Source organism: Staphylococcus sp. mip270_02 (genome assembly GCF_054031535.1).
Map to the genome: position 1 here is coordinate 519044 of NZ_CM132934.1, position 57671 is coordinate 576714.

Below are 57671 nucleotides of genomic sequence, written 5' to 3' on the forward strand. Positions count from 1 at the left end.
GCATAGTTTCAGATTTAGGTTCTTCGGCGTCATCACCAGCATAGAAGGCGTTCGTTTTTGTTCCTTTTTCCATCATGCTCAGATGTATATGACCACTCGATCCAGTCCACTCTTCGTATGGTTTGGCCATAAAGGTTACGGATTTATCATTTTGTATACAAATTTCTTTCATTCCATGTTTGAACATGATGTGTTGATCGGCTGCATTTAAAGCATCAGAATATTTTAAATTGATTTCATGCTGTCCTTTGTAGGCTTCACCTTTTGAAGATTCGACAGTAATTCCCATAAGGTGCATTTGGTGTCGTATTTCTTGATAAATAGGCTCGTTTTTACTTCCTTGTAGTAAATTGTAATCTTCATTTAAATGTCCAGCAGCTTCCAAATTGTTGTAACCTTGTTTTGAAATTTCTTCGAAAGAATTATTGAATAAGTAGAATTCTAATTCACTAGCCATATGTGGTGATAAACCATGTGATTCAGCTTTTTTGATTTGATGCTTTAATATATTTCTCGGTGCAATACAAATAGGTTCACTACCGTCTACGGAGTAGACATCACAAAAGACCATGGCAGTTTTTTCTAACCACGGCACAACTTTTAACGTATCTAAATCAGGTACTGCTAAATAGTCGCCGTAGCCCTTATTCCAATTCATAAATTCAAAGTTTTCATTTGTATCCATTTCGAAATTTGTACCTAGTAAGTAGTTACAAAAATGTGTCCCATCTGAAATATCATTTTCTAAAATAAAGTCTCCTGTAATTCGCTTACCCATGAGTCTTCCTTGCATATCACAAAATCCCATGATTATAGTGTCAATTTCATCTGATTTGACTAATTCAATTAATTTATCTTTTGTTATATTTCCAGTTACTCTATTTTTGTTTTGCATGTGTGACATCCCCTTAGCTATTTTATTTAAGTAAAGATAGTGAAATATATTTTAATTCTAGGAAGCCATCTAGACCGAAGTGACTGCCTTCGCGTCCTATCCCGCTTTCTTTAATACCGCCAAATGGTGCTTGAGGTACACTTAATTGAGTTCCGTTAACGCCAATCATTCCAAACTCTAATTGTTCGCTAATTTGATATACTGTATTGATATTATTAGAGAAAAAGTAAGCAGCTAGTCCATAAGGTGAGGCGTTTGCTATTTCTATTGCTTCTTTAGTAGATTCAAAAGTAATAATTGGTGCTACTGGTCCAAAGATTTCTTCTTGAGCAATCGACATAGTTGGCGTGACATCAGTTATAACTGTAGGTTGATAAAAAAGTTCAGAGCCTGCTATATCAGCTTTGTGCCCACCTGTTTGAATAGTTGCACCATTTTCCTGGGATTCTGCTACTAATTTTTCAACTTTTTCAATGGCTTGTTGGTTAATTAATGGACCAACTTGTGCACCGGATTCATTGCCAGGAGCTACTTTTAGCTTATTAACTCTACTAATGATTTTTTGGGTAATCTCTAATTCGATATCTTTGTGTACGAGTATGACGTTAATTCCATTACACATTTGACCACTATTCTCAAATTTATTATCGACTATAGCATCAGCTGCGTTATCTAAATTGGCGTCAGGTAATACGATTGCAGGTGCGTTACCACCAAGTTCTAGAGATATACGTTTTATGTGTTTGGAAGCTTCACTCATTAAGGTTTTTCCAATTTTAGTAGAACCAGTGAAAGACATTTTTTTAACACGTTTATCGCTAAATAGTTTGTCAGATATTAATGAAGAGCTACCTGTAACAATATTAGCAACGCCCTTATCGATGCCAGTAGCTATTAGTTCTTCAAAAATAGCAATGGCAATTCTAGGTGTTTCACTAGAGGGTTTCACAATAACTGTACATCCTGCAGCTAGTGCTGGCGCAACTTTACGTGCAACCATTGCACCTGGGAAGTTCCAAGGTGTAATTAGGCCACAAACACCTACGGGTTGTTTAATTACAGAAATACGTTGATTTTCAGATGATGGTGGAATGATTTCTCCATATATACGTTTACCTTCTTCGGCAAACCAACGGATGAATTTAGCACATACACCGATCTCACCAAATGCTTCGTTATATGGTTTGCCTTGTTCTTCACTCATAATAGTTGCAAGTTCTTCTTGTTTATTAAGCAAGTTCACTGCCCACTTTTCTAAAAATGCTTGTCTAGTTTCAGCTGTATAATTAGACCAACTTTCAAAAGCGTTAGCAGCGCTATCAATTGCTTTTTGAACGATCGGACCATCTACACTAGGAACTTCTCCAATAGTTTTACCACTTGCAGGATTGACAACTGATAAAGTTTTTTCAGTTTGAATTTGCTCACCATTTATCCAATTGTAATTTAAATTTCGTGTCATAAAATCGCCCCTTAACATGTAAAAAGGCGCTTATATACACAATCAACGAGATTGAGATATAAGCGCCTTTGCTTAATTTATATTTACTTGTGAAAATTCAAAATAATATTACTTGCTTCTTTTATATATTGATATAAACAAAGATTACTAAAATTTTTAAATCTTGTCAATATTCAGATAATATATTATACTTTTTCACAATTAAAGACAGGGGGTATGGTCAATGCAAGATACATTAGATTTACTAGAACATTTGATTCAATTTGATAGCTCTAGTCAGCATACTGCAAACGAAACAATAGACTATTGTGCGGAATGGTTACAAAAAGAAGGTTTGGCGTCAGAAATAATAATAAATAATGGTTATAAGATGCTCATTTGTAACGTAGGAGAAGGAAATAAAAAACTCGTTTTAAATGGTCATGTTGATGTTGTTAGTGGTAATAAAAAACAATTTACACCACAAATTGAAGACGGCAAGATTTATGGGCGGGGGTCAGCAGATATGAAAGCAGGAGTCGCTTCATTTATGGTAGCGATGCGAGATTTGAAGAATATTGACTTAGGAGATGTTTGTGTTCAGCTTCAATTAGTAACTGATGAAGAAATTGGAGGATATAACTGCGCTTCATATTTAACGGATCAAGGTTATTTAGGTGATTTTGTAATTTGTGCTGAACCAACACAAATAGGGATTGGCTTTCAAGCTAAAGGTATTTTGCAATTTGATATTCAATTTAAAGGAAAATCAGCTCATGGTAGTAGGCCATGGGAAGGGGAAAATGCAATTGCTAAAGCAATGGAAGTTTATCATAAGATACTTAATTTACCCTTTGCTAAAGAGTCTACAGATATATTTGAGGCACCTTCAATTAACCTTGCCAAAATTAAAGGTGGCGAAGTATACAATAAAGTTCCAGATGAATGTTTGATTTCATTTGATATTCGTTATTTACCTAATCAAGATAAAGAAGATATTTTAGCGCAAATTAAAGAGATTACTGATGGTGAAATCTCTTTGAATTTGACTGGCCCAAGCGTTAAAAATGAAATCAGCAATCCTTATATCCAAAAATTGGTTCAACATATAAAGATAGTTGAAAACAAAGAGCATGTTGATGTGTTCGGTCAACATGGTTTTGCAGACACAAGATATTTTTCAAGGTATGATGTCCCTGCTATTGAATTCGGTCCATCAGGAGGAGAATGGCATGGTGATGGCGAGTATGCAGTTATTGAATCTTTAGAGACATATAAAGATATTATTATTTCATTTAGTAAGGATTTTGCGCATTAGGAAAAGAATAACTCATTCATCATGAGGGTAAAGTCTTACTGTAACGAAAATTAATTATAACCTTGGAAATATAAGCAATTCAATTCCAATAATAAATGAGGAGATCTAATGAATAGAATTAATTTAATCACGTTAGGTGTTAAAGATTTGAAAGCATCACTCCAGTTTTATAAAAATATTGGCTTTAAAACAACCGCCGAGGTAACAGATGATAATTTAGCAATCGTGTTTTTTAATAATGACGGTACAAAATTAGAAATTTTTCCTGTTGAAGAATTAGCAAAAGATATAAATGCAGATAGTCCTCCTAAAATAACTACGGGTGGTTTTATAGGTATTACTTTAGCTTACAACGCCAAATCTAAAGAGGAAGTCGATTTAATTTTAGAACAAGTCGAGACATTTGGCGCAACAGTTGTTAAATCACCTCAAGATTTAGATTGGGGTGGTTATGGGGGCTATTTTACAGATATCAATGGTTATTATTGGGAAGTTGCATATGGTGATATGTGGGAATTTGATGAACAAAATATGTTGATTATTCCTGATTAAATTTATGAGATTCGGCAACACAATTATTGAGGATCGACAATATATAACAGTCATAAGCGGAAGAAAAATAACTAATGATTAGGTGATTTAATATGGATGTAAGATTTCCAATCGGTAAATTAGACATACCTGAAAATGTAACATTAGATGACGTTCAAAAATGGCTAGCAGAAATCGACAATTATACACGGCGTTTAAGAGATGTAGTTGGAAATATCACAGAAGAAGAATTAAATAAAACGTATCGTGATGGAAGTTGGAATGTACGTCAATTAGTCCACCATATTGCGGACTCACAACTCAATATGTATCAAAGATTGAAATTAGCATTAACAGATAATAATCCAATCGTCCCACCATTCAATCAAGAGGAATGGGTAGAATTAGAAGATAGTTTAGCTCCCATCGAATATTCTCTGCAAATATTAGATGGGATTAATGCTCGCATTGTAGCATTAGGGAATCGTATTGATAAAGATCAATTAGAACGTAAATTCACGCTTAAAGATAATGGCGAAATCACAGTTGCTACAAAATTAGCTAAATTGGCATGGCATGAAAACCATCATTTAGCACATATTGAAATTGCATTATCAAGATAAGTATCACTTTCAATTTCAGGCTAATCATCGGTGGATTAATTATTAACTAGTATATATATTGTTACATTTAGCACGAAAAAGCGCTACGGAATCAATTAACTAAGTTGATTCCGTAGCTTTTTTGTGTGCATTTGTTTAAACACGATTAGGTAAGTAGTTGTTACTTAATTGATTAGAACTATAGATGTTTATGATGTTATTTAAATCTTAATTGAAATTTTCGCTATATTTAAGACTGAGTTAAGAAACATTAATAATTAGTTAATGTTAAATGTTTTATTTCCGCCGTATTATAAAAATATGAAAAAAATAAATTGAAAGTAGGTATATATTATGAACATAAAAACATTATTTGTTTCAGGCACGGTAGCGACATCATTATTACTAGGAGCATGTAATAATATGGACAGTAAGAAAGAAGATATGAAAGAAGAAACAAAATCCGAGTCAAAAATGGATAACAAAGACATGAGTGAAAGTAAAAGTATGAAAGAAGGTATATTTAAAGGAGAAAATAAAGAAAAAGTAGAAGGTAAGGCGATGATTCATGATAATAAATTGATGTTAAAAGATTTTAAATCATCTAAAGGTCCAGATTTACATGTATATCTCACTAAAGATGGCAATATTAAAAAAGGAAAGAAAATAGATAAAGTTGATTATGATAAATCAGAGCAAACGTTTGATTTGAAAGGCATAAATACCGATGAATATAACACCGTAACAATCTACTGCGACAAAGCTCATGTAATCTTTGGTTCAGCAGAACTAAAATAATAACCAATTAGCACGTGGATTGGCTTCTAGATTATAGGTTAGGTCAATCCACACTATATTATCAAGGAGTGGATTAATGAGATGATATCGAAAATTATATTGCTGATTATTCGATTAGGAGCTGGTTTTTATATGCTATTTCAAGGCTATGAAAAAATAACAGGTGGTTTTGCGATAGATGGTTTAGTATCAGTAATTAAAGAAAACCAGGATTCCCCAGCTTGGTTTAAATTTTTCTTTGAAGCAGTTGTGGCGAATCATCTAGAAATATTTAAATGGATGGTGCAACTTGGAGAAATTGCTATAGGACTTAGTTTGATTCTTGGTGTGCTTTCTTATACAGCAAGCTTTTTTGGTGTTTTTATAATGTTAAATTACATTCTTGCAGATATGATTTTCACATACCCAATTCAATTGTTTTTCTTTATAATTATATTAATGAATAAAGAGATAATAAATTCAATAAGCTTAAATCATTTTATAAAAAGAAAACAATTAAGGAATGATGAAAATGCCCCACATACTTATAGCGGATGATGAAAAAGATATTAGAGAAATCTGTAAAACCTATTTTGAATTTGAGGGTTATCAAGTAACCCTTGCCGAAAATGGTAAAGAAGCACTTGGATTCTTAGATGAATCTATAGATTTAATGGTGTTAGACATCATGATGCCTGAAGTAGATGGTTATGATGTGGTCAAAGAAATGAAAGCAAAGCAATTAGATATTCCATACATTTATTTAACGGCTAAAACAAGTGAATCAGACACAATTTTTGGGTTAATGTTAGGCGCAGATGATTATGTAAAAAAACCGTTTAGCCCAAGAGAACTAGTGATACGAGCGAAAAATTTGTTAGATAGAGTAGCAAAGAAACCTAAAAAACATGAAGTTATCAGTTGTGGTAATCTTAAATTGAATAATATTACTAAAACAGTAGAAATTAACGGTGAAGCTGTACCATTTCGTATTAAAGAGTTTGAGTTACTTTGGTATTTTGTGACGCATGAAGATGAAGCTATTTCAAAAACTTCATTAATAGAAGAAGTTTGGGGTTATGAATTTTACGAAGATGTCAATTCACTTAATGTCCACGTTCATCGTATTAGAGAGAAATTGGAAAGTAATCATTTTAATGAATATACAATTTCGACAGTTTGGGGACTTGGTTATAAGTTTCAAAGAGGTGTTTAAATGACGATTCGTAAGCAATTAATTTATTCATTTATGGGATCATTATTTATAACGACACTTTTAGTTTTTATATTATACAAATTAATGTGGTTCGATGTTCATCAAACTATATTACTTACACTTTGTTCTTTTGTATCAAGCATGATGACAATGGCTATCGCGATATTTTTCTCTGTTCCAACGATTCATAAAATTGAGAGATTAAATGATCGCACTGACCAAATTGCTAAAGGGAATTATAAAGTAGAAGATTTAAATATCCAATCACCGAAAGAATTAAAAGAATTAAGTGATGCCTTTAACCAAATGACTATAAGAATCGATAACCAAATGAATCAAATTAAAGCAGAACAAGATGAAAAATTATATATGGTTCAGAATTTAGCGCATGACTTAAAAACACCGTTAGCTAGTATTAAGTCATATTCAGAAGGGCTTAATGATGGCATGATTTATACTGAATTAGCTAAGCAAGATGCTTATCAAGTGCTTATTAGACAAGCAGACCGTTTAAATCAAATGTTTGATGATTTAACAGATGTCATGTCTGTAAACAATAAGCGTTCTGATACGCGAATAAATATTGATCAATTATTGATGCCTATTTTAGAATCATATCAACAATGTTTGAAAAAGGACAAGAGACAATTAGAAGTTAATATTCCACTTAATATAAAGCCTTTCTATCAAGATAAGATCGCATTAGAACGAATTGTTACGAATTTTATAGATAATGCATTAAAATTTTCAGATGCTGATAAAGTAGTGACAATTACAGTCTTTGAAGATGAACGTAATATGTTAGGAATTTCAGTAAAAGATGGAGGCATAGGTATAAAAGAAGTACATTTAAGATATATTTTTGATAGAACTTATAGAGTAGATAACTCTAGAAATAAAGAAACTGGTGGATCTGGGTTAGGATTATATATTGCGTCGACACTAGCTAAACAAATAGGTGGTGAAATTTCTGTTGATAGCACGTTTGGAGAAGGTACGACGATGACAGTGTATTTCCCGAGAAATTAAACGGTTTGATTCATATGATTATTGTGAAAAGGTATGCTGTTTGGACAATCTAAACAACGTACCTTTTATTAAGTTTGTTTAAATTTAAATCAATATTTAGTAGAAAAAGAACAAAGTTTTCGCACTAATTACATTAATATTACAAAGATATGAATTGATAGATAAACTATATAGACTTTCATGACAGTTTTAAAAAAGGGTTTTGTGATAAAAATAACTAGATTGTATGTAATTAGGATGTAAAAAAGACGTCGCTTATTTTAATTTCATTGTAACCTACAAGAGTTTTATGGATGTTATAGTACTATTTGTGAATTAATTGAAGCAGTAAATTATCTTTGTGTTTTAGATAATTGAAATTCAATAACAATTTTAAAATAAAAACGAAAATTATCTTCTGGGAGGATTATTAATAATGAAAAAAACAGTAGTAGCATCAACATTAGCAGTAGGATTAGGTGTAACAGGTTTCGCAGCAGGAAATTCAGCAGACGCTTCAGAGCAAGGTGTAGATAAAGCACAATTAGCTCAACAAGCGCAAACTAATCCAGAATCATTAAACGAAGCGCCAGTACAAGAAGGTGCTTATAACATTAACTTTAACCATAATAATTTAAACTATAGCTTCCAATCAGATGGCCAATATTGGACTTGGAGCTACGGACAAGGTAATGCTTCAGCAGAGCAACCAGCGCAAACTGAACAACCAGCACAAACAGAGCAAGCACAACCACAACAAACAGAGCAAGCACAACCACAACAAACAGAGCAAGCATCAACTGAGCAACCAGCTCAACAAGCAGCTCCACAAACTGAACAAACTCAACAACCACAACAAGAAACAACTACACAAGCTTCAACTACTTCAAATGAATCAAGTTCAAGTGAAGCTTCAAAAGGTTCATCAGGCGTGAACGCACACTTACAACAAATCGCGCAACGTGAATCAGGCGGCGATATTCATGCTACAAACCCATCATCAGGTGCTTCAGGTAAGTTCCAATTCTTACAAAGTACATGGGATTCAGTAGCACCAGCTGAATATCAAGGTCAACCAGCTGCTAATGCACCAGAAGCAGTACAAGACGCTGCAGCTCAAAAATTATATGATGAAGTTGGCCCTTCACAATGGGTTACTGCATAATATAATTGAAATTCAAATTTTAACTATATAAATTTTAAGAGGTTAGACATTAATAAATGTTCTGACCTCTTATTTTTTTATGTTTAGTTAATGGATTGCTATTGATAACTTTTATTTGAATATTAATGAATGATTTAATTTTCAACATACAGAAAGAGATTATTTTATGGTTTGTTATTTTTTAAATATAGTAAAAATCATAAAAAAATTAATGTATAAATGAGTTTTATAATTAGGTATAATGAAATATTCTATCCATAATTATATTCCAAGTTGCTTTACCTTAAATCTATGGAAAATAAAACTTATATATGTTTAATTTTCACACTAATTACAACTGTATTACACAATACCGAAGTGTATTTATACACCTTGGTGCCTCCATGAAAGTTTTTCACCACTAGTATAACTATAGTTATCATACTTTTTAACGTAATGACGATGTAAAAAATCAATTGTTTTTTTAACTTGGCTGTAACCTACGAGCTTTTTGTGGGTGTTATAGTAGTAATTACAAATTAGTTGTAAAAAGTAAACATTTCAATTTGTTGGAATTGCAATCTAATTTTTAAATCTAAAATATGGAAATTATCTCTTAGGAGGATTATTAATAATGAAAAAAACAGTAATTGCATCAACATTAGCAGTAGGATTAGGTGTTACAGGATTAGCAACAGGAAATTCAGCGGATGCATCAGAACAAAATATTGATCAAGCAAATTTAGCACAACAAGCTCAAAATAATCCAGAACAATTAAATGAATCAGCATTACAGGACGGTTCATATAACTATAACTTTAATCAAGACGGAGTAAACTACAACTTTACTTCAGATGGTGAAAACTTTAGCTGGAGCTATGGTGAAGGATCAGGAGAAGGTTCAACTAGCTCATCAGCACAAAATACAGATAACAGTGGACAACAAAGCGGACAAGCAACACAAACTGAACAAGCTTCAAGTGAACAATCTGAACAAGCACAACAATCAAATCAACAACCACAACAAGAGTCAGCTCAACAACCACAACAAGAAACAACTACACAATCTTCAGCTAGCTCAAACGAATCAAGCTCAAATGAAGCTTCAGAAGGTTCATCAGGTGTGAACGCACACTTACAACAAATTGCACAACGTGAATCTGGCGGCGATATTCATGCTACAAACCCATCATCAGGAGCTTCAGGTAAGTTCCAATTCTTACAAAGCACATGGGATTCAGTAGCACCAGCTGAATATCAAGGTCAACCAGCTGGTAATGCACCAGAAGATGTACAAGACGCTGCAGCACAAAAATTATATGATGAAGTTGGCCCTTCACAATGGGTAACTGCATAATATAGATATTCAGTATCAAAAATATTATAAACTTTAATAATAAGATAACGGTTGGGGCATATATATGTCTCAGCCGTTATTTTTTATTTTGACAATTTCTTTAAACTCAATAAATTATCGATATAAATATGGGTATACATAAAATAATACAACTTGTAGTTTTAATGAAAATTTTAAAGGATAAACAAATTTGTGGAATATAGATTGGGGTAATTAGTATGAGAAAACTTGTAGTGTTCTTGCACAGTTCTTTGGACGGTTTTGTTGAAGGTTCTCAAGGTGCCATGGATATTGGATGGATTGCTTACAATCATGAATTGGAAGATTTTGCTAATGAAGTGTTGCAAACTGCAGACACAATTGTTTGGGGACGAAAAACATATGAAATGATGCATGATTATTGGCCAACAGTACCATCAAATGAAAATGCTTCTAAACATGAACTTAACCACGCGAAATGGATTGAAAATGTTGAAAAAGTCGTATTTTCAAAAGCTTTGAATAATGTCGATTGGCATAACTCACGATTAGTTAAAAAGAATGTTAAAGATGAAATCATTCATATGAAGCAACAAGAAGGTAAAGATATTGTAGTATTGGGAAGCCCTCGGTTCGCACATTATTTGATGCAATTAGATGTAGTGGATGAATATAAAATTACTGTTTCACCTACACTGATTGGTAAAGGATTACCATTATTTCAAAATATACACAAACAAGTAGATTTGAAATTAATTGATAGCAAAACATTTGAATCGGGTGCGCTAGGACTTATTTATCAAAAAAAATAAAGAGTAACAGAAAGTAGAGGTTGGTTAAGTAACCGACCTCTATTTTTGAATAGTACCTTATCATCATTCGTTGTGAAAGGCTTGTTCTAATGTTGCAATATCGAACTTCTTCATTTTTAAAAACGCTTCTGTAACACGTTTGATTTGTTCAGGTGTTCCTTTACTAATCATTTCATCCATTTGTTTAGGCGCAATTTGCCATGAAAGCCCAAATTTATCTTTAATCCATCCACATTGTTCAGCTTCGGGAACGGCAGAAAGTTTATCCCAATAAGCATCAATCTCTGCTTGGTCTTCTACAGTGATTAGCAGAGAGATGCCTTCATTGAATTGAAAGTCATATTTATATGCGCTATCCATGCAAGTGAACCATTGATCTTCGAGTTTGAATGTTGCATATGCTAATTGAGATGTACTATTAGGTTCTAACCCCTTTGGATAATAAAATTTATCCCCTTGTTCGCTTTGCTTAAATACATTGGTGTAAAAAGTCATTGCTTCTTCAGCGCTTCCGCTATTTTCGTTCATAAACATGATTGAGGGTGTTATACGATGTTCAAATTCTTGACCAGTAACGAGTAATTGCCAAGAAACATCAAATTGGTCCTGAACCCAACCATATTTTTCACTAAAATCATATTGAGCTAAAGGCATAATAGCTCTACCATTTTCTATTAATTTTTGATAAATATTTTCTAATAAATCTGTCTCAGATTGTTTAAATAATACTGTAAAAGAAATTGAAGGATTCTTTACAAAATAAGGTCCAGCGTTAATTGCCATAAAACGGAATCCATAAATGTCGAAAACGAGCTGATTAGTTTCTCCAGAAGGGGTACCTTTCAGCGTGACCTCTGTAATAAGATTTGTTTCTGGAAATATATTTTTATAAAAGTCAAAGGCTTTTTCTGCTTCGGTATCAAACCATAAATGTGGCACTATTTTTTGGTGAGTCATGACTTCATCTCCCGTTTTTTAATTTAATACATGTTATATACCCGTTTTACATAGATTGAAGAAATAATGATGGGATAATTAATTTATAATAAAAAAAGCTGAGACATTTGTATGTCTCAGCTTTAAATATGATTTTAGAAATATCGACTAAGTTGAAATACATTTACAGTTAGTCTGTCAGTACAATCGATATTTTAATATGTGCTTAATACGTTTATTGATTTACTAATTCTTTGAAATTTTCTAAGCGATTAGCTTTTTCTTCGTCACTAATATCATGTTTTTTTACGTAACGATTATTTTCATGAGTTGCACATTCATGAGAGCAAGCACCTAAGTAACGTGCTTCATTCTCTTCTGACACGAGAATTTGTTTATTACACTCAGGATTGCTACAGTTGATATAACGTTCACATGGCGTACCATCAAACCACTCTTTACCTACAACTGTCTTATCTACATGGTTCACTTCTACACTGATACGTTCATCAAAAACATACATTTTACCGTCCCAAAATTCACCTTTTGTTTCTGGATCTTTACCATAAGTAGCTATGCCACCTTCAAGTTGGCCCACATTTTCGAAGCCTTCTTTTAATAAATAACCTGAGAATTTTTCGCAACGAATACCGCCAGTACAGTAGGTTACAATTTTCTTATCCATAAATTGATCTTTGTTTTCTTTAATCCAATCAGGTAAATCTCTGAATCTGGTAATATCAGGACGAACTGCACCACGGAAATGACCAAGGTCATATTCATAATCATTTCTCGCGTCAATAACGATTGTATCGTCGTCTAGTAATGCTTCTCTAAATTCTTTTGGAGATAAATAATCACCAGTTAATTCTCTTGGATTTACATCGTCTTCAAGGTCTAAAGCTACGATTTCTTGTCTTGGGCGAACATGCATTTTCTTGAAAGCATGTCCTTCTGCTTCATCAACTTTAAAAGTAATATCTTGAAATCTTTCATCAGACTTTAATGCATCCATATATTTATCGGTAGCTTCAATCGTACCTGAGACTGTACCATTAATGCCTTCTGTCGATACTAAAATACGACCTTTAAGCTCTAGTTCTTTACAAAATTCTAAATGTTCTGTGGCAAAAGTTTCGGGGTCTTCAATAGTTGTATAATTATAATACAATAATACTCTGTAATCCATAATACTATTCTCCTCTAATTGATTTTTATAGTTATTCATTTATATTAATGTTAGGTTATAGTGGTTCGCGTAAAAAGTATGCATCACATTTTATTTAATATAAGAACAGTTTATACTTTGAATAAAAGCACAAAATTCTCCTTATTACATTGTAACAAAAAAGGGATAATATTCAATTTATAAATTTGGCTAAATTAAATATTTTGATTAATGGTTAATAGACTGACAGTATTATTTAATTAAAATATGTTAAATACAAATATTAGCTGAAATTAATAACTCTTCCGCTGCTATTTGTAAAAATTTTGTTTTTAAATTATATAATATTAGTTGATTTTACTTTTCACAAAATGACAAGCCTACTATAAATAGAAGTTATTGAGATATCTTGTGAGAATTACTATACTTTATTAAATATAAGAAGCAAAAGGAGTGATAATGATGGAAACAGTTTATTTAGCAGGTGGGTGTTTATGGGGCGTGCAAGCCTTCGTCAAAACACTTCCTGGTGTTGTTAATACTGAGGCGGGGAGAGCTAACGGTATTTCGAATATTTTAGAGGGCGAATATGACGGTTATGTGGAAGTTGTTAAGACAGACTTTGACCCTGAAAAAGTAACAATAACAAAGTTGATGGGATATTTATTTGAAATTATTGATCCATACAGTGTAAATAAGCAAGGGGAAGATATTGGTTTGAAATATAGAACTGGTTTATATAGTGAAAACCCTAAACACTTGAAAGAAGCTCAATCTTTTATAGATTTATGTGATAATCATCACCTTATTGCAACAGAAGTGTTACCTTTAACAAATTACGTTAAAAGTGCTAGAGAACATCAAGACCGATTATCCAAATTTCCAAATGATTATTGTCATATACCTAAAAAACTTATGACTAAATACACATAGTCACGTAGTTATAAAGAGCGCTTGTAGTGATATGAGTGACAATAACACTAAATGTGAAGTTTATTTAGTCTATCTATATAGAAAATTGCACAATTATATTTTTTTGTAGTGAATGATTCAGAGAATAAATTAGACGTATGCTATAATATACGTTATTACTAAATATTGGTGCGATTAGGAGATTTTCAATTATGAATAAGCCCAAATATCAAATTGTAGCGGATGAAATAAAAGAAAAAATAATAAATAAAACGTATCAAGTCGGCATGTTACTACCAACAGAAAAACAATTTCAAGATAGATATAATGTGAGTCGCTATACAATAAGACAGGCGATGGATGTACTTGTTAAAGAGGGATTTATTAAAAAGAAAAAAGGTTCAGGCTCTTATGTGAGCTATAGTTATTTGAACGCACGCCAAACGAATGAAACTAGAAAAATAGGTGTTATCGTGACATATTTATCGGATTATATTTTTCCGAGCATTATTAGAGGTATAGAAAATGTGTTGAGAAAAAATGGCTATTCCTTAATACTAGCAAGTACTAATAATAATCATGAAGAAGAACGTAAATGCTTAGAAATGATGTTGAATCAAGGTGTGAGAGGATTAATTATAGAACCTACTAAAAGTAATGTTTATAATCCCAATCTATCTTATTATTCATTATTCAAACAACGCGATATTCCGATTTTAATGATAAATGCAAAATATGATGAATTGAGTTTACCTTATACAGCAATTGATGATGTGAAGTCTGGTTATTTAGCGACTAAATATTTGATTGATCATGGGCATGAGCACATTGCGTTGATTACGAAAATCGATGATAACCAAGGTAAGCTAAGGATGAAAGGTTATTTTAATGCCTTTGAAAATAATCATATTCTGTTTAAAGGTGAACATATCTATACATTTGATACTGAAAGTAAACTACAAGTAATCGAACAAATTGTAGAACATATTTGTAATAAAAAGATTAACATTACTGGCTTAGTTTGTTATAACGACGCTATTGCATATGAAGTTATGCAGGAATTGAAAAAAAGAAATATACAAATACCGAATGATTTATCGGTTGTAGGACAAGACAATTCAGTATTGAGTAAGTTAAGTGAGATGAATTTAACTACAACTTCTCATCCACAAGAATTACTAGGCAGTAGAGCAGCTGAATGGATGATTAGTGCAATAGATACAGATAAACAACAAACCTCACAACTCATAGATACATATATTATAGAACGTAATTCAGTAAAAAAAATATAAATACTGACTCAAGCCAATGAATATGTTGGTTTGAGTCTTTTTCTACCCCTTTACATATACGGACATAATATATTATATATTGACATGTACGGACAAATAATATAAGGTGTACTTGAAAACGGTTTCAAAGGGGCGTTAAAACATGTATAACTTGAATAGGAATTTAAAAAGTGAAGATATTTCAATAGGTATTGAGCTAGGATCTACAAGAATTAAAACCGTAGCTATAGATCAGAATTTAAACACTGTTGCTTCTGGTCATTTTGAGTGGGAGAACCAATTCATCGATGGGTATTGGACATATTCTATTAATGACATTTGGGTCGGTTTGCAGAAGAGTTATAGTGCAATGATGGTAGAAATCAAAGAAAAGTATGATTTAACCCTAAAAAAAGTAAGATCTATTGGGGTTAGTGGTATGATGCACGGCTATCTGGCATTTGATCAAAACGAAGACTTACTCGTGCCATTTAGGACTTGGAGGAATGGGAGTACAGCTAAAGCAGCGAAGTTACTTAGTGAAGCATTTCAATTTAACATACCTGAACGTTGGAGTATTGCGCATTTGTATCAAGCTATATTGAATAAAGAGTCCCATATAAATCGAATAACGTATTTAACTACATTAGCTGGATATGTACATTGGTACTTAACTGGAGAGAAGGTGTTAGGTATAGGTGATGCTTCAGGTATGTTTCCTATAGACATTCATACAAAAAGTTATAGGAAAGATTTGTTACAGGAAGCAAATCATATCTTTAAAACAAAGTATTTTGAAAAGTCAGTTGAAGAGATATTACCTGAAATTAAATTAGCTGGTGAAAGTGGAGGGCTACTTACAGAAGAAGGAGCGACGTTACTAGACCCTTCCGGCAATCTTGAAGCTGGCATTTTGATGTGCCCACCAGAAGGGGACGCTGGCACAGGTATGGTTGCAACAAATACAGTTGCTCAGAATACAGGTAATATATCTGCTGGTACAAGTGCGTTTGCCATGGTCGTACTATCAAATGCTTTGAAAGATATGTATCCAGAGATTGATGTTGTGACAACTCCTGATGGCAGTGAAGTGGCTATGATTCATACTAATAATTGTACTTCAGACATTAATGATTGGATGAATTTATTTGGTGAAGTGCTAAGCGTCATGGGTGTTGATTTTGCATCGGATGAGTTGTACGGACATATTCTTGAATGTTCATTAAGTAGTGATAATAATATAGGCGGTTTACTATCATATAATTATGTTTCTGGGGAGAATATCACAGATGTAGAAACAGGCTATCCGTTATTTATACGAGAGCAAAATTATCAGTTCAATTTAGCAAATTTTATGAAAATGCATTTATTTAGTGCTTTCAGTACTTTGAAAATTGGCATGGATTTACTAAAGGAAAATGAATCTATCAACATAGATAAGTTAATTGCTCATGGAGGAATATTTAAAACGAAAGAAATCGCTCAACAAGTACTAGCTTCTGCACTTGAACAGCCTATAACGGTTATGGAAACCGCAAGTGAAGGAGGTGCTTGGGGAATTAGTGTTTTAGCGTATTATGTCACATTAGATTCTGAAGTGCCGCTAGATGTATTCCTTAACGAATCAGTATTTATAAATACGAAAGAAAGAACATTACAACCAGTAGAACAAGAAGTTATTAACTTTAATAATTATGTTGAAAAAATGAAAAAAGGATTAACGATTGAACAATCCGTAGCTAAATATTTAGGAGGCGATACGAATGCTCGAAGCGTTAAAAGCTGAAGTATATCAAGCGAATTTAGAATTACCTGACCGAGGACTAATTAAGTATACCTGGGGTAATGTCAGTGCGTTTGATTCAAAATCACAGTTATTTGTTATTAAACCAAGTGGTGTTAATTATGATGAAATGAAGCCTGAGGATATGGTTGTTTGTAATTTAGATTGTGAAGTTGTTGAAGGGAATCTGAAACCATCATCAGATATGCCAACACATGCAGTACTGTATAAAAAATTTGGCGATATTGGTAGTGTGGTCCATACACATTCACCATGGGCAACCACTTGGGCTCAATCTGGGTTGCCTGTTCCTGCAATGGGTACCACACATGCAGATACATTTTATGGTGATATTCCATGCGCAAGATTTTTAACAACAGAAGAAATAAACAAGGATTATGAGTATGAAACAGGCAATGTCATAGTTGAAACATTTGATGAAATGGGGATAAATCCACAAGAAGTGCCTGCTGTTTTACTACATGGACATGCGCCGTTTATATGGGGAGAAAACTCCGACGAGGCCGTCATGAATGCAGTTGTTTTAGAAGAAATATGCAAAATGAATATATTTACGCGCCAGTTAAATCCATTTGCTGAAACATTGCCTAAAGCAATACTTGATAAGCATTTTGAAAGAAAACACGGAAAGAATGCCTACTATGGTCAAAAATAAGGGGGAAGCAAAATGACAAATATTAAGAAGTTCTGGTTTGTAGTTGGTTCACAAGCACTTTATGGTGAACAGGCTTTAGATCAAGTTAAGCAAAACGCCAAAAACATCGTTGAAGGGTTGAATGAAAGTGGTCGATTACCTTTTGAAATTGAATTACAGCCTAAATTGGCGGTCTCAGCAGATGTGATAACTGAAATTATGAAAGAAGCCAATTATCATGATGATATTTTAGGTGTTATTACTTGGATGCACACATTTTCACCAGCAAAAATGTGGATAAGAGGTACTAAATTATTACAAAAACCACTATTACATTTAGCGACACAATACAACGAAGATATTTCCTGGGAAAACATTGATATGGATTATATGAACCTACATCAATCGGCACATGGAGATAGAGAATATGGTTATATTAACCGTCGCTTGAATAAAAATAATGAAGTTATATTTGGTCATTGGAAAGACACAAATGTGCAACAGCAATTAAGAGATTGGATGCTTATAGCTAATGCTTATAGTGAAAGTTTTAATTTAAAAGTTGCTAGATTTGGGGACAATATGCGCAATGTGGCAGTAACAGAAGGAGATAAGATAGAAGCACAAATTCAATATGGTTGGACTGTTGATTATTATGGTATCGGCGATTTAGTAGAATACATTAATCAAGTTTCTGATGAAGATGTAGATGAATTATTCAAAACATACGAAAATTTATACGAATTTGACTACAGAAATTATAGCGAAGCGGCATTTAACAGTTCTGTAAAAGTACAAATTAAGTACGAAATAGCGATTAAGAAATTCTTAGATGAAGGTGGGTATACTGCTTTCACTTCAAACTTTGAAGATTTACATGGTATGCAACAGTTACCAGGTTTAGCAGTACAAAGGTTAAATGTACAAGGGTATGGATTTGCTGGCGAAGGAGACTGGAAGACGGCAGCGTTAGACCGTTTATTGAAAATTGCTGCAGAAAATGAATCAACAGGATTTATGGAAGATTATACGTATGATTTAAGAAGTAGTCATTCACATATTCTAGGGTCACATATGTTAGAGGTCGATCCAACACTTGCCGAAACGAAACCGAAGCTTGTTGTGAATCCACTAGGTATAGGTGATAAGAATGACCCAGCAAGATTAGTGTTCGATGGTAAATCAGGTGAGGGCGTTGTCGTAACTATGCTTGACTTAGGAACACATTATAAATTTATTGTTAATGAAATAGAAGCTAAAAAACTCGATGAACCTGCACCTCATTTGCCGGTAGCTAGAGTACTTTGGGAAGTGAAACCATCATTAGAAAAAGGCGTGAAAAGTTGGATAGAAGAAGGTGGAGGACATCACACGGTACTTTCCCTAAAATTAACACGGTCACAAATAGAAATATTGTTGAAAATGTTTGATGCCGAATACACGCTAATTAATTAAATATCAAAAATGTTTGTCGTGAATTGATGCATATGTGATTAAGTTTTTCATTAAAAAGAGGGTGAATGGGATGAAAGTTAACAGTAAGGTTTCAAATCGTTTTATCTATTTCTTTGGGGCATTTGGTGGTATATTATTCGGTTATGATATAGGGGTTATGACTGGAGCTCTACCATTTTTAAGAGAAGATTGGGGTGTCGAAAGTGGATTTATTATAGGTTTAATTACATCTTCAGTTATGCTAGGCGCAATATTTGGAGGTATTTTAGCTGGTAAACTATCGGATAAACTAGGTAGAAGAAAAATGATATTGATTTCAGCAATTATTTTTGTTATTGGTTCAATATTGTCTGGGATTGCACCACATGATGGTAATTACTTTTTGATTTTATCTAGAGTTATACTTGGTTTGGCAGTCGGTGCAGCGTCAGCGTTAGTACCTGCTTATATGTCTGAAATGGCTCCAGCGAAATATCGTGGTCAATTATCTGGAATGAACCAGACTATGATAGTATCAGGAATGTTATTATCGTATATTGTTGATTATTATTTAAGAGAGCTACCTATAGAAATTGGTTGGAGATTGATGTTGAGCATTGCGGCTATTCCGGCACTTATTTTGTTCTTAGGTGTCTTAAAACTTCCAGAATCTCCAAGGTTCTTAATTAAAAATAGTAGATTTGAAGAAGCTAAACTTGTATTAAGTAACCTTAGAAATAATCATAAAGTCGATGAAGAATTTGAAGAAATTAAAAAAACGATTCAAAAAGAGAATAATGTGAAAAATAATCAGTCATTAGCCACATTATTTAATGGTAAATATAAATATTTAGTAGTTGCAGGATTAGGTGTAGCAGCATTTCAACAGTTTCAGGGGGCGAATGCAATATTTTATTATATCCCCTTAATTGTAGAACAAGCAACTGGAAATTCTGCGAGTGATGCTCTTATGTGGCCTATTATTCAAGGTGTCATACTTGTATTAGGATCATTACTCTTTATTTGGATAGCAGATAAATTTAACAGAAGAACATTACTTATGCTAGGTGGCACGGTAATGGGATTATCGTTTATATTGCCTGCTATTATTCATATATTTTTACCCAATGCGAATCCGATATTGATAGTAATCTTTTTAAGTATTTATGTGGCCTTCTATTCATTTACATGGGCGCCACTTACATGGGTTATTGTTGGTGAAATATTCCCCTTAGCAATTAGAGGTTTTGCTTCGGGTAGTGCATCATCATTGAATTGGATTGGTTCTTTCTTAGTTGGGCTTTTATTCCCAATTATGACAGCTTATTTTTCACAGCAAATTGTTTTTGCCATTTTTGGTGTTATCTGTATACTCGGTGTATTATTTGTGAAAAAATTTGTTCCGGAATCAAGAGGTCGTACGCTTGAAGAGATTGAAGCAATTGGAGAGTCACATAATTCGAATAAGGTTAATGCGCAGGTGGAAAAAATATAGTAATTTAAGTAAATAATAAAAGGCCTTTTCTATGAAACTCTTCAATTAAGAAGGGTTTCTAGAAAAGGCCTTTTTTAATGCATATGTTTATTTAAAGAAACCTAAAATGAAGTCTACACCTTTACCTAAAACCTCTGCGATGCTTACGCCCATTGTAGCCCAGTCATGAGCTAAACCTGCATTTACTGCGTTACCAATTGCTTCTACGATTCCTGCCATGTGAAACACTCCTTTATTTTAGAAATTTAAAATTAAAACATTTGCTTTAATTTGTTAAATACAATATAACTTGTTTTATTAATTAATTGCGTAAAAATGCCTAACTAAACGTTTTTTATGCCTGAGTGTAATGATAGTTTTTTTATAGGAATTGTAAGTATAGTATACAAATTTTAATTCTTTGTAAATTTTTTAATGTTGCGTAGCGCTTTTATTGGAATTGTGGCATGATGGTAAGTTATGCAGCTGAGTTTATTGTGAATAAGGTTAATGAAGTGAAAAATAAAAAAGGAGAGGGCAATGAAATCATATTTAAAAAAATCGATTCCATTACCTCTTTTTGCTTTTGTGAAAAGTGGTGGGAGAATTTTTAACATTGTTGTTAGTGAACATATGATTAGTATGAAATATGCGTGATTGGATACGATGATTTTATTAAATAAAGGTCTACATAGCAATAAGGAAGGAGGGCGAAAACTTTCAGCCCAACAACGAATCGGGGGTAATCTTATTAATAATAGTTGATAATTCCTCTGTAGTTTCTGGTTTTCCGTTATCTACCCACTCTTGAATGATACCAAAAATCGCATTGCTCAAAAAAATTACAAAATAATGTTGTTCTCTTTCACTTAAATTAATCGTTTTTACTGAAGGCAGAATATTTTTTTCTGCATTTATTTGTAACATTGATTTTACTTGGTTTTGAATTTCAGTAGAACCATTTTTAGAGATGAGCAATAATAAAAGTTCGGCTTCATTATTCCAAAAATTAAGCATGTGATAAAAAAATAAATGACGGTCTGAGTTTAAAAATTTATGAACTTTCTTACTGCCACTTTTTATAATTTCTTTCTGATATTGATGTACTAAATCATATTTATCTTTGTAATGTATATAAAAAGTTCCTCTACTTACATTAGCTTCATTACATATATCTTTTACCGATATATCATCAAATCTTTTAGTTTTTAAGAGCGTTATTAAAGCTTTTCGGGTATTTTTCTTCGTCTTCAATATGCGAGCATCTGTAAATAATTCTTCAGTCATTCTCTTCACTCCTAATATTATTAGACATAATTTTTAAATGTGTTCAGTAATGATAACCTTTTTATTGTTTTTATATTATATAGGTATATAATCGCATTATGAATGATGATTGACGCTGTGTCTAATAAGGGGGCTAAACATGTCTGAAGTTGCAGCTAAACTAACAAGTGCGACAAAACATTATGGCAAAAAGAAAGTTTTAGATCATATTGATATTGAATTACCATTTGGAAAGATTTTAGGGTTAATTGGTCCAAGTGGCTCGGGGAAAACGACAACGATTAAGTGCCTTATGGGTATGGAGAAATTGGATAAAGGTCATGCTCAAATATTTGATACGAATATACCTAACCGTAAAATTCTTAATGAAATTGGTTATATGGGGCAAAGTGATGCGCTATATGAATCGTTAACTGCGCGAGAAAATTTAGTCTTCTTTGGTAATTTGATGGGGTTAGACGGCGATAAGCTAAAACAAGCGATTGATAAGAATATGAAGCTAGTTAATTTAGAGAATGAATTACATCAAATTGTGAATACTTTTTCAGGTGGTATGAAGCGTAGATTGTCTTTAGCGATTACGTTACTGTCAAATCCTAATTTAATTATATTAGATGAACCAACAGTGGGCATTGATCCGAGCCTTAGAAAAGATATATGGAAACAACTTAACCTACTCACAGAGGAAAATAAGTCAGTAATTGTGACAACACACGTCATGGGAGAAGCCGAACGCTGTGATTACATTGGATTAATTATGGAAGGCCGTTTATTCACTATGGGAACACCAAAAGAACTGAAAGAAAAATTTGGCGTAAATTCTATAGAAGAAGTGTTTATAAAGGCTGAAACGGAGGCGCAATCATGAGATTTAAAGCCGTTTTTATAAGAGTGGTTAAGGAATTGTTGAGAGATAAAAGAACATTGGCATTAATGTTGTTCGCACCGATTTTAGTATTAACATTGCTGTATTTTGTTTTTGATACAAATTCAGAAACAAATTTGAAAATTGGTGTCACTGGCCATGTACCCAACGAAATTGTAAATGAATTGCCTTCAGATAAAGTGGATATAGAGAAGGTTGGCTCATCAGATTCTGTAAAAGATACGATGGTAGATTCAGAGCTAGATAGTTATATTACGAAAGATGGGTCTAAAATAGAAGTAACGTATGCTAATGAAGACCCTAGTAAAACTGATGCTACGAAACAGTTACTTGCTAGTGCACTTCAGAAAAATAAAATGCAAGATATGATGAAAATTGTAGAAAAAATTCCAGATAATATGCAGCAAGGAAATAAGCCATCCTCAGAGAATGTAGAGTTGGATAATCATTATCTATATGGTGATTCAGATAGTACGTATTTTGATAAAATGTTCCCAATTTTAATTGGTTTCTTTGTTTTCCTCTTCGTATTTTTAATATCTGGTATCGGATTACTTAGAGAGCGTACTAACGGTACACTTGAACGTTTATTAGCAACGTCGATTAAAAGAAGTGATATTGTGTTTGGCTATTTAGCAGGTTATGGTTTATTTGCTATATTACAAACGTTACTCATCGTGTTTTATGCGATTATTATCTTAAACATAGAACTTGCAGGTAGTATATGGTGGGTATTGTTAGTTAATATTTTAATCGCATTGGCCGCATTAGCTATGGGAATATTTGTTTCAACTTTTGCTAATTCTGAGTTTCAAATGATTCAGTTTATACCTATTGTAGCAATTCCTCAAATCTTTTTTTCAGGTATTATTCCTTTAGAGAATATTGCTAATTGGGTAAGTTTCATAGGTTATCTATTTCCCTTAAGATATGCAGGTGATGCATTGACGCACATTATGATAAAAGGACAAGGACTTGAATATATTTGGTTTGATATTTGTATATTATTCGTCTTTATTATCGTGTTTACCATTTTAAATATTATTGGGCTTAAACGTTATAGAAAAGTTTAATTTTATATTAACTTGAAGAAACAAAAGCTCCTTTCTTAACAGTGTTACTGCTTAGAAAGGAGCTTTTTTAATGCTTAAAATTTTGGTGACAAGATTTCAACCAATTGATATTATGTGCTTCTCTTTCAATAGCATAATCTAATACAAGATAATGCCCATAATGTTGTTCTTGAGATGCTTCATTGCTAAATAATGCTTTACGTCGTTCTTTTAAATGTTCTAACTTTAATTCATGTAAATGAATTTGCTCATCGAACATTACTGGCAATATAGGATCATTTCTATCATTGATAAAATATAATTTTAAATTGAATTCATTTTTGTGTACTGACAACTCAGGTGTTGGGGAAACAAGCCATTCATTCAGTAGTTGTCGTCCTGTATCTGTAATAGCGTATACTTTTTTTTCTAACTTTTCTCCTGTTATTTCAATCGTTTTATCAATTAAAAGACGACCGTGCAATTTTTTTAATTCAGGATAAATTTGGCTGTGATTTGCTTGCCAAAATTCACCGATATCGCGTTCAAAAGCTTTTTTGATATCATAACCAGACATGCGTTCATTTTTTAAAAGGCCTAATAATACATATTGTAATATATTTTTTTGTGCCATAACATCCTCCTTGACGTTTTATCGAATAAAGTATAGCATTTATATGTAATCGAAAACATGTAATTAATTACATGTTTGGAAGGAGCTTTTTTATGACTAATAATTTTGAAACATTAGAAGATTTTTTAGGTACACATCTTATTTATACTTATGATAATGGTTGGGAATATGAGATGTATGTGAAAAATGAGAATACAATTGATTATCGTATACATGGTGGTATGGTAGCTGGTAGATGGGTTAGAGATCAAGAAGCTAATATCGTAAAATTAACTGAGGGTGTTTTCAAAATAACTTGGACTGAACCAACAGGTACAGATGTAGCATTAGATTTTTTACCTAATAATCAGCTTATGCACGGTACAATTTTCTTCCCTAAATGGGTTGAAGAGCATCCAGAAATTACAGTGACTTATCAAAATGATCACATTGATTTAATGGAAGCATCTCGTGAAAAATACGATACTTACCCTAAATTAGTTGTACCTGAATTTGCGAAGATTTCATATATTGGTAATGCAGGACAAAATAATGAAACGGTTGTTAATGTCGCGCCATATGAAGGTATTTTAGAAGATATTAGAAGTGGTAAGTTTTTTGATGAAAATTATCAACATACAAAATAGTAATTACGTTAATTAAATAAATTCATAGTATAAAAATATTAATTACTGATTCTGTCTTTTTAAAGGGAAGAATCAGTATTTTTTATTAAAACGAAACATTATAATGTTATAATGATTGCGCTTACAAACATTATAATGTTATGATGTTTTTCGAGAGGTGATATATATTGAAAAGTACAGGTATTATTAAAAATATTGAAACTTTAAATAAAAGAAGAATCGATATATTACTTGAAAAAGGTGTCATTAAAGAAATTTCAGATGGAAATACATTACAAGGAAATGTAATTTTCAATGGTTCGAATTCTTTTGTTTCAACTGGTTGGATTGATTTACATGTTCATGCTTTCTCTGATTTTAGTCCTTATGGAGATGAAATAGATGAAATAGGCGTTAAACAAGGGGTTACTACAATCGTAGATGCAGGGAGTTGTGGCGCTGATAGAGTTAATGAGTTATACGAAAGAGCGCAACAAAGCTTAACTAATGTATATTCATTTTTAAATATATCTAAAATAGGACTTGAAAGAATCGATGAATTATCAAATTTGGATTGGATAAATCAACAAGCGTGTATTAAAGCTGCTCAACAATTCGAAGATATGATTATCGGATTAAAGGCGCGTATTAGCAGTAGTGTAGTTAAAGATAATGGTGTAATGCCTTTGAAAAAAGCTATACAGATTAGTGAGCAATTAAAATTACCGATTATGACTCATATTGGATCCGCACCTCCTAAAATACAAGATGTAATTCCATTACTTAGAAAAGGCGATGTTATTACACATTTTTTAAACGGTAAGTCTAATAACCTATTTGATCAAGATGGAGTACCTTTAACAGTTTTAAGAGAAGCAATAAGTCGAGGAGTGAAGTTAGATGTTGGTCATGGTAATGCAAGTTTCTCATTTGAAGTAGCACAACAAGCACAACGTAACCATATTCAATTTAATAGTATAAGTTCAGACATTTATAAAAAAAATAGAATAGAAGGTCCAGTATTCAGCTTATCGAATGTACTTACTAAATTCTTGTATCTCGGTTATACATTAGAAGAAATTATTAAAGGTGTCACAGAAAATCCAGCTCAAATTATAAATAAACCTGATTTAGCAAAATTTAAAGAGGGCATGACAGCTAACTTAACCTTATTCGATGTCATAGATTCACAGCAAAATCTTATAGATTCACATGGACACGAAATTACAATTAAAAAAGTAATTAAAGAAAGAGGCGTGGTAACAAATGGAAAATTCATTGAATTATAAATACGGCTTAAAACAAGTTATAAATGCAAGTGGGAGAATGAGTATTCTGGGTGTGTCTTCTCCAACAAATTCTGTGATGAATGCTATGAAATTTGGAGGACAAAACTATGTAGAAATTGCAGATTTAGTTGATAAATCTGGGGCATATATTGCTAATAGAATTAATGCTGAAGATGCTGTCATTGTAAATTCAGCGTCTAGTGGAATCGCATTATCGATTGCAGGTATTGTTACCGAAGGAAATGAACGTAAAAGTCAAAAGCTCCACAATGAAAGCATAGAAAAAAATGAAATCATATTATTTAAAGGACACAACGTTCAATATGGTGCGCCTATTGAGACAATGGTTTACTTAGGTGGCGGTCGCACAGTTGAAGTAGGGTATGCAAACGAAGGTAAAGAAAACCATATACAAGAAGCAATAAATGAAAATACAGCAGCCATTCTTTATGTGAAATCGCATCATACGGTGCAAAAAAATATGGCATCTGTTGAAGAAATATATCAAGTAGCTCAAAAATATAATATACCGTTAATTGTGGATGCTGCTGCAGAAGAAGAGTTAACGAAATACATCCAGTGCTCAGACTTAGCTATTTATAGCGGTTCAAAAGCAATTCAAGGTCCAACTACTGGTATAGTCGCTGGTAAAAAGTCATTGGTTGAATCTGTGAAAACTCAATTACATTTTATCGGGCGAAGTATGAAAGTAGGAAAAGAATCAACTTTTGGGTTATTACAAGCATTAGATGAATACTTCGATAAAGTTGATAATTCAGAATCAGAAAAAAGTGAATTAGAGAAATTATCACCAATTAACAACTATGAAGGTATTCGATTAGAAATTGTTCAAGATGAAGCAGGAAGAGAAATTTATAGAACACGCGTACATGTAGATTCATCTATTTTAAATATGTCTGCAGAACAATTTGTTGGAAAATTGAAAAATGCTGATGTTGCAATTTATACACGTGATTATGGAGTGAAACAAGGATTCTTTGATATTGATCCAAGACCATTAAAACAAGGTGAAATTGAGATTATTTATGAAACAATTATTCAAATTGTACAGGGGGAAATTTAATGAAAATACATGATAGATTTTATAAAGATAGAGTTGCTTTGAATGTTTTAGCTAAAGGGGAAGAGAATATCAAAGCAGTATATCAAGCAGCTGATAAAAATATCGTTATAGGTGTGTTATCGAAAGATTATGACGATGTAAATAGTGCGGTGACAGCGATGTCACAATTTGGAAAGGATGTTGACGACGCTATTTCGATTGGCTTAGGTGCTGGAGATAACCGACAAGCTAAAGTAGTAGCTGAAATCGCAAGATACTATCAAGGTGCACATATTAATCAAGTATTTACCGATGTAGGACAAACAACTGCTAAAAGCAATGAACAATCTTGGGTCAATGCATTAGTCTCTCCCACAGGAAAAGCAGGCTTCGTAAATATTTCTACAGGACCTATTAGTAGTGAAGGAGAAGAGAAAGCAATTATACCTATTGAAGCAGCAATTAATTTAATTAAAGATATGGGAGGATCTTCAATCAAGTTTTTCCCTATGAAGGGCTTAGAAACAGTTGAAGAATATAAAGCAGTAGCCGAAGCTTGTGGAAGAGCAGAATTTGGGTTAGAGCCAACGGGTGGCATCACTAAAGATAATTTTGAAGAAATCGTGAAAATCGCTTTAGATTGTAAAGTTCCCAAAATTATACCGCATGTTTATTCCTCAATTATTGATAAAGAAACAGGTCTTACAAATATAAATGATGTAGAATGGCTTACTTCTAAAATTAAGAAATTAGTGGATTTATATGAATAAGCACATTGCAGCTTATGGGGAAATTATGATGCGGTTAGAAGTACCCGACAATCTTTTATTGAGACAGGCGGAAAATTTGAAATACTCTTTTACTGGAACAGGCGTTAATGTTACGGGATTATTGTCACAATTTGGCTATGACACGAGCCTAATCAGTGCGGTACCAGAAAATTCAATTGGTACAGCTGCTATTGGTGCGATAAGAAGATTAGGTATTCACAGTGATTTTATTATCAAAAATAATGATAACTTAGGTATGTATTTCTTAGAGCAAGGGTTTGGTAATCGCCCTAGTAATGTGACCTATACAAATAGACAGCAAAGTAGCTTTAACACAACAGATATCTCAGAATATGATATTGTTCAATCCATGAAAGGCGTTGATGTGTTGCATATTTGTGGTATATCTTTAGCTATGAATAATCTAACTCAGAACAATATTCTTACTATTGTCAAAGTGGCAAAAGAGCAAGGTATTAAAATAGTTTTTGATTGTAATTTTAGGCCTTCTTTATGGGGTGAGAATGGAAATCAGCGTGCAAAACCATACTATGAAACCATTTTAAGAGAAGCGGATATTGTAATTATGAGTGAAAAAGATGCAATTAACACACTCAATTTAACAACTACTAAGGAACGTAAAGAAGAACAATTAGAAGAATTATTACTTGTTGTAGCTGAAAAATTTAATATAGATATTATTGCTGGTACTATCAGAACAATTCAAGGAAGTAATCAAAACAACATCAAAGGATATTTATTTAAAAATGGAACAATGTATTATTCGGAAGATTTTGAAGTGAATATCTTAGACAGAATTGGTACTGGAGATGCATATACATGTGGCGTAATCCACGGTGAATTATCAAATATGGATCCTCAAGAAATGGTTACATTTTCAACCGCATCTTGTGTATTGGCACATACAATTTCCGGAGATACACCATTATTTGATACTGATGATATAATAAAAATCATAAATGAAGAAAAAAATGATATTGAGAGGTAATTGATTTATGACGAAATTATCATCAGATAAAGGTCCATTATATTTACAAATAAAAGAAATTATTGAAGACCGTATTATCCATGGTATCTATACTATTGGAAACTATATACCAACTGAAATTGAATTTGAAGAAGAATTTAATGTAAGCAAAGTAACAGTCAGAGCGGCTATTAAAGAATTAGTTACATTAGGATACTTGGAGAGAAAAAGCGGTAAAGGTACAACAGTCATTAATCACAAACAAGTGAGTAATGAAACCAATAATAAAAATTTTACAGAAAAACTTGTAGAACAAGGAAATAAAATTCATAAACTTATAAAAGATATTGTAGTAGAGACACATGAAAAAAATAGTGAGTTATTTCAAATGTTTGGCGAGAAATCTTATAAAATTACAAGAGTCTATTTATTAAATGATAAACCATACATTCTATTTAATCATTATTTACCCTACCCATTAAGTAGCTTGGATGAGTATGGAGAATTAAAGCAAAATAATGATCTTTCTATATATAAAATTTTAGAAGATGAGCAAATAGAAATAAAAGATATTGAGGATAACTTCTCTGTAGATTTCAATGAACAAGCCACAGCGTACTTGAGTCTTCAAACCTCAGACCCTTTACTTGTAAGGGAGAGAATATCGTATTCAGTAAATTACCAAATTGTTGAATATAGTATAGGTTATTACAATAGTAAATTGAAAAAATATAGTATCAGTCTGAAAGGATAAGCAATCTCTTGTGATTTGTTGGTAGCGCTAACATAATTGGGGGAAAAAGATGGATTCTAATATATATTTATTAATCATTACGCTACTTTCAATCGTTATTGTCATATTAGGCGTTGCATGGTGGAAATGGCATGCATTTATCAGTTTAACAGTGGCAGGTTTATTTTTAGCTATCATGGCAGGATTGTCTCCGGAAAAGATAGTTACAGCGTATGAAACGGGTGTAGGGGATGTTTTAGGCCACTTAGTAGGTATCTTAGCGTTAGGAACAATTTTAGGAAAACTAATGTCTGATTCTGGAGCAGGTATGCAAATATCTGATTATCTTGTTAAAGTCTTAGGTTATAAAAAATTACCATGGGCTATGATGCTATCCGGTTTTATAATCGGAATACCTGTATTTTTTGAAGTGGGGATTGTAATTTTATTACCACTTGTGATTTCAATTCATAAAACGACTAAGACGAATATATTACTTATTGCTATACCATTATTAGCAGGATTATCAATTGTGCATGGTATTGTACCACCACATCCTGGAGCTATGACAGCAATTGGCATATATGAAGCAAACTTAGGTAAAGTGTTGTTATACTCGCTGCTGATTGCATTACCTACAGCAATTATAGCAGGACCTGTTTTTGGCAAGTTTATAAGTAAAAGGGTAATACCAGAAAAAGAACCAAATATTATTAAGGTAAACAATAAAACAAATGGTTTGCCAAGCGTTATTGTTTCATTTTTAGTAATTATTTTACCAGTACTTTTAATGTTGTTATCTATCGTGACACCTTATTTAGGGGATATTCCTAGCATATTAAAAAATACATTGTTATTCATAGGTAATCCAGTAATAGCATTATTAATATCTTGCTTTGCTGCATTCTATTTATTAGGATTCAAACAAGGTATGACGAAAAACGTAATTAAAGATTTGGTGGAAGAGTGTATCTTACCTATTGGTTCTATTATTTTAATTATAGGTGCTGGCGGAGGTTTTAAACAAATACTTATTGAAACAGGCGTAGGAGATTCAATTGCACAGATGACAGAACATCTTTCACTATCGCCATTACTGCTAGCCTTTTTAGTAGCAGGCTTAATACGTGTCGCTACAGGTTCTGCTACTGTTGCTTTAACCACAGCTGCGGGAATAGTGTCACCAATTATCCAACATATGTCTGGCGTGAATTTAGAATTGTTGGTAATAGCTACTGGAGCAGGGTCATTAATGCTCTCTCATGTGAACGATGCTGGATTCTGGATGGTTAAAGAGTATTTAGGTTTAAATGTAAAAGAAACTTTTAAAACGTGGACAGCCATGGAAACTTTATTGTCATTTGTGGCATTTGCAATTGCTTTTGTAATAGATGGTATTATTTAGGTGGAAATCGTTTATAACATCAATATAAAAAGTCAGCCACCGGCAAGAGTGGCTGACTTTTTTAATTTACAGTAAAATTAGCACGTTATAAAACTGGGATTCAATTTTTAGTTTGTTTAGTTAGATTGACTTTGAATTTTTCTGAATGACTTTGAACTTTTTCATCTTGATTTGAAACAGATGTCACGCTTTCCTTTTTCCAAACGCTTTCTAGTTCTTCAAGTGTTTTACCTTTGGTTTCAGGAATGAATTTCCACACGAATAGTCCTGATAAAATACTCATCAGTGCATAAAAACCATAAGTCATGGCGCCGCTAACATCCATCATAGTTGGATAAGTGGAAGTAATCGTAAAGTTAGCTAACCATTGAACTGCCACGGCTATTGCCATAGCACTACTTCTAATTCTATTAGGAAATATTTCTGATAATAATACCCAAATGATAGGTCCCCAACTCATCATAAATGAAGCAGTATAAAGTACTAGAAATATTAAAGTTATAACACCGAATGCACCGTTTGCAGCTAAGACACTCATACCAATCATACCGATTGCCATACCAGTTGATCCAATTATTAGTAAAGGTTTCCGTCCAAATTTGTCTACATATAATATAGCAATGATTGTGAAGATTACGTTTACTAAGCCCATGACAACAGTTTGTATCATAGATGTGTTGCTACCTGAACCTAAATTTTCAAAAATACGAGGTGCATAATATAAAGCAACATTGATTCCAATAAATTGTTGGAAAACAGATAATAAAATACCTACTATAATAACAGTCTTACCAAAACTGAAAAGTGGCGCTTTTACATCTGTTAACTTATTTTTAGTAGCTAAAATGTCATTTAGTACATTTTGAGCATGATTCTTTGAAGCATATATTTTATTAAGAACCGAGAGGGCTTCTGTATTTTTATTACTTAATGATAAGAACCTAGGTGTTTCAGGTACTAAAAATAATAAAAAGAAAAACGCTATTGCGGGAATCGCTTCAGTAATAAACATATAACGCCATCCAATATCTTGAATCCAGTTTTGGGATTGGCCATATGTAATACCGTAATTTACAAAATACACTACTAACATACCGAATATAATGGCAAATTGATTCCATGAAACGAGTTTACCTCTAATTGACGAAGGGGCTATTTCACTAATATACATAGGAGAAATTGCAGAAGCTAATCCTACACCGATACCACCAATAACACGGTACAGATTAAATGCAATGAGTAGGCCAAGGTTAGATCCAGTTGAATCAAAAAATAAAAATTCGGGATAGCCTGACAAAATTGCAGAAATGATAAATAGGATAGCAGCTACTTGTAATGACTTTTTTCTACCTAAGCGACTTGAAAAACTTGAAGACAATAGACCACCAATAATACAACCTATTAGCGCACTAGAAACTGTGATGCCATGAATGAAACTGCCATAATCTTTTGTCAAATATTGCTGTAGAGATTGTTCAGCTCCAGAAATAACTGCTGTGTCATAGCCGAATAATAAACCACCGAGCGTTGCGATTAAAGCTATTTTAAAAATAAATTTCTTATTATTATAAGTTGACATATATCCATCCCCTTGATAGATCACTTAAATTTATTAAGTTTTTGAGTTGCTGGCTGCGTAGCGTCATAAATTGTTTTATATATATTAAATAAATCTTGATAAGATTTTGTATTTGCTTCAATGGGGTATACTTTTTGATGGTATGCTATCCATGCTTCGCTCATCTCATTGAAAGTATTAAACCATTGTTCTCCCATAGCGGCTAACATTGCTGCACCATAAGCTGGACCTTGTTCTTCTGTTCGGGTAGAAATAGTTGTATTGAAAATATCTGCTTGAATTTGCAACCATTGATTATTTTTAGCTCCACCACCGATTGATACAATTTCATTAATGTTAGTAGCGTTGTTTTTCATAATTTGAATACTTTCATTAATAGAGTAAGTAATGCCTTCTAGAACAGAGCGTTTCATATCGATCTGTGTCGTATTTGCATCTAAACCGATGAAACTACCTCGTACTGAAGCATCATTGTGTGGCGTACGTTCACCTAATAAATAAGGCGTGTATATTAATCCATTAGCACCAACTTCTGAGTGATTAATATCTTTTAAGAAAGTAGTGAAATTTTCATCAGGAGAGATAAGTTGCTTAAGCCATTCCAAGCTATACCCAGCAGATAAAGTCACGCCCATAATGTATTTTTGGTTTGGAACGCAATGATTAAAGTAATGTACGCTCCCATCATTTTCATAATCAATACGATTTTCAATAGACAATGCTACTCCTGAAGTTCCGATACTGACAAGTTGCTTTTGTTCGTTGGTAATACCTGAACCTAAAGCGCCACAAGCATTATCTGCGCCACCTTGGTACACGTTAATGTTCCAATCAACACCTAAAGTATTTTTTACTTTTTCAGTTAATTGTCCACTTTTTTGGTGTGAAGCTATAATTTCAGGGCAAATGGATGGATCAATATTTAAACGATGCAATAATTCTGTAGACCAATTTTCATCTTTTACACTAAACATAATTGTACCTGCAGCGTCTGAAGGTTCTGTGTAAATATTACCTGTCAATTTATACACGATGTAGTCTTTAGGAAGCATGAACTTATCGATACGTCTATAGTTGCTTTGCTCGTTATTCTTTAACCACATAAGCTTAGGTAAAGTGAACCCTTCTAACACTGTGTTTTGTGTTAATTCTAATAACGAATTAAGGCTTAGCTTTTGTTTAATGTCTTCAACTTCTTGAGACGTTCTTGTATCATTCCATAAAATGGCTGGTCTAATTGGATTGCCCTCTTGATCAATTATTACTAGGCCATGCATTTGTCCAGAAAAACTGATGCCACTAATGTTATCCTGAGTATAATGATTTAAAATATGTTTTAGACTCTCCAACGTTGCTTCATACCAAATTTCAGGATCAATTTCGCTATATCCTGACTTAGGATGTGCCGTGTTATAAGAGACGCTGTAAGATTCTACAACGTCGCCACTTTTATTTACCACAAGAGTTTTTAAAGCACTCGTGCCAATATCCATACCAATTACATAGGCCATTTTTATCAATCCTTATTATTAATATTTAAGATATATTGGTTAATTTGTGATTTAATGACTTCTAAATGATCAGAAGCGTTATTAATCGTATTAATATTGAAAGCATAATCTTCTAACTCATTAAATGAAGTCTTTCCTTCAACTATTTTTTTACCAATGCCTTCATTAAATGATTTATATTTTTCATCCATAATGTTTTCAAAAAAATTATCTTCAATCATCTTATAAGCAACACGTAGGCCTAATGCGAAAGTATCCATACCTGCAATGTGAGTTAAAATTAAGTCTTCTTGTTTAAATGATGTTCTTCTAGGTTTAGCATCAAAGTTTAATCCGCCTGGAGCCAACCCACCATTTTTAAGTATTTCGTACATTGCTAACGTAGTATCATATACATCAGTTGGAAATTCATCTGTATCCCATCCTAAAAGAGGATGTCCTTGGTTAGCATCGACTGAACCCAACATATTATTATCACGTGCATATCTTAATTCGTGTTGGAATGTATGGCCAGCAAGTGTCGCGTGGTTAGCTTCAATATTAAATTTAAAGTCTTTATCTAAATCATATTTTTGTAAGAAAGCGTGTGCTGTTGCAACATCAGTATCATATTGATGGGTAGTAGGTTCTTTAGGTTTTGGTTCTATTAAAAATTGTCCTGTATAGCCGATTTCGTCTGCGTAACTTTTTGCCATTTTAAAGAAAGTAGCTAAGTTATCTAACTCTAATTTCATATTAGTATTTAGTAAACTTTCATATCCTTCACGACCGCCCCAAAAAACAAAGTTTTCAGAACCAAGCTTTTTAGCAATTTCTAATGATTTTTTAACTTTTGCAGCTGCATATGCAAATACTTCGGCATTTGAAGACGTGGCCGCACCATGAACAAAACGCTCGTGAGTAAAGTTGTTGGTTGTATTCCAAAGTAATTTCTTACCGGTTTGATCCATTTTTTCTTTAATAAGTTCTACGATGATATCTAAATTCTCATTAGATTCTTTTAAAGATGCACCTTCTGGAGCAATGTCTACATCGTGAAAACAAAAGTAATCAATACGTGTTTTTTCCATAAATTCAAAAATTGCTTCTACTCTTGCTTTTGCTTTTTCCATCTCATCTAATGAATCCCAATCACGTTCCGCTGCACCTACACCGAATGGATCGGAAAGGTCAGCAGTAAAAGTGTGCCAATAAGCGACACTAAACCTTAAAAGTTCTGACATGGAGTGATTACCAAGTTTTTCTTCGGGGTTGTAATACTTAAAACTAAAAGCGTTATTTGACTTAGGGCCTTCGTAATTTACTTTATTGATATCAAAATAAGACATAATATTCCTCCTACATTTTAGTTGGTTAATTTAATAAACAAACTAACTTTAGAGGTAATATAGCACATCGTTTATTTTTTGTAAACGCTTACGCAAAAATAAAAAAAGAGTAGGACAAAAGCCAATTTAGTTTGAAAGATTTTGTTGACCCACTCAAGTAAGAGGAATAAACAGCCCGAGACATCTACTGTATGACTCGGACTGCTATGATTATTTGATATTCATTTGAATGTTATTTATATTTAAAGTCTTTTGCATTATTGCTAAGGTGCCACCCAACAAAGTAGCTTGTTTTACATTAGTGGTCAGATGTATTTGAATTGGACTAGCTTGAGAAAAATACGAGAATTGTTTTTTAATTTCATTTAAAATATTAGGTAATTCATTAATTAAAGGACAGTTAATGTAAATAGCGTCTGGATTAAATTGTGTATTCAAATTATGAATCAGAACTGCCATTCTGTTTATAAATTGTTCAATTTCCTGAGCAACAATTGAATTTCCCGCATTATAATATTGGATTAGTTCTGTAAACGTAAGTGCGGCTCCCAATCTATTATTTATTTTCTGTATTAAAGCATCTTGAGAGCATATATCTTCGATTTTATAATATTTGTTGCCATTGTCATTTATAGATCCTAAAACCAATGTTTTACCTATCTCTCCAGCCTCTCCATTTGAGCCACGATAAAGTTTTTTATTTATTACGATACCGGCACCTATACCTTTGTGAATACTTAAAGTAATCAAATTATCTATGTTTGAATTTATATATAGACTTTTTTCATATAGGGCTGATAAATTTGCTTCATTTTCTATAACTACAGGAACATTTGTGAATGACTTTAATTCATCAGTAAATGTACTGCGTTCATTTTTATGAAAAGGAAGGTTGATAATGTTTTGCTCATCGTCGACGATACCATGTATGGATATAGAAATGCCAAGTAACCCATGTAACGTATCATGTTTTTCTGAGACATTTATATTAGATTTTAAAATTTGTAATATACTGCTGACATTTTTATCTTTTAATTCGTAGGAATCTTGCTTTAATATAGTAGCATCAAAGTAGTTGTACATTAACTCAACAGAATCATATGTTAAATCCATGGAAATATAGTAGCCATATTTTTGGTTGATTTCGAGTAAAATAGGCTTACGGCCACCACTTTTAGTACTATTGCCTTCTCCTACTTCATTAACTAAACTCTTGTGTTTTAAGTTATTCAGGATGTTAGAAATAGTAGCTTTATTAAGTTCTAAATTCTTCGATATTTGTGTTCGTGAAATATTACTGTTATTGAATATTTGTTTTAATACACGTTTCTCATTTTCATTTACTATTAAATTATTTTCCATTTATTATTACCTCTTATCTAATTTGGACAGGGGGAAGTTCGGTTAATATTACCAAGTGTAACATAGTGTAATGTGAGTACTAGGTGTTGGCAAACGATATAAACAACATTGTTCTATAACCAATTATATATTATAAAGTGGAAAATATAAATTTAAGTTATAGACGTAGAATATTGAGTGAGAATAGATTGATTAATATACGTTACACTTTGATAATGAAATTAATTTACGAATTGATCGTTATATAATAAAAATTAATTTCGTATATTTCGTTTATTGGTTTTGCAATAATAAAATTTATATAATTATAATAACTTCGATTGACAACTGTTTTTGAAGCGAGTATTATATAAAAATGTATAAGGGGTGTACTGTTTTGAAGGTTTATATATCCCATAAATTTGAATAGCTATAAACGCCCCGGAATAAGCATTTTAGCATGTTTCGGTTTTTAAAATTTTAATAGTACACATGGTGTACAATTATAAAAAGGAAGGTAAAAAAGATGTTTAATGAATTTAAATTTATTTTTAGAAACAAAATGTTAATAATAGCACTTATAGCGATAGCAGCTATCCCATTGCTATATGTAGCATTATTTGTAGGTTCTATGTGGAGCCCATATGATAAGACAGACCAATTAAAGATTTCCATTGTTAACCAAGACAAGACTGCAAAATTGAATGATGAAAAAGTTACAATCGGTGATGATGTAGTCGATAAATTAAAAGATAATGATAAATTTGACTTCCAAGAAGTTTCTAAAAAAGAAGCATATGACCAACTTGAAAAAGGGAAAAGTGTTGGTACAATTATTATTCCTAAAGATGCATCAAGTAATGCAACAACATTATTAGATAAAAATCCTAAGAAAATAAATTTAGAAACACAAGTAAATCCAGGATCAAGTTACACTGGTAGTCAATCAGCTCAAAAAGCCATTAATACAGTGACAGACTCAATCAAAGACAATATTCGTTCTAATTATTTAGACCAATTATTTGATAGTGCTAAAAAATCAAAATCTGGTTTCCAAGATACTTCTGAAGCTTTAGGCGAAATGTCAGACGCTGAATCTCAACTTATTGATGGAAATCAACAAGTTACAGATGGTTTGAAACAGTTAGAACCTGCAGTAGGACAGCCTGCACAACAATTGATTTCAGGAAATCAACAAGTTACAGATGGTTTAACTCAATTACAACAAAATAATAATCAATTAAAAGAAAAAATTGACCAATCAGTTTCTCAACAAGAGGGTGTCGCTTTTGAAGGAGATAACGAAAAAGCTCTAAATAACGTGACGAAAGTGAACGAAAATAACGCTACAGAAGCTGATAAATATGGTGAGACAATTGTTCCATATATGGCAAGTGTTAGTTTATTTGTAGGTGCAGTTTCATTTAGTGCAATTTATCCTTTAAGAAAAGTATTAAGTAAAGAGGTCAAATCGATTAAACAAGCATTTGGCAAACTATTATTATATCTTGCACAAGGTACAATATCAGCACTTTTAATGAGTAGTTGGGCGATATTTGCACTGAATATGTCTATCGATAATATCGGTAAATTTATCTTAGTAGGATTATTGTGGGCTATTGCAGCAATTACCATTACAACATTCTTAAGTCTGTTGCTAGATAGAATCGGACTCTTTATATCAATGGTCTTATTGATACTACAGTTAAGTTCCAGTGAAGGGATGTTCCCAATAGAATTATCAGCACAATTCTTCAGATGGATTCACCCATTCTCACCAATGTCATACGCAATACAAGGTTATAGAGAAGCAATCTTTACTCATGCAGGACATTTTAACTTTGGTTTTGTTGTAGCCTTACTCATTGGTATTATAGTAGTAATGATGATTTTACAATATATAGTAATATTATGGTTTAACAAAAGACAAAGAGTACCATTCTCAATAGAGTTTAAATAAGTGTTATTCGGAGGTGGCTTTTTTGGAAAATGTAGATAAGACAATTGAAGAAGCGATTATTAAATTTCAAATAGTAATGTTGCATTTAAATAAAGAAATTGTAGATATCGTTAAAGAGACCGGGCTAAGTAATTTGCTTTCAAGAGAACAAATTGAGGCAATGAGAATTATAAAAACTGAAGGTAAAGTAACGATTAATGAATTAGCTGGTTTACAAAATATTTTTAAAACGGCTGCATCAAAGCGTATAGCAAAATTAGAAGATATGGGCTATGTGCAACGTGCACACTCAGATAATAAACGTATCAAACTCATTAAATTGAGTGATGAAGGTGAAGCATTTTTGAAGAAAGCAACAGCTGTTATGACAGAAGCAGTGAAAGATCGCCTTGGAAATAAATTTACAGCCGAAGAAGTTCATCATTTCGTAGATCAACTTACACATATTGATAATGCTTTTAGAGAACACAAATAAATTACAAAAAATGGCCCGAGACATACAGTGATGTTTCGGGTCGTTTTTTATGTAGACATTCTAGTTGAAGATAAATTAATACAATGAAATCATTTTAGGTAAGTAGATTTTCTGTCTGATTCAATATTAGCAATAATAAATAATGAGTAACTATAATTAAAAAATGTTAATATCTATAAAATATGGACTTAAATATTTGCAATTAGTATAATTAACATTGCAATTAAGTATTTTTTATATTATGTTGGTAAAGATTATTGTCTTAATAAATTTAATTTTATAAACAGGAGGAACATTGTTATGAAAAGAACAATAGAACGCGTACTAACATGGATCGGTATTGCGCTACAATTAATTGCTGTAATACTATTAGCTATTTTAATTCCGATGTTTGGAAATAGTGAGCTCAAAGATACTTTTATTAATCAAATGATGCAAGAAGAGGCTAGCGTTACATATGAAGATGCTAATGCATTCTTTAGTACATTAAGCGGACTTGTAACTGCAGGTTTAGTAATAGGTATTGTAATTTTAATTATTGCATTGATAGCAGCATTCTTAATTGGTAAAAAAGCTAAAATAGCAGGCGTTTTATTAATTATTGCAGGCGTAATTTCTTTATTAGGTAATTGGATTAATGCCATATTGTGGATTGTTGCTGGTATCATGTTATTAGTGAGAAAGCCAAAAACGCCTGTTTATAGTAAAGACAATGATGAGGACGTAAATCCATATATTAAAGATGGTTCGCAAGTCAACGAACACAATAATTCGTTTGTTTTATCAGAAGAACAAAAAGAAAATGAAAAAGAAGCTATAAAAGATGAATATACAAAATCAGATGAAGAGAACAAATATAAGTATTAAATAGCAAGTGTAATAACATAATTTTAAGCACCAAGTCGACCTTAATGTATGAGGGACTTGGTGTTTTTTCATATACAAAAATGATGTGAAGTTATTCAGATTTTATTAAATGTAATATTTGTTGTAAACATTTGTATAACTCATGCTGCCCAATTTTTTTATTTACTTGATTAATAGGATTTTGATTGATAAAATTTTTGGGCGACATGTGCATTATATTTTTAAAATCACGCAAATAAGTATTGTAAGAACGAAATCCGTATTGTCTCCAGATAGATTCCAAATTACCATGTAATAAAAGTTCCCTCGACAAATTATAAATCTTTACTTTTTTAATATACTTTAATAAAGATATATTCATTTTCTTTGAAAATTCACGTGATAGGTAACTACTGTTTACATAAAATTTCTTTGAAATATAAGATAAAGTTAAAGGCTCTTTATAATTTGTATTAATATACTCAACTACATTTTTAATCAGTTTACTTGAATATGACATATTCACATATAAATTATCTTTTGAATGATTAAGATAATTTATAAGTTTTATCACTCCAATATCTGCATTGAAAAAATCTTCCTCTAGAATTACTTTTAAAATCTCAATATAAGTTTCAGTTATAACTTTGGGTGGCGGATAATTGTCTGAATCGCCTTCTCGATATGCTAATGAAAAACGGTGATAGGTTATGTTATTTACAGAAATACAAGAAATTATAGCTTGTCTACTAATTATTAAATTTTCTTCGAAGTCATAAACTATAAAAATTTCACCTTGTTGGAAAGTATATGTAGAGGTGAATTTTTGAAAGGAAATTTCACCTTCTATTACTAAATATATATTCGCAAAGTTAGGTGTATTTAGATAGTCGAGTTTGTCATGTTGTTTATAAATAACTAGGTTGTAATTCACTATATTACCTCCGTCTTTTTATATTGGAATGTAAATCTCGAATTAAATTCAGCTGCGAAAGCATATATTATATTGAAAATATTACAGGTAATTTATATTATGGTCAATTATTAAAATATAGATAAATAAAAATTACTTGATAATATAAAATGTTTATTTTAGGCGGGTGTTAAACATAACCCTTAAAATATTTTCGTTTAGAAATACTATTATTTTACTATGGTTTTTAGATTTGAATTCACCATAGAAGTTTTGGGTATTCATGCTCAATTAATTGAGGGAGTAATATAAATAACCTTTAGATTACCAAGATGTACATTGCTTATTAAAAAATATTTCTATATAGTCATACGCTTGTGTTGTTTTTGATTTCTTAAATATAAAGTATTGAATAAACTAAATTGTTTTATTGAGGAAGATGTATAAAAGGTGTAAATTAATATTATAAGGATACTATTTGATTTATTATCTATACTTAAAATTTATTTTTCAAAATATCAAATAATGAGGTGAAGTAAATGTTAATAATGGTTGCAGTTCTTACACCGATATTACTTGTCGGCTTTATCGTGATGTCGATTTTAGAAGAAAAGAAAAACAATAAGAAAAAGGGAAAGAAAAAGTAAGGTTAAGACTATAAATTAATAATCAAAATTTGATTTCCTAGTATCGAGACAAGTTGTTTAACGTGAAACATAACTTAACAGTCTTGTGGGTATGCTCCAGTTTTTGCATTTCATAAAAGAATTTGCAATGAATAGTTTTATACGCAGTTAGTTTTAACGGGAACAATGTGTGATTTATTTTCAAGGGGGATACTTATGTAAATTTCTCATTATTTCATAAGTACAAAAAGTAAGTGGAATTAGGCAAAGGGGGCAAAATTAAAATGCACGAAATGTTAGTTATTTTAGAGACTGTATTGTTGCCTATTTTTATTATGATTGTAATAGGATATGTACTGCAGAAAAAATTTACATTAGATTTAAAAACATTGGCAAAGTTAAACATATACATATTTGTACCTGGATTCATATTTGTAAAATTTTATAAGACGAATTTTGAAATCAAGCTATTATTGTATATCGTATTATTCTTTATCATATACATAATTATCCTTTATGGTATTGGTAAGTTATTGGCATATTTTGGTACAAAGGATAAAGGGGAAGCAACAACATTAACGAATAGCGTATTATTTTTTAATTCTGGTAATTACGGCGTCCCGGTAAATGATTTAGTATTTAAAGGAGATCCTTTGGCGATGTCTGTTCAAGTCATTGTGCTTTCCTTACAAAATATTTTCACTTTTTCATATGGTATATTTTCAATACAAGCGGTGCATATTGGGAAACTTAAAGCGATATTAGGTTACTTTAAGATGCCTGTTTTATACGCTTTAATATTCGCGATTGTTTTGAATTATGGTAATGTCGCTATACCTAAGTTTATATGGACACCGGCAAACTATATTGCAGATGCAATGATAGCAATTGCCTTATTATTATTAGGTGCCCAAATTGCTAATATTAAATTTAGCTTTAAATGGTCAAGTTCATATGTGTTTATATTTGTAAGGCTGATTGTCGGCCCGGTAATAGCATTTGGTATTATCAAACTGATGGGGCTTGAAGGTATCATAGCACAAGCGTTATTTATTACTTCAGCTATGCCTACATCCGTTAATAGTTCTGTTATTGCCCAAGAATATGATAATCATCCAGAACTTGCGGCCGAATTAGTCTTTTTATCAACATTACTGAGTGCGATAACCGTAGTCATCGTCATTTATATGTCGAAAATATTATTTTAACTTCAGTTTCATTATAATGTCATATTATTGGAAATTTGAAAGTTATTTCAATATGATACAGTTGTTGAATATTTAAAATCTAACAAAAGGAATCGATGATATTGAATGAAGCAGTGTTAGGTATAGATGTAGGAACAAGTTCAGTTAAAGTTATAGCCGTGAGTAAAGAAGGAGAAGTTCTAGCTAAGGTTAGCGAAGAGCTTGATATTATACAACTTCAATCTGGATACAATGAACAACAACCAGATGAATGGTTTGAGGCAACAAAATCATGTATTAGACAAATATTAAATAACAACACGTTAAATGATATCTATATTCGTGCCTTATCGTTATCTGGTCAAATGCATAGTTTAGTGGCATTAGATAGCAATAATAAACCGATTCGAAATGCAATATTGTGGAATGATACTCGATCAACACATCAGTGCGCAACAATTGAACAACAATTTGGTAATTATGTGTTATCAAATCCGGTATTAGAAGGCTTTACACTAACGAAATTGCTATGGATAAAAGATAATGAGCCTAATAATTGGAACAGGATAGCGACATTCTTATTACCTAAAGATTATGTGCGGTTTAAGCTTACCGGTAAAATAAATATGGAATATTCAGATGCTTCAAGCACGCTATTAATGGATCCAAAACAAAAAAATTGGTCGAAGGCAATTGGCTCACAATTTGGTATTCACGATATTTATCCTTCACTCGTATCATCCGGAGATTTTGTGGGATATGTAGAAAGTGGCCTAGCTAAATCATTAGGATTAAAAGATGAGGTAGCTGTTTTTGCTGGTGGTGGTGATAATGCATGTGGTGCACTTGGTGCTGGCGTTATCAAATCCAACGATACATTATGCAGTATTGGGACTTCTGGTACGTTATTAACTTGTGAAGAAGGTGAAGGAAAGACGTATCGCCATAATTTGCACTATTTCAATCATGTTGTCGAAGATAAATCATATGTAATGGGTGTGACACTTGCTGCTGGAGATAGTTTGAATTGGTTAAAAAAGCATGTATTTCCTGACTTAACTTTCAATCAAATTTTAAGTTTAGCAAGTGAATCTACAATTGGCAGTGAAGGGTTGTTATTTGCACCTTATCTTTCAGGTGAGCGTACACCACATGGCGATTCCCAAATTAGAGGTAGCTTTATCGGGTTAAGTACTTTACATACAAATGCAGATATAGCTAGATCAGTAATTGAAGGTATTACTTATTCATTGTATGAAACATTGGTATATTTACGTGAAAAAGGGAAGGACATAACGCATATTACCTCGATTGGCGGAGGTGCGAAAAATGATTTTTGGTTACAATTACAAGCTGATATATTTAATGCGAAAGTCAGTAAATTGAAATATGAGGAAGGGCCTTGCATGGGGGCTGCAATGCTAGCTATTGTCGGTTTGGGTTGGTATGAAAATATAGAAGATGTAGTTAATCAATTTATTGTCTATGATAGAACTTTTCTTCCAAATAAAGCTCATCACAAACGCTATGTTGAATATTTTGAAATATACCAAGAAGTCTATCGTCAGACCAGGTCTATAACAGCACGTTTGTTAGAGTTGTCTTTATAGGTGTGAAATTGCATAATAATATCAGCTAATATTAGAAACATGTGTTACAAATGTCAAAGTGATACTTGAAAAGTAAATCATTATAAGTTAGATTGTAAGTAATCGCTAAAACATGTGAAATGAACATTTAATTTGAAAATTTAATAGATAGAAACCACTGGAAGTGCCTTTGATAAAGGCTGAGACCGAAGTAATAACTGAGGGATTCCTAGAACCTGATCCAGTTCGCACTGGCGTAGGAAAGTGGCGTTTTCTATGATAGAAGTAATCATATAACGTTATTTTTCCACCAGGAAAAATAACGTTTTTTTTATTTTGGGGTGAATATATTGTTTATTGCTATTACACCATATCAAGATTTGTCTAAATCACATATTAAGCATTACTGTGAAATCGAAGGTGTTATTGATTACTTATTAATAAGAGTGCCAATGAATACTGAAGAACTAATTCAGTGGGTTCATGAATTACTAAAAAATGAGTTCCCTAAGGATAAGATTATTATTCATAGCGATATCAAGGTAATCATACGATGTGACTTGTCTGCAATTCATTTTAGAGAAAATGACCGTTCTATTAGGGAAATACAAACTCGTTATCCTAATTTACAAGTGAGTATGTCTACGCATCGTAAAGATGCTATTGCTAACGCTAAATATTTAGGGATAGATTTTGTGTTGTTCGGACACGTATTTGAAACACCTTCTAAATCTAAACAAAAGCCTAGAGCAAAGACGGAAGTTGAAGAAGCGCTACAAATTGATATTCCGATTATTGCAATTGGAGGTATTAATCAACATACTTTGCCTTCCTTACCTAATGGATTTTCAGGCATAGCCGGTATTTCTATTTTTAATCAATACTCTAAACATAAACTCATGAATATGAAGGAAGTGTGGGATGGACATGTATGATGTCATTATTATTGGATCTGGAGTCATGGGCATGTCAATCGCACGTGGGTTAAGCCAGTCCTTTGCGAATATAGCTGTGATAGATAGAGACGAAGCAGGTAAGCATGCATCTTATAAAGCGGGTGGGATGTTAGGTGCGCAAAATGAATTTACCGAAAACCGTGCTTTGTTTAGTTTAGCAACAACTTCTCAAAAGATGTTCAAACCTCTAAGAGATAGTTTGTTTGAAGAGGTTGGCGTGGATATTGAGTATTTAAATAGCGGATTAATAAAATTGGCTACGAATCATTATGATAATAAAAAAATCGAACAACAATATCAATTCTTGAGACAACATTTTACATCTGTAGAACATCTTAGCCCGACTGATGTTCAGCACATGTCCAACGGGGTCATTACTTCAAAACATGCAAATGGTATTTATATGCCTGAAGATAATCAAATCAATGCAAACCGATATACCAAAGCGTTGCTGAAGTCACTATCACATCGACATATAGATAGGATATATCAAACAACTGTGACCCATATTGAAGCCGGAAAAGGCGGATACCGTGTGGATACACAAAGTGGAACTTATTATACTGAAAAATTAATTGTCACGGGTGGCGCTTGGACAAGCAAACTTTTACAGCAATATTTACCCTGTGAAGCGGTTAGTGGTGTAAAGGGAGAAGTATTATTGGTAGAACAACCTGATTTGAATTTGGGCGTTACCATGTTCCTGACAAATGGTTGCTATGTCGTCCCTAAATTAAAGAATAGATATTTAGTCGGTGCAACAAGTTACTTTGATGATTACTCAGTTGGGGTGTCTAATGCAGGGAAATCATGGCTTAAGTCACAAGCTTTGCACTATATACCTGATTTGAAAAATGGAAAAATTATAAACCAGTGGTCAGGTATACGACCTTATTGTCAAAATGAACAGCCTATTATGGATGAAGTGGATAAAGACTTATTTGTCATTACTGGCCATTATCGCAATGGAATTCTACTATCACCTTTAATAGGCGAGTTGATGAGTCAATGGGTTATTAATGGCCATAGGCCAAAACAATTATATGATTTTCATATTAGGAGAGGTGAAAGAAATGAAATGTAAGATTAATGGCGACGTATTTAACTTTGAACAACCAATTAATATACAAGAAATAATTCAATCATTAGGGCTGGATGAAACACGTATTATTGTAGAGCATAATGAGACACTAATTAAGCGAGAACAATTTACATCTCGAATAGTCAATGATGAAGATAACTTAGAATTATTAGAATTTGTAGGAGGCGGTTAATATGTTTAAAATAGGCAACTTTACATTAAATTCAAGATTATTATTAGGTACAGGAAAATTTGCTAATGAAGAGATACAAACTCAGGCTATTGAAGCAGCAGAAACAGAAGTATTAACTTTTGCAGTGAGACGTATGAATTTATATGACAAAGATTTACCAAATCCATTAGCAAAAGTTGATTTATCGAATTTCATCACATTTCCAAATACTGCAGGGGCTAAAACAGCTAAAGAAGCAGTCCGTATAGCAGAAATTGCTAATCACGCAGGTGTTTGTGACATGATTAAGGTAGAGGTCATTGGTGATGACGAAACATTATTGCCAGACCCATTAGAAACATATAAAGCATGTAAAGTGTTATTGGAAAAAGGTTATACGGTCTGTCCATATATATCTAACGATGTTGTGCTAGCGAAACGCTTAGAAGAGTTAGGTGTTCATGCAATTATGCCACTTGCCTCTCCTATTGGTACGGGGAGAGGAATCAATAACCCATTAAATCTACGCTATATTATTGAACGCGCCAATGTGCCCGTAATCGTAGACGCAGGTATTGGTTCACCTAAGGATGCTTGTCATGCGATGGAATTAGGTGCTGATGGTATTTTACTTAATACGGCAATATCAAGTGCAACGGATCCTGTGAAAATGGCAGAAGCAATGAATAAAGGAATTACTGCGGGAAGATTGAGTTATGAAGCAGGAAGAATACCTGTGAAGTATACGGCACAAGCATCGAGTCCAACTAAAGGTATTGGATTCTTATGATAGAACGGTACAATCGACAGGTAAGATATCATCAGTTTGGTGAGCAAGGCCAAAGCCAACTTCAAAAAACTCATGTCATGATTATGGGCGCAGGTGCACTTGGTAGTCACAGTGCAGAAATGTTAGTAAGGATGGGGGTAGGATCACTTACTGTAATCGATATGGATATTGTTGAATTATCCAATTTACATAGACAGGCGTTATATGATGAGTTGGATGCGGAACAAATGTTACCTAAAGTTGAAGCATTAAAGCATAAGTTGAATCAAATCAATAGCAATGTACAAGTAACAACAATAGATAGTGAAATAACAAATTTAAATATAGAAAATCTATTAACGACATATCATCCGGATATTGTTATAGATGGTATGGACCATTTTAAAATAAGGTATTTAATCAATGAATCTTGTAATAAGCAAAGTATACCTTGGATTTATGGTGCTGCAGTTGGAAGTAAAGGTACTGTTTATGGTATCGATAATCAAGGACCATGTTTGAAATGTCTACTTGAAACAATGCCAAGTACTGGTGAAAGTTGTGCAATAAATGGTGTGTTGCCACCAGTGATTTATCAAGTAGCTAGTATGCAAATTTCCGAGCTAATGAGATGGGTCTCTGGAGAAGCATTTTCAAAAAAACTTATAACTATAGATTGTTTTAATATGCAATATAAGTCAATGGATATTAGTGCTTTAACACAAAGTGATTGTAATGTTTGTGTGAAGCACGAGTATGAATTATTAAATGATAAATACGACACCAAGATAGAGAAGCAATGCGGAGATATGTTCTTGTTACGCTTTAACGCCGACATTTTTAACCATATTGATTATTTACCAGTTACTGTGAAAAAAACTAATGACTTTGTGAAACTATTGGCATATGAGACTCATGAAATCACACTGTTCAAAGATGGAAGAATGCATGTCTATGGTACTGAAAATGAGGAGGAAGCTAAGAAAATTTATAGAGAAATTGTAAAGAGTTTGAGTTGAATATAAAATAATTTAAACACTGATTAGATAATAGGATGATTAACTATTGTGTAGTCAGTGTTTTTATATTTTTAGATTATTAATATAGATGTTTTGAAAACGCAATTAAAGTTCACAAATACTTTGAAAAGATTTTACAAATTTGTGAACTGCTTATACACCCATTGAAACACTATATATTGTGTTATAAATTTAAACAAAACACAACATATAGAAAAGAGGGGTAAAATGAATAAACTTGAACAAGATTTAAAGAATTTAATAACTAAAGATCCTACAGTGATAAATGAAAATGCCAATAAGGATAGCGCTACATTTTCGACGATGAGAGATTTAACAGCCGGTGTAGTATCTAAATCATATGCGTTAAATCATTTATTACCAGAACATATCGCAACAGCTCATAAAGAAGGGGAGATACATTTTCATGATTTAGATTATCATCCATTTCAACCGCTTACGAATTGTTGCTTAATAGATGCAGAAAGTATGCTCAAGAATGGTTTTCAAATTGGTAACGCAACTGTGACTTCACCTAAATCAATTCAAACAGCTTCTGCCCAACTTGTACAAATCATTGCCAATGTTTCTAGTAGCCAATATGGAGGGTGTACAATTGACCGAGTTGATGAATTACTGAGCCATTACGTTCAATATAATGAAGCTAAGCATCGAGAATTGGCTGAAAAATTTGTGACACCACAAGACATAGAAACTTATGTTGATTATCGAGTTTCACAAGATATCGAAGATGCTATAGAAAGTTTAGAATATGAAATTAACACATTGTATACATCAAATGGTCAAACACCTTTTGTAACATTAGGATTTGGATTAGGAACAGATACATATAGCCGTAAAATCCAACAAGCAATTCTTAACACTAGAATCAAAGGTTTGGGTAAAGATCGTATTACTGCCATCTTCCCAAAACTTGTGTTTTCAATTAAAAAAGGCGTGAATTTTAGTTCGAAAGATCCGAATTATGATATAAAACAATTAGCATTAGAGTGCTCTACTAAAAGAATGTATCCTGATATTTTGAATTATGATAAAACGGTAGAAATATTAGGTGATTTTAAAGCTCCGATGGGTTGTCGTTCGTTTTTGCCAGCTTGGAAGAACGAAATTGGAGAATTTGAGAATAATGGAAGATGTAATTTAGGTGTTGTGACATTAAATGTGCCTAGAATAGCAATTGAATCTAATGGTGACATTGAAATGTTTTGGAAGATATTCCATGAACGAATGGCACTAATGCATGATGCTCTCGTCTATCGAATTCAACGCATTTCCGAAGTAACACCTGATAATGCGCCTATTTTATATAAAAATGGTGCATTTAAACATCGTTTAACAGATAAAGAAGATATTATGACATTGTTAAAAGGAAAACGAGCTACTTTATCTATGGGATATATTGGTTTGTATGAAGCGGCTACAGTGTTTTATGGTCCTAATTGGGAAACACAGTCTATAGCTAAAAAATTTACATTAGATATATTAAAAGCAATGAAAGTTTACCAACTGAAATGGACTGAACAATATGATGTTTGGTTCAGCGTTTATAGCACACCAAGTGAATCTCTAACCGATCGTTTTTGTAGACTTGATATGGAAAAATGTGGTGAAATACCGAACGTCACTGACAAAGGATATTATCAAAATTCATTCCACTATGATGTGAGAAAAGATATTACACCATTTGAGAAAATTGATTTTGAAAAGGATTATCCTTTTTATGCAAGTGGTGGTTACATCCATTACTGTGAATATCCGAAATTAAATCATAATTTAAAAGCCTTAGAAGCGGTATGGGATTATTCATATGATAAGGTAAGTTATTTAGGCACGAACATTCCGATTGATCATTGTAGGGAATGTGACTTTAAAGGTGATTTTAAAACTACAACAACAGGCTATCAATGTCCTGAGTGTGGTAATGATGATCCTACTACAGTTGATGTAGTAAAACGTACATGTGGGTATCTTGGTAATCCAGTCCAACGTCCTACGATTGAAGGAAGGCATAAAGAAATGTGTGCTCGAGTGAAACATCTGAAAGACCAAACACTATGACAATATTAGACATTAAAAGGGGACAAGGTTACATTGCCAAAATTGAGTCACAAAGTTTTGTTGATGGAGAAGGTGTCAGATGTAGTTTATATGTCTCAGGATGTCCATTTGCCTGTGAAAATTGCTATAACAAAGTGGCGCAAAACTTTAGATATGGTGAAAGATTTAACGATTTAATTTTGGAAGAAATATTAGAAAACTGTGAACCTGATTATATTTCTGGGTTAAGTATCTTAGGTGGAGAACCATTTTGTAATTTAGACATTACATTAAAGTGCGCCCAAGCATTTAGGGAAAAATTTGGGTATTCAAAAACATTATGGGTTTGGACAGGCTTTTTATTTGAATATTTAATGGAAGATAAAGGTGAAAGAAATGAGTTACTTAATCATATAGATGTGCTCGTAGATGGTCCTTTTATTAACCATTTATATCAACCTAACCTACCATATAAAGGTTCTTTGAATCAACGAGTAATTGACGTAAAAGCATCTTTATCCCAAACACGAGTACGAGAAATACAATTAACGTAATTTAAAGTAGAAAGAAGGTTGAGATAAATAATCTCATAACCAAGACTACCAACTTAACAAAGCGGTTCATTATTATCAAAGCGTGTCTATTAGTTCATTAAAGTATATTTAGAGCGAAAATATACCGGACTTTTCACTTATATTCAGACTTATAGGGATGGGACAACACAATCATTTTTGAAAAAAGGTGATTTCTTTCCCGTCCCTATTATTGTCATTGTTAGTGAAAGTCGTTACACAGTGAAAGTTTGTTTTAAGTATTAGCTTTTCATAAGTGCATGCATATCACAAGCGAATTACTATTAATATAAAGCATAATTAACTAAAATGAATATTGATGAAAGATACAAAGTAATTAATTTCTGACATAGAGAAGGTTGAAAGGAGCGGATTAATCATGTGCACTGGTTTTTCATATTTATCGAAAAGTAACCAGGTGATATTAGGACGCACTATGGATTTTGTTTATCAATTAAAAGGAAACCCTGCAGTACAACCACGTCATTTTTATTGGGAATCACGCGTAGCATATAAAGGTAAAACAAAGTATGGTTTTGTTGGATCGGGTAGTGATATGGAAGGATTCTTATTTGCAGACGGCGTCAATGAACATGGTCTCGGTGCTTCAATACAGTATTTTAGAGGATATGCAACATATGCCACAGATGTACGAGAGGGGTATATGAATATTGCTCAAAGTGAAGTGATCACGTGGGTGTTGGGTTACAATCGAAATATTGAAGATTTAATAGAAAATGCTAAATCCGTAAATGTTGTCGCACACACACTCAATGATATAGCTGAAGTGCCTCCATTACATTATCATATTACTGATGATTCAGGTAGAACGATTGAGCTAACTTTTAAAGATGGCACTATGATCGTAAATGAAAATCCAGTAGGAGTCTTAACTAACAATCCAGATTTGAATTGGCACTATGAAAATTTGAGGAATTATATAAATATTACGCCACAACGCCCTCAAGCAAGCCAACTAATGAATACTATTTTCCCAACGCTAGGAAATGAAGGTGGAACGTACGGATTACCTGGTGGGTACACTTCGGCGGAACGTTTTGTTCGAATGGCTTACTTAAAAAATAATTTAGAAGAAACGAGTAATGCAGAAGAAGATGTACTCAATGCATTTAAACTTTTAGAAATTGTTAGTATACCCAAAGGTGCAGTTAGAGACGAAGAAGCGGCGCTACATTATACTTTGTATCAAACAGTCCTAAATTTAACTACACGCACAATGTACATTAAATGGTACGAGTCAAATCAGATTACAGAATTACAACTCACAGAAAAGTTATTAAATAAAGAAGAATTAACGATATTCGAACCAGTTTCGGGTTTAGTAACAAATAAATTAATCGACTAATATAATTTAGAATAAAGCTGATATATTCGCATGGAAAGCACATTCCAATTTAATTGGGGTGTGTTTTTTTGTTTAATTCCATATTTTTACTTTAAAGTTTCAAATTTTTACTGAATTCTTAACAAGTATAGTGCTCCTTTTTAAAAATAAATATTATTGTTAATAGCGTGGATATTATCAACAAAGGAGAATAAGACATCTATGAGATTACTCAAAGAATATATTGCTAAAAGAAATAATAAGTATTCTATTCGAAAATTCACTGTGGGAACTGCGTCGGTTTTAGTAGGATCCATATTATTTATGAACCAAACCAGTGATGCCAAAGCAGATGTGATAGAAAAGGAAATGAATTCGACAACTCATGAAGGTGAGGTAACAAATAAACACAATTTAGAATTAAATCAGACTAGTGTAGAAAAACCTTCAAATTTTAATAATAAAGTAGATAACGTAAATAAAGAAGAATTATTGTCAAAGGACGAAGAGGAGAATAAAAAATTAGTTAAACCAAAAAGTGAAGAGTTAACGAATGATGTATCGGAATCGAAAAATAATAGAAGTTATAATAACGATGGTAATAAAAGAGAAGCAACAGATACACTGTCCAAAGATAATACATCTAAAGAGGAAATAAATGAAAATATTCCTCACAATGATCAAACAACCATACAGGAAAAAGAAATTACTATTTATGATGATAGTAAGAAAGATTCTCCTACACAAAATAATGCTAGTAACTCCTCCTTGAAAAGTAAGATACATCCTACTATTAAAAATGAAACAATTAATGAAAGTGAACAAAAATATACTGAACCAGAAAGTAATAATGATAAGGAAAAAATAAAAGGAGATGCATTAAAAGATAATACAATTAGTTCTAAAAAAGAGAGTGATAATGAAAGTACGGATTTAATTGATATTATTAATGAAATAAAAGAAGATGAATCAAGCAAACCTAAAGTTCGAATGAGAAGGTCGTTGAATAGGTTTGGTTATACAAGTAGTATATTAAGCAGATTTTTTGGTAATAGAATAATGTATGACCTTATAGTACAAGGTGATAACCTAACAAAAGCATTTAGAGAAGTAGAAAGAAATAGAAGTGAACTTACAGAAGAGGAGCGAAAATTATTTTTAAGAAATATCATTAGACAAAGTGCACTTAAAAACAATCGTAGTGCTTATGATAGAGTTTTTGATGGTGATTATTCATTAGCAAGAAATATAAGAGTGACAGCACACCAGGCAAGTTTAATGAATGAATTGCTATATAAAATGAAAGATTTAACGCTTAATAGGGATAATAATGATTATGGTGCAGTCTATACATTCGGTGGGCAGAGTGATGTAACTAAAAATAAGTTTGGTATAGTTAAAGATGACGTTTTTTATGATGATGGTGAAATTTTAATAGCAACCATGGTGTTAGAGAAAGAAAAAGGTAGAGGTACATATAGATTTGAGAATTATGCCATAAGACCTAATGAATCACTCAGTAAAAAAATAAAAAAAGTTGTAGCTGTTTATAATGGCAGACAAAGAATGATATTAAAAAAAGATAAACTTGGATATTATTCATACACAAGGCCTAATAGTGGTAGTAATGGAAACCCAAATACAGGTGGAGGCTCTGGAGGAAGAGTTGAGTTTATAATATCATTTGATGCAAATTATTATATAGATGTTAAGAAAGATAAACTTTTTGGATATATATTAAGTGACACTTTAGACCCTTTTGTACTTAGAGGTGTAAATATAACAAACCAAGCAGTTGATATTGATGAAGTAGCAACAAGTATTAATAATGCTTTAAATAAAGCTAAAAAACAAAAAGCTATGGAAGCTATTCAGATTGCTGAACAAGCAAAACATTTTGCTGAGCAACAATTATCAAAAATATTACAAGATGGAGTAGTAAATCCTTCTGAGAAGAAAAAGGTTGATGAAGCGAGTAATGATTTAGAACAAGCAAAACAAAGTGCTCTTAATAAATTAAATAGCATATTAGATGGAACGGACGGTAAAGATGAACTTCAAAGAAGATTTAATCAAATAGGTTCAGTGACGTCACCAGAAGTGAACGACCAAGATAGTAATGGTGTGTTAGATACAGAGCAATTAAATGAAGCACAACAAGCGATTGAAGCAGTAGAACAAGCCAAAGTAGCTGCGAATAACAAGATGTCTGAAATTACAGCAGATGGATTAGTCAACCCAACTGAAAAAGCAGAATTAGATAAATTAGTTGAGGCGCTAGAAACGGCTAAAACAAACGCAACAGAGAAATTGAATAATGTACCGAATGGTACAGCAGGCAAGGACGCGTTACAAAGTCGTTTAGATCAAATCGGTTCAGTAACATCACCAGAAGTGAATGATCAAGATAGTAATGGTGTCTTAGATACAGAACAATTAAATGAAGCACAACAAGCGATCGAAGCAGCCGAACAAGCCAAAGTGTCTGCGAATAACAAGTTATCTGAAATTACATCGGATGGCTTAATCACTCCAACAGAAAAAGCAGAGCTAGATAAAATAATTGAGGCGCTAGAAACAGCTAAGACAAACGCAACGGAGAAATTGAATAGCGTACCGAATGGTACAGCAGGCAAGGATGAACTCCAAAGTCGTTTAGATCAAATAGGTTCAGTAACGTCACCAGAAGTGAACGACCAAGATAGCAACGGAGTCATAGATACGGAACAATTAACTGAAGCGCAACAAGCGATTGAAGCAGCCGAACAAGCGAAGCAAGCCGTAGATAACAAGTTGTCTGAAATTACATCGGATGGATTAGTCAATCCGAAAGAAAAAGCAGAGCTAGATAAATTAGTTGAGGCGCTAGAAACGGCTAAGACAAATGCAACGGAGAAATTGAATAATGTACCGAATAGTACAACAGGTAAGGATGCGTTACAAAGTCGTTTAGATCAAATAGGTTCAGTAACGTCACCAGAAGTAAATGACCAAGATGGTAATGGTGTTTTAGATACGGAACAATTAACTGAAGCGCAACAAGCGATTGAAGCAGCCGAACAAGCGAAGCAAGTCGCAGATAACAAGTTGTTTGAAATTACATCGGATGGATTAGTCAACCCAACAGAAAAAGCAGAGCTAGATAAATTAATTGAAGCGCTAGAAACAGCTAAGACAAACGCAACAGAGAAATTGAATAACGTACCGAATGGTACAGCAGGAAAAGATGCGTTACAAAGTCGTTTAGATCAAATAGGTTCAGTAACGTCACCAGAAGTGAACGACCAAGATAGCAACGGAGTCATAGATACGGAACAATTAACTGAAGCGCAACAAGCGATTGAAGCAGCCGAACAAGCGAAGCAAGCCGTAGATAACAAGTTGTCTGAAATTACATCGGATGGATTAGTCAATCCGAAAGAAAAAGCAGAGCTAGATAAATTAGTTGAGGCGCTAGAAACGGCTAAGACAAATGCAACGGAGAAATTGAATAATGTACCGAATAGTACAACAGGTAAGGATGCGTTACAAAGTCGTTTAGATCAAATAGGTTCAGTAACGTCACCAGAAGTAAATGACCAAGATGGTAATGGTGTTTTAGATACGGAACAATTAACTGAAGCGCAACAAGCGATTGAAGCAGCCGAACAAGCGAAGCAAGTCGCAGATAACAAGTTGTTTGAAATTACATCGGATGGATTAGTCAACCCAACAGAAAAAGCAGAGCTAGATAAATTAATTGAAGCGCTAGAAACAGCTAAGACAAACGCAACAGAGAAATTGAATAACGTACCGAATGGTACAGCAGGAAAAGATGCGTTACAAAGTCGTTTAGATCAAATCGGTGCAGTGACATCCCCAGAAGTAAATGATCAAGATGGTAACGGAGTCTTAGATACAGAGCAATTAAATGAAGCACAACAAGCGATTGAAGCAGTAGAACAAGCCAAAGTAGCTGCGAATAACAAGATGTCTGAAATTACAGCAGATGGATTAGTCAACCCAACTGAAAAAGCAGAATTAGATAAATTAGTTGAGGCGCTAGAAACGGCTAAAACAAACGCAACAGAGAAATTGAATAATGTACCGAATGGTACAGCAGGCAAAGATGCGTTACAAAATCGTTTAGATCAAATTGGTACAGTAACGTCACCAGAAGTAAATGATCAAGATAGTAACGGAGTCTTAGATACAGAGCAATTAACTGAAGCACAACAAGCGATCGAAGCAGTAGAACAAGCTAAAGTAGCTGCGAATAACAAGTTATCTGAAATCACATCAGATGGCTTAGTTAATCCGAAAGAAAAAGCAGAATTAGATAAATTAATTGAGGCGCTAGAAACAGCTAAGACAAACGCAACAGAGAAATTGAATAACGTACCGAATGGTACAGCAGGTAAGGATGCGTTACAAAGTCGCTTAGATCAAATAGGTTCAGTAACGTCACCAGAAGTAAATGATCAAGATGGTAATGGTGTTTTAGATACGGAACAATTAACTGAAGCGCAACAAGCGATTGAAGCAGCCGAACAAGCCAAAGTAGCTGCGAATAACAAGTTATCTGAAATTACATCGGATGGCTTAATCAATCCGAAAGAAAAAGCAGAGTTAGATAAGTTAGTTGAAGGACTCGAGGCAGCCAAAGTAACAGCGGCTGAAAAACTAAATAACGTACCGAATGGTACAGCAGGCAAGGACGCGTTACAAAGTCGTTTAGATCAAATCGGTTCAGTAACATCACCAGAAGTGAATGATCAAGATAGTAATGGTGTCTTAGATACAGAACAATTAAATGAAGCACAACAAGCGATCGAAGCAGCCGAACAAGCCAAAGTGTCTGCGAATAACAAGTTATCTGAAATTACATCGGATGGCTTAATCACTCCAACAGAAAAAGCAGAGCTAGATAAAATAATTGA

The 57671-nt window shown here is 32.7% G+C and carries 51 protein-coding genes and 1 riboswitch (2 of these 52 running past the window's edge); of the genes, 39 read left to right on the forward strand and 12 right to left on the reverse strand.

Annotation, left to right across the window (positions count from 1 at the left end; all coding sequences use genetic code 11):
- Both ACW5YJ_RS02285 and ACW5YJ_RS02290 read right to left on the reverse strand, forming a co-directional pair.
- A protein-coding gene (locus tag ACW5YJ_RS02285) for a glutamine synthetase family protein (RefSeq protein WP_017724010.1) crosses the window boundary here: on the reverse strand, positions 1 to 895 show its 5' portion. Its footprint begins 497 nt before the window's first position; only the first 895 of its 1392 coding nucleotides appear in the window; the start codon lies at positions 893 to 895; its stop codon lies beyond the left edge, outside the window.
- A 22-nt stretch (positions 896 to 917) separates the two neighbouring features.
- Entirely contained in the window at positions 918 to 2357 is a 1440-nt protein-coding gene (locus tag ACW5YJ_RS02290) for an NAD-dependent succinate-semialdehyde dehydrogenase (protein WP_153672147.1), read from the reverse strand.
- 223 nt (positions 2358 to 2580) lie between these two features.
- Here ACW5YJ_RS02290 and ACW5YJ_RS02295 point away from each other — a divergent pair, with 223 nt between their 5' ends.
- The 10 genes from ACW5YJ_RS02295 to ACW5YJ_RS02340 all read left to right on the forward strand — a co-directional run bounded on the left by ACW5YJ_RS02295 (position 2581) and on the right by ACW5YJ_RS02340 (position 11080).
- A complete protein-coding gene (locus ACW5YJ_RS02295; RefSeq protein ID WP_017724008.1) occupies positions 2581 to 3654 on the forward strand; it encodes a M20 family metallopeptidase in 1074 nt (357 codons plus the stop codon).
- 108 nt (positions 3655 to 3762) lie between these two features.
- The gene (locus ACW5YJ_RS02300) at positions 3763 to 4206 is read left to right on the forward strand and encodes a VOC family protein (RefSeq protein ID WP_017724007.1); all 444 of its coding nucleotides are present in this window, start codon (positions 3763 to 3765) and stop codon (positions 4204 to 4206) included.
- A 92-nt stretch (positions 4207 to 4298) separates the two neighbouring features.
- The gene (locus ACW5YJ_RS02305; RefSeq protein ID WP_119603873.1) at positions 4299 to 4808 is read left to right on the forward strand and encodes a YfiT family bacillithiol transferase; all 510 of its coding nucleotides are present in this window, start codon (positions 4299 to 4301) and stop codon (positions 4806 to 4808) included.
- 333 nt (positions 4809 to 5141) lie between these two features.
- Positions 5142 to 5585, forward strand: a complete 444-nt coding sequence (locus ACW5YJ_RS02310) for a DM13 domain-containing protein (RefSeq protein ID WP_119603872.1) — start codon at positions 5142 to 5144, stop codon at positions 5583 to 5585.
- Positions 5586 to 5669: 84 nt separating this feature from the next.
- Positions 5670 to 6122: a DoxX family protein gene (locus ACW5YJ_RS02315; protein WP_230454291.1), complete on the forward strand. Its 453-nt coding sequence runs from the start codon at positions 5670 to 5672 to the stop codon at positions 6120 to 6122.
- The gene (locus tag ACW5YJ_RS02320; protein WP_119603871.1) at positions 6097 to 6780 is read left to right on the forward strand and encodes a response regulator transcription factor; all 684 of its coding nucleotides are present in this window, start codon (positions 6097 to 6099) and stop codon (positions 6778 to 6780) included. The genes ACW5YJ_RS02315 and ACW5YJ_RS02320 overlap by 26 nt, the downstream gene beginning before the upstream one ends.
- Positions 6781 to 7809, forward strand: coding sequence for a sensor histidine kinase (locus ACW5YJ_RS02325; RefSeq protein WP_153672148.1), 1029 nt, complete (start codon positions 6781 to 6783; stop codon positions 7807 to 7809).
- A gap of 415 nt (positions 7810 to 8224) precedes the next feature.
- Positions 8225 to 8953, forward strand: coding sequence for a transglycosylase family protein (locus ACW5YJ_RS02330; protein WP_457338436.1), 729 nt, complete (start codon positions 8225 to 8227; stop codon positions 8951 to 8953).
- A gap of 613 nt (positions 8954 to 9566) precedes the next feature.
- Positions 9567 to 10289: a transglycosylase family protein gene (locus ACW5YJ_RS02335; protein WP_017724001.1), complete on the forward strand. Its 723-nt coding sequence runs from the start codon at positions 9567 to 9569 to the stop codon at positions 10287 to 10289.
- 218 nt (positions 10290 to 10507) lie between these two features.
- Entirely contained in the window at positions 10508 to 11080 is a 573-nt protein-coding gene (locus ACW5YJ_RS02340; RefSeq protein ID WP_017724000.1) for a dihydrofolate reductase family protein, read from the forward strand.
- 63 nt (positions 11081 to 11143) lie between these two features.
- On the opposite strand, the gene ACW5YJ_RS02345 is transcribed toward ACW5YJ_RS02340, so the two are convergent.
- Together ACW5YJ_RS02345 and trhO are read right to left on the reverse strand one after the other, a co-directional pair.
- The gene (locus ACW5YJ_RS02345; RefSeq protein WP_107552477.1) at positions 11144 to 12037 is read right to left on the reverse strand and encodes a VOC family protein; all 894 of its coding nucleotides are present in this window, start codon (positions 12035 to 12037) and stop codon (positions 11144 to 11146) included.
- Positions 12038 to 12251: 214 nt separating this feature from the next.
- Positions 12252 to 13205, reverse strand: coding sequence for an oxygen-dependent tRNA uridine(34) hydroxylase TrhO (trhO, locus tag ACW5YJ_RS02350; RefSeq protein WP_107552479.1), 954 nt, complete (start codon positions 13203 to 13205; stop codon positions 12252 to 12254).
- Positions 13206 to 13646: 441 nt separating this feature from the next.
- Between trhO and ACW5YJ_RS02355 the strand changes: the two genes are divergently transcribed.
- From ACW5YJ_RS02355 to ACW5YJ_RS02380, 6 genes are all read left to right on the forward strand, one after another.
- Positions 13647 to 14117, forward strand: coding sequence for a peptide-methionine (S)-S-oxide reductase (locus ACW5YJ_RS02355; RefSeq protein ID WP_017723997.1), 471 nt, complete (start codon positions 13647 to 13649; stop codon positions 14115 to 14117).
- A 191-nt stretch (positions 14118 to 14308) separates the two neighbouring features.
- Entirely contained in the window at positions 14309 to 15388 is a 1080-nt protein-coding gene (locus tag ACW5YJ_RS02360; RefSeq protein WP_107552224.1) for a GntR family transcriptional regulator, read from the forward strand.
- Between the two features lie 142 nt (positions 15389 to 15530).
- Positions 15531 to 17153 (forward strand): xylulokinase, encoded by a 1623-nt coding sequence (locus ACW5YJ_RS02365; RefSeq protein WP_457338437.1) that lies wholly within the window; start codon positions 15531 to 15533, stop codon positions 17151 to 17153.
- Positions 17131 to 17826, forward strand: a complete 696-nt coding sequence (locus ACW5YJ_RS02370; RefSeq protein WP_017723994.1) for an L-ribulose-5-phosphate 4-epimerase — start codon at positions 17131 to 17133, stop codon at positions 17824 to 17826. Before ACW5YJ_RS02365 ends, ACW5YJ_RS02370 begins: the two co-directional genes overlap by 23 nt.
- A gap of 12 nt (positions 17827 to 17838) precedes the next feature.
- Positions 17839 to 19260 carry an L-arabinose isomerase gene (gene araA / locus ACW5YJ_RS02375; RefSeq protein WP_017723993.1) on the forward strand — a complete coding sequence of 474 codons (1422 nt, stop codon included), beginning with the start codon at positions 17839 to 17841 and terminating at the stop codon, positions 19258 to 19260.
- A 70-nt stretch (positions 19261 to 19330) separates the two neighbouring features.
- Positions 19331 to 20734 (forward strand): sugar porter family MFS transporter, encoded by a 1404-nt coding sequence (locus ACW5YJ_RS02380; protein WP_457338438.1) that lies wholly within the window; start codon positions 19331 to 19333, stop codon positions 20732 to 20734.
- A gap of 87 nt (positions 20735 to 20821) precedes the next feature.
- On the opposite strand, the gene ACW5YJ_RS02385 is transcribed toward ACW5YJ_RS02380, so the two are convergent.
- Together ACW5YJ_RS02385 and ACW5YJ_RS02390 are read right to left on the reverse strand one after the other, a co-directional pair.
- Complete coding sequence (locus ACW5YJ_RS02385; protein WP_017723991.1) at positions 20822 to 20953, reverse strand: beta-class phenol-soluble modulin; 132 nt, start codon at positions 20951 to 20953, stop codon at positions 20822 to 20824.
- 480 nt (positions 20954 to 21433) lie between these two features.
- A complete protein-coding gene (locus tag ACW5YJ_RS02390) occupies positions 21434 to 22000 on the reverse strand; it encodes a TetR/AcrR family transcriptional regulator (protein WP_457338439.1) in 567 nt (188 codons plus the stop codon).
- A 139-nt stretch (positions 22001 to 22139) separates the two neighbouring features.
- On the opposite strand from ACW5YJ_RS02390, the gene ACW5YJ_RS02395 reads away from it, so the two are divergent.
- Complete coding sequence (locus ACW5YJ_RS02395; RefSeq protein WP_107552519.1) at positions 22140 to 22868, forward strand: ABC transporter ATP-binding protein; 729 nt, start codon at positions 22140 to 22142, stop codon at positions 22866 to 22868.
- Complete coding sequence (locus ACW5YJ_RS02400; protein ID WP_017723986.1) at positions 22865 to 23959, forward strand: ABC transporter permease; 1095 nt, start codon at positions 22865 to 22867, stop codon at positions 23957 to 23959. The genes ACW5YJ_RS02395 and ACW5YJ_RS02400 overlap by 4 nt, the downstream gene beginning before the upstream one ends.
- Before the next feature lie 67 nt (positions 23960 to 24026).
- Here ACW5YJ_RS02400 and ACW5YJ_RS02405 read toward each other — a convergent pair whose 3' ends face one another.
- Positions 24027 to 24572 (reverse strand): PadR family transcriptional regulator, encoded by a 546-nt coding sequence (locus ACW5YJ_RS02405; RefSeq protein WP_017723985.1) that lies wholly within the window; start codon positions 24570 to 24572, stop codon positions 24027 to 24029.
- A 92-nt stretch (positions 24573 to 24664) separates the two neighbouring features.
- On the opposite strand from ACW5YJ_RS02405, the gene ACW5YJ_RS02410 reads away from it, so the two are divergent.
- From ACW5YJ_RS02410 to ACW5YJ_RS02440, 7 genes are all read left to right on the forward strand, one after another.
- Positions 24665 to 25198 (forward strand): phenolic acid decarboxylase, encoded by a 534-nt coding sequence (locus tag ACW5YJ_RS02410; RefSeq protein ID WP_017723984.1) that lies wholly within the window; start codon positions 24665 to 24667, stop codon positions 25196 to 25198.
- Positions 25199 to 25365: 167 nt separating this feature from the next.
- Entirely contained in the window at positions 25366 to 26466 is a 1101-nt protein-coding gene (locus ACW5YJ_RS02415) for an amidohydrolase/deacetylase family metallohydrolase (RefSeq protein WP_017723983.1), read from the forward strand.
- The gene (locus ACW5YJ_RS02420; RefSeq protein WP_457338440.1) at positions 26444 to 27550 is read left to right on the forward strand and encodes a DgaE family pyridoxal phosphate-dependent ammonia lyase; all 1107 of its coding nucleotides are present in this window, start codon (positions 26444 to 26446) and stop codon (positions 27548 to 27550) included. Before ACW5YJ_RS02415 ends, ACW5YJ_RS02420 begins: the two co-directional genes overlap by 23 nt.
- Positions 27550 to 28299, forward strand: coding sequence for a 2-dehydro-3-deoxy-phosphogluconate aldolase (gene dagF, locus ACW5YJ_RS02425; protein WP_017723981.1), 750 nt, complete (start codon positions 27550 to 27552; stop codon positions 28297 to 28299). Before ACW5YJ_RS02420 ends, dagF begins: the two co-directional genes overlap by 1 nt.
- The gene (locus ACW5YJ_RS02430) at positions 28292 to 29308 is read left to right on the forward strand and encodes a sugar kinase (protein WP_017723980.1); all 1017 of its coding nucleotides are present in this window, start codon (positions 28292 to 28294) and stop codon (positions 29306 to 29308) included. Before dagF ends, ACW5YJ_RS02430 begins: the two co-directional genes overlap by 8 nt.
- 7 nt (positions 29309 to 29315) lie before the next feature.
- Positions 29316 to 30041: a GntR family transcriptional regulator gene (locus ACW5YJ_RS02435; protein WP_017723979.1), complete on the forward strand. Its 726-nt coding sequence runs from the start codon at positions 29316 to 29318 to the stop codon at positions 30039 to 30041.
- Between the two features lie 49 nt (positions 30042 to 30090).
- Positions 30091 to 31425 carry a GntT/GntP/DsdX family permease gene (locus ACW5YJ_RS02440; protein ID WP_017723978.1) on the forward strand — a complete coding sequence of 445 codons (1335 nt, stop codon included), beginning with the start codon at positions 30091 to 30093 and terminating at the stop codon, positions 31423 to 31425.
- A gap of 100 nt (positions 31426 to 31525) precedes the next feature.
- Here the strand turns inward: ACW5YJ_RS02440 and xylE are convergent, their stop codons facing one another.
- From xylE to xylR, 4 genes are all read right to left on the reverse strand, one after another.
- Positions 31526 to 33004 carry a D-xylose transporter XylE gene (gene xylE / locus ACW5YJ_RS02445; protein WP_119603990.1) on the reverse strand — a complete coding sequence of 493 codons (1479 nt, stop codon included), beginning with the start codon at positions 33002 to 33004 and terminating at the stop codon, positions 31526 to 31528.
- Between the two features lie 20 nt (positions 33005 to 33024).
- Positions 33025 to 34515: a xylulokinase gene (gene xylB / locus ACW5YJ_RS02450; protein WP_153672149.1), complete on the reverse strand. Its 1491-nt coding sequence runs from the start codon at positions 34513 to 34515 to the stop codon at positions 33025 to 33027.
- A 5-nt stretch (positions 34516 to 34520) separates the two neighbouring features.
- Positions 34521 to 35843, reverse strand: coding sequence for a xylose isomerase (xylA, locus tag ACW5YJ_RS02455; protein WP_017723975.1), 1323 nt, complete (start codon positions 35841 to 35843; stop codon positions 34521 to 34523).
- Positions 35844 to 36053: 210 nt separating this feature from the next.
- Positions 36054 to 37205 (reverse strand): transcriptional repressor XylR, encoded by a 1152-nt coding sequence (gene xylR, locus ACW5YJ_RS02460; protein ID WP_153672150.1) that lies wholly within the window; start codon positions 37203 to 37205, stop codon positions 36054 to 36056.
- A 505-nt stretch (positions 37206 to 37710) separates the two neighbouring features.
- Here xylR and ACW5YJ_RS02465 point away from each other — a divergent pair.
- The 3 genes from ACW5YJ_RS02465 to ACW5YJ_RS02475 all read left to right on the forward strand — a co-directional run bounded on the left by ACW5YJ_RS02465 (position 37711) and on the right by ACW5YJ_RS02475 (position 40486).
- Positions 37711 to 39144, forward strand: coding sequence for a YhgE/Pip family protein (locus tag ACW5YJ_RS02465; RefSeq protein WP_119603987.1), 1434 nt, complete (start codon positions 37711 to 37713; stop codon positions 39142 to 39144).
- 22 nt (positions 39145 to 39166) lie between these two features.
- A complete protein-coding gene (locus tag ACW5YJ_RS02470; RefSeq protein ID WP_017723972.1) occupies positions 39167 to 39619 on the forward strand; it encodes a MarR family winged helix-turn-helix transcriptional regulator in 453 nt (150 codons plus the stop codon).
- Between the two features lie 300 nt (positions 39620 to 39919).
- On the forward strand, positions 39920 to 40486 hold the full coding sequence (locus ACW5YJ_RS02475; protein ID WP_017723971.1) for a DUF4064 domain-containing protein: 567 nt from the start codon (positions 39920 to 39922) through the stop codon (positions 40484 to 40486).
- Between the two features lie 91 nt (positions 40487 to 40577).
- Here the strand turns inward: ACW5YJ_RS02475 and ACW5YJ_RS02480 are convergent, their stop codons facing one another.
- Positions 40578 to 41399, reverse strand: a complete 822-nt coding sequence (locus ACW5YJ_RS02480; RefSeq protein WP_135092801.1) for a helix-turn-helix domain-containing protein — start codon at positions 41397 to 41399, stop codon at positions 40578 to 40580.
- Between the two features lie 889 nt (positions 41400 to 42288).
- Between ACW5YJ_RS02480 and ACW5YJ_RS02485 the strand changes: the two genes are divergently transcribed.
- The 11 genes from ACW5YJ_RS02485 to ACW5YJ_RS02535 all read left to right on the forward strand — a co-directional run.
- Positions 42289 to 43212, forward strand: coding sequence for an AEC family transporter (locus ACW5YJ_RS02485; RefSeq protein WP_119604149.1), 924 nt, complete (start codon positions 42289 to 42291; stop codon positions 43210 to 43212).
- 101 nt (positions 43213 to 43313) lie between these two features.
- A complete protein-coding gene (gene xylB, locus ACW5YJ_RS02490; RefSeq protein ID WP_457338441.1) occupies positions 43314 to 44801 on the forward strand; it encodes a xylulokinase in 1488 nt (495 codons plus the stop codon).
- A gap of 149 nt (positions 44802 to 44950) precedes the next feature.
- A riboswitch (TPP riboswitch) is annotated at positions 44951 to 45060 on the forward strand.
- A gap of 61 nt (positions 45061 to 45121) precedes the next feature.
- Complete coding sequence (locus ACW5YJ_RS02495) at positions 45122 to 45715, forward strand: thiamine phosphate synthase (protein WP_457338442.1); 594 nt, start codon at positions 45122 to 45124, stop codon at positions 45713 to 45715.
- Entirely contained in the window at positions 45708 to 46820 is a 1113-nt protein-coding gene (locus ACW5YJ_RS02500) for an NAD(P)/FAD-dependent oxidoreductase (protein WP_457338612.1), read from the forward strand. Before ACW5YJ_RS02495 ends, ACW5YJ_RS02500 begins: the two co-directional genes overlap by 8 nt.
- Positions 46810 to 47010, forward strand: coding sequence for a sulfur carrier protein ThiS (gene thiS, locus ACW5YJ_RS02505; RefSeq protein ID WP_011304055.1), 201 nt, complete (start codon positions 46810 to 46812; stop codon positions 47008 to 47010). The genes ACW5YJ_RS02500 and thiS overlap by 11 nt, the downstream gene beginning before the upstream one ends.
- A gap of 1 nt (position 47011) precedes the next feature.
- Positions 47012 to 47779 carry a thiazole synthase gene (locus ACW5YJ_RS02510; RefSeq protein WP_457338443.1) on the forward strand — a complete coding sequence of 256 codons (768 nt, stop codon included), beginning with the start codon at positions 47012 to 47014 and terminating at the stop codon, positions 47777 to 47779.
- Positions 47779 to 48777 (forward strand): ThiF family adenylyltransferase, encoded by a 999-nt coding sequence (locus ACW5YJ_RS02515; RefSeq protein ID WP_026113554.1) that lies wholly within the window; start codon positions 47779 to 47781, stop codon positions 48775 to 48777. Before ACW5YJ_RS02510 ends, ACW5YJ_RS02515 begins: the two co-directional genes overlap by 1 nt.
- Positions 48778 to 48987: 210 nt before the next feature.
- A complete protein-coding gene (nrdD, locus tag ACW5YJ_RS02520) occupies positions 48988 to 50856 on the forward strand; it encodes an anaerobic ribonucleoside-triphosphate reductase (RefSeq protein WP_457338613.1) in 1869 nt (622 codons plus the stop codon).
- Positions 50853 to 51389 (forward strand): anaerobic ribonucleoside-triphosphate reductase activating protein, encoded by a 537-nt coding sequence (gene nrdG, locus ACW5YJ_RS02525; RefSeq protein ID WP_017723961.1) that lies wholly within the window; start codon positions 50853 to 50855, stop codon positions 51387 to 51389. The genes nrdD and nrdG overlap by 4 nt, the downstream gene beginning before the upstream one ends.
- 397 nt (positions 51390 to 51786) lie before the next feature.
- The gene (locus ACW5YJ_RS02530; protein WP_135092805.1) at positions 51787 to 52773 is read left to right on the forward strand and encodes a choloylglycine hydrolase family protein; all 987 of its coding nucleotides are present in this window, start codon (positions 51787 to 51789) and stop codon (positions 52771 to 52773) included.
- Between the two features lie 201 nt (positions 52774 to 52974).
- Positions 52975 to 57671 carry the 5' portion of a GA-like domain-containing protein gene (locus tag ACW5YJ_RS02535; RefSeq protein ID WP_457338444.1) on the forward strand. Its footprint extends 6118 nt past the window's final position, so 4697 of the gene's 10815 nt are visible here — the first part of the coding sequence; it begins with the start codon at positions 52975 to 52977; its stop codon lies beyond the right edge, outside the window.

Bases quoted from the DNA above. Each gene is read 5' to 3' on its own strand.
- ACW5YJ_RS02365 (WP_457338437.1), top strand. From the start codon at position 15,531: ATGTATAACTTGAATAGGAATTTAAAAAGTGAAGATATTTCAATAGGT.
- ACW5YJ_RS02370 (WP_017723994.1), top strand. From the start codon at position 17,131: ATGCTCGAAGCGTTAAAAGCTGAAGTATATCAAGCGAATTTAGAATTA.
- ACW5YJ_RS02405 (WP_017723985.1), bottom strand. From the start codon at position 24,572: ATGGCACAAAAAAATATATTACAATATGTATTATTAGGCCTTTTAAAA.
- ACW5YJ_RS02465 (WP_119603987.1), top strand. From the start codon at position 37,711: ATGTTTAATGAATTTAAATTTATTTTTAGAAACAAAATGTTAATAATA.
- ACW5YJ_RS02300 (WP_017724007.1), top strand. From the start codon at position 3,763: ATGAATAGAATTAATTTAATCACGTTAGGTGTTAAAGATTTGAAAGCA.
- ACW5YJ_RS02320 (WP_119603871.1), top strand. From the start codon at position 6,097: ATGCCCCACATACTTATAGCGGATGATGAAAAAGATATTAGAGAAATC.
- dagF (WP_017723981.1), top strand. From the start codon at position 27,550: ATGAAAATACATGATAGATTTTATAAAGATAGAGTTGCTTTGAATGTT.
- ACW5YJ_RS02475 (WP_017723971.1), top strand. From the start codon at position 39,920: ATGAAAAGAACAATAGAACGCGTACTAACATGGATCGGTATTGCGCTA.
- ACW5YJ_RS02510 (WP_457338443.1), top strand. From the start codon at position 47,012: ATGTTTAAAATAGGCAACTTTACATTAAATTCAAGATTATTATTAGGT.
- ACW5YJ_RS02335 (WP_017724001.1), top strand. From the start codon at position 9,567: ATGAAAAAAACAGTAATTGCATCAACATTAGCAGTAGGATTAGGTGTT.
- ACW5YJ_RS02430 (WP_017723980.1), top strand. From the start codon at position 28,292: ATGAATAAGCACATTGCAGCTTATGGGGAAATTATGATGCGGTTAGAA.
- ACW5YJ_RS02485 (WP_119604149.1), top strand. From the start codon at position 42,289: ATGCACGAAATGTTAGTTATTTTAGAGACTGTATTGTTGCCTATTTTT.
- ACW5YJ_RS02325 (WP_153672148.1), top strand. From the start codon at position 6,781: ATGACGATTCGTAAGCAATTAATTTATTCATTTATGGGATCATTATTT.
- xylB (WP_153672149.1), bottom strand. From the start codon at position 34,515: ATGGCCTATGTAATTGGTATGGATATTGGCACGAGTGCTTTAAAAACT.
- ACW5YJ_RS02420 (WP_457338440.1), top strand. From the start codon at position 26,444: ATGGAAAATTCATTGAATTATAAATACGGCTTAAAACAAGTTATAAAT.
- ACW5YJ_RS02310 (WP_119603872.1), top strand. From the start codon at position 5,142: ATGAACATAAAAACATTATTTGTTTCAGGCACGGTAGCGACATCATTA.
- ACW5YJ_RS02385 (WP_017723991.1), bottom strand. From the start codon at position 20,953: ATGGCAGGAATCGTAGAAGCAATTGGTAACGCAGTAAATGCAGGTTTA.
- ACW5YJ_RS02390 (WP_457338439.1), bottom strand. From the start codon at position 22,000: ATGACTGAAGAATTATTTACAGATGCTCGCATATTGAAGACGAAGAAA.
- xylR (WP_153672150.1), bottom strand. From the start codon at position 37,205: ATGGAAAATAATTTAATAGTAAATGAAAATGAGAAACGTGTATTAAAA.
- araA (WP_017723993.1), top strand. From the start codon at position 17,839: ATGACAAATATTAAGAAGTTCTGGTTTGTAGTTGGTTCACAAGCACTT.
- ACW5YJ_RS02295 (WP_017724008.1), top strand. From the start codon at position 2,581: ATGCAAGATACATTAGATTTACTAGAACATTTGATTCAATTTGATAGC.
- ACW5YJ_RS02400 (WP_017723986.1), top strand. From the start codon at position 22,865: ATGAGATTTAAAGCCGTTTTTATAAGAGTGGTTAAGGAATTGTTGAGA.
- ACW5YJ_RS02530 (WP_135092805.1), top strand. From the start codon at position 51,787: ATGTGCACTGGTTTTTCATATTTATCGAAAAGTAACCAGGTGATATTA.
- ACW5YJ_RS02330 (WP_457338436.1), top strand. From the start codon at position 8,225: ATGAAAAAAACAGTAGTAGCATCAACATTAGCAGTAGGATTAGGTGTA.
- ACW5YJ_RS02380 (WP_457338438.1), top strand. From the start codon at position 19,331: ATGAAAGTTAACAGTAAGGTTTCAAATCGTTTTATCTATTTCTTTGGG.
- ACW5YJ_RS02410 (WP_017723984.1), top strand. From the start codon at position 24,665: ATGACTAATAATTTTGAAACATTAGAAGATTTTTTAGGTACACATCTT.
- ACW5YJ_RS02290 (WP_153672147.1), bottom strand. From the start codon at position 2,357: ATGACACGAAATTTAAATTACAATTGGATAAATGGTGAGCAAATTCAA.
- ACW5YJ_RS02440 (WP_017723978.1), top strand. From the start codon at position 30,091: ATGGATTCTAATATATATTTATTAATCATTACGCTACTTTCAATCGTT.
- ACW5YJ_RS02395 (WP_107552519.1), top strand. From the start codon at position 22,140: ATGTCTGAAGTTGCAGCTAAACTAACAAGTGCGACAAAACATTATGGC.
- ACW5YJ_RS02360 (WP_107552224.1), top strand. From the start codon at position 14,309: ATGAATAAGCCCAAATATCAAATTGTAGCGGATGAAATAAAAGAAAAA.
- ACW5YJ_RS02500 (WP_457338612.1), top strand. From the start codon at position 45,708: ATGTATGATGTCATTATTATTGGATCTGGAGTCATGGGCATGTCAATC.
- ACW5YJ_RS02345 (WP_107552477.1), bottom strand. From the start codon at position 12,037: ATGACTCACCAAAAAATAGTGCCACATTTATGGTTTGATACCGAAGCA.
- ACW5YJ_RS02305 (WP_119603873.1), top strand. From the start codon at position 4,299: ATGGATGTAAGATTTCCAATCGGTAAATTAGACATACCTGAAAATGTA.
- ACW5YJ_RS02355 (WP_017723997.1), top strand. From the start codon at position 13,647: ATGGAAACAGTTTATTTAGCAGGTGGGTGTTTATGGGGCGTGCAAGCC.
- ACW5YJ_RS02340 (WP_017724000.1), top strand. From the start codon at position 10,508: ATGAGAAAACTTGTAGTGTTCTTGCACAGTTCTTTGGACGGTTTTGTT.
- xylA (WP_017723975.1), bottom strand. From the start codon at position 35,843: ATGTCTTATTTTGATATCAATAAAGTAAATTACGAAGGCCCTAAGTCA.
- xylE (WP_119603990.1), bottom strand. From the start codon at position 33,004: ATGTCAACTTATAATAATAAGAAATTTATTTTTAAAATAGCTTTAATC.
- ACW5YJ_RS02435 (WP_017723979.1), top strand. From the start codon at position 29,316: ATGACGAAATTATCATCAGATAAAGGTCCATTATATTTACAAATAAAA.
- thiS (WP_011304055.1), top strand. From the start codon at position 46,810: ATGAAATGTAAGATTAATGGCGACGTATTTAACTTTGAACAACCAATT.
- nrdG (WP_017723961.1), top strand. From the start codon at position 50,853: ATGACAATATTAGACATTAAAAGGGGACAAGGTTACATTGCCAAAATT.
- trhO (WP_107552479.1), bottom strand. From the start codon at position 13,205: ATGGATTACAGAGTATTATTGTATTATAATTATACAACTATTGAAGAC.